This window comes from Tenacibaculum sp. Ill (assembly GCF_051938915.1).
GTDB lineage: Bacteria > Bacteroidota > Bacteroidia > Flavobacteriales > Flavobacteriaceae > Polaribacter > Polaribacter larymnensis.
The window spans coordinates 2,775,064-2,832,734 of the sequence record NZ_JBPSCW010000002.1 but is presented as its reverse complement, the minus strand read 5'-3'; the positions used below and the strand labels follow the sequence as shown (position 1 = coordinate 2,832,734).

General features: G+C 33.1%; 32 protein-coding genes and 3 tRNA genes (2 of these 35 only partly in view). 14 read left to right on the top strand and 21 right to left on the bottom strand.

What is annotated here, in order from left to right:
* The 10 genes from ACTPNM_RS13250 to ACTPNM_RS13205 form a co-directional block, all read right to left on the bottom strand.
* A protein-coding gene (locus ACTPNM_RS13250) for a DUF3667 domain-containing protein (RefSeq protein ID WP_121148434.1) crosses the window boundary here: on the bottom strand, window positions 1-368 show its 5' portion. 340 nt of this gene lie to the left of the window's left edge; only the first 368 of its 708 coding nucleotides appear in the window; the start codon lies at window positions 366-368; its stop codon lies beyond the left edge, outside the window.
* Window positions 369-504: 136 nt separating this feature from the next.
* On the bottom strand, window positions 505-996 hold the full coding sequence (locus tag ACTPNM_RS13245; RefSeq protein ID WP_440122286.1) for a hypothetical protein: 492 nt from the start codon (window positions 994-996) through the stop codon (window positions 505-507).
* Window positions 997-1,207: 211 nt separating this feature from the next.
* Window positions 1,208-1,912 carry an Abi-alpha family protein gene (locus ACTPNM_RS13240; protein WP_440122284.1) on the bottom strand — a complete coding sequence of 235 codons (705 nt, stop codon included), beginning with the start codon at window positions 1,910-1,912 and terminating at the stop codon, window positions 1,208-1,210.
* A gap of 764 nt (window positions 1,913-2,676) precedes the next feature.
* On the bottom strand, window positions 2,677-3,636 hold the full coding sequence (locus ACTPNM_RS13235) for a cation diffusion facilitator family transporter (protein WP_440122283.1): 960 nt from the start codon (window positions 3,634-3,636) through the stop codon (window positions 2,677-2,679).
* A 10-nt stretch (window positions 3,637-3,646) separates the two neighbouring features.
* On the bottom strand, window positions 3,647-3,868 hold the full coding sequence (locus ACTPNM_RS13230; protein WP_099214139.1) for a heavy-metal-associated domain-containing protein: 222 nt from the start codon (window positions 3,866-3,868) through the stop codon (window positions 3,647-3,649).
* A gap of 156 nt (window positions 3,869-4,024) precedes the next feature.
* On the bottom strand, window positions 4,025-6,439 hold the full coding sequence (locus ACTPNM_RS13225) for a heavy metal translocating P-type ATPase (RefSeq protein WP_440122281.1): 2,415 nt from the start codon (window positions 6,437-6,439) through the stop codon (window positions 4,025-4,027).
* Window positions 6,440-6,525: 86 nt separating this feature from the next.
* Window positions 6,526-7,086 (bottom strand): helix-turn-helix domain-containing protein, encoded by a 561-nt coding sequence (locus ACTPNM_RS13220; RefSeq protein ID WP_099214141.1) that lies wholly within the window; start codon window positions 7,084-7,086, stop codon window positions 6,526-6,528.
* A 51-nt stretch (window positions 7,087-7,137) separates the two neighbouring features.
* Entirely contained in the window at window positions 7,138-8,094 is a 957-nt protein-coding gene (locus tag ACTPNM_RS13215; RefSeq protein WP_440122279.1) for an MBL fold metallo-hydrolase, read from the bottom strand.
* Between the two features lie 189 nt (window positions 8,095-8,283).
* On the bottom strand, window positions 8,284-9,321 hold the full coding sequence (locus tag ACTPNM_RS13210; protein ID WP_440122278.1) for a methyltransferase: 1,038 nt from the start codon (window positions 9,319-9,321) through the stop codon (window positions 8,284-8,286).
* Window positions 9,322-9,465: 144 nt separating this feature from the next.
* Window positions 9,466-12,027, bottom strand: a complete 2,562-nt coding sequence (locus ACTPNM_RS13205) for an ATP-dependent Clp protease ATP-binding subunit (RefSeq protein WP_274640271.1) — start codon at window positions 12,025-12,027, stop codon at window positions 9,466-9,468.
* A gap of 308 nt (window positions 12,028-12,335) precedes the next feature.
* Between ACTPNM_RS13205 and gyrA the strand changes: the two genes are divergently transcribed.
* Both gyrA and ACTPNM_RS13195 read left to right on the top strand, forming a co-directional pair.
* The gene (gene gyrA, locus ACTPNM_RS13200) at window positions 12,336-14,837 is read left to right on the top strand and encodes a DNA gyrase subunit A (protein ID WP_440122276.1); all 2,502 of its coding nucleotides are present in this window, start codon (window positions 12,336-12,338) and stop codon (window positions 14,835-14,837) included.
* 17 nt (window positions 14,838-14,854) lie between these two features.
* Window positions 14,855-16,093, top strand: a complete 1,239-nt coding sequence (locus ACTPNM_RS13195; RefSeq protein WP_440122275.1) for a tetratricopeptide repeat protein — start codon at window positions 14,855-14,857, stop codon at window positions 16,091-16,093.
* 71 nt (window positions 16,094-16,164) lie between these two features.
* On the opposite strand, the gene ACTPNM_RS13190 is transcribed toward ACTPNM_RS13195, so the two are convergent.
* Together ACTPNM_RS13190 and ACTPNM_RS13185 are read right to left on the bottom strand one after the other, a co-directional pair.
* Complete coding sequence (locus ACTPNM_RS13190) at window positions 16,165-16,938, bottom strand: C40 family peptidase (RefSeq protein WP_440122273.1); 774 nt, start codon at window positions 16,936-16,938, stop codon at window positions 16,165-16,167.
* A 25-nt stretch (window positions 16,939-16,963) separates the two neighbouring features.
* A complete protein-coding gene (locus tag ACTPNM_RS13185; RefSeq protein ID WP_440122272.1) occupies window positions 16,964-18,139 on the bottom strand; it encodes an acetyl-CoA C-acyltransferase in 1,176 nt (391 codons plus the stop codon).
* A gap of 207 nt (window positions 18,140-18,346) precedes the next feature.
* Here ACTPNM_RS13185 and ACTPNM_RS13180 point away from each other — a divergent pair, with 207 nt between their 5' ends.
* From ACTPNM_RS13180 to ACTPNM_RS13150, 7 genes are all read left to right on the top strand, one after another.
* Window positions 18,347-20,389, top strand: coding sequence for an HD family phosphohydrolase (locus ACTPNM_RS13180; RefSeq protein ID WP_440122271.1), 2,043 nt, complete (start codon window positions 18,347-18,349; stop codon window positions 20,387-20,389).
* 91 nt (window positions 20,390-20,480) lie between these two features.
* Window positions 20,481-20,562, top strand: a tRNA-Ser gene (locus tag ACTPNM_RS13175).
* 26 nt (window positions 20,563-20,588) lie between these two features.
* A tRNA-Pro gene (locus ACTPNM_RS13170) sits at window positions 20,589-20,663 on the top strand.
* A 6-nt stretch (window positions 20,664-20,669) separates the two neighbouring features.
* Window positions 20,670-20,743 (top strand) — tRNA-Arg (locus ACTPNM_RS13165).
* 378 nt (window positions 20,744-21,121) lie between these two features.
* On the top strand, window positions 21,122-25,426 hold the full coding sequence (locus ACTPNM_RS13160; RefSeq protein WP_440122270.1) for a beta strand repeat-containing protein: 4,305 nt from the start codon (window positions 21,122-21,124) through the stop codon (window positions 25,424-25,426).
* Window positions 25,427-25,439: 13 nt separating this feature from the next.
* The gene (locus ACTPNM_RS13155; protein ID WP_440122269.1) at window positions 25,440-26,669 is read left to right on the top strand and encodes a gliding motility-associated C-terminal domain-containing protein; all 1,230 of its coding nucleotides are present in this window, start codon (window positions 25,440-25,442) and stop codon (window positions 26,667-26,669) included.
* A 4-nt stretch (window positions 26,670-26,673) separates the two neighbouring features.
* A complete protein-coding gene (locus tag ACTPNM_RS13150; protein WP_440122268.1) occupies window positions 26,674-27,588 on the top strand; it encodes a PorP/SprF family type IX secretion system membrane protein in 915 nt (304 codons plus the stop codon).
* A 50-nt stretch (window positions 27,589-27,638) separates the two neighbouring features.
* On the opposite strand, the gene ACTPNM_RS13145 is transcribed toward ACTPNM_RS13150, so the two are convergent.
* A complete protein-coding gene (locus ACTPNM_RS13145) occupies window positions 27,639-27,806 on the bottom strand; it encodes a hypothetical protein (protein ID WP_440122267.1) in 168 nt (55 codons plus the stop codon).
* Between the two features lie 324 nt (window positions 27,807-28,130).
* Between ACTPNM_RS13145 and ACTPNM_RS13140 the strand changes: the two genes are divergently transcribed.
* The 5 genes from ACTPNM_RS13140 (at window position 28,131) to ACTPNM_RS13120 (ending at window position 44,827) form a co-directional block, all read left to right on the top strand.
* The gene (locus ACTPNM_RS13140) at window positions 28,131-28,490 is read left to right on the top strand and encodes a hypothetical protein (protein WP_099213891.1); all 360 of its coding nucleotides are present in this window, start codon (window positions 28,131-28,133) and stop codon (window positions 28,488-28,490) included.
* Window positions 28,447-28,884: a hypothetical protein gene (locus ACTPNM_RS13135; RefSeq protein WP_440122265.1), complete on the top strand. Its 438-nt coding sequence runs from the start codon at window positions 28,447-28,449 to the stop codon at window positions 28,882-28,884. Before ACTPNM_RS13140 ends, ACTPNM_RS13135 begins: the two co-directional genes overlap by 44 nt.
* A 110-nt stretch (window positions 28,885-28,994) precedes the next feature.
* Window positions 28,995-32,678: a hypothetical protein gene (locus ACTPNM_RS13130; protein WP_440122264.1), complete on the top strand. Its 3,684-nt coding sequence runs from the start codon at window positions 28,995-28,997 to the stop codon at window positions 32,676-32,678.
* Between the two features lie 3 nt (window positions 32,679-32,681).
* Window positions 32,682-34,058 carry a hypothetical protein gene (locus ACTPNM_RS13125; protein ID WP_440122263.1) on the top strand — a complete coding sequence of 459 codons (1,377 nt, stop codon included), beginning with the start codon at window positions 32,682-32,684 and terminating at the stop codon, window positions 34,056-34,058.
* Window positions 34,059-34,078: 20 nt separating this feature from the next.
* Window positions 34,079-44,827, top strand: coding sequence for a LysM peptidoglycan-binding domain-containing protein (locus ACTPNM_RS13120; RefSeq protein ID WP_440122262.1), 10,749 nt, complete (start codon window positions 34,079-34,081; stop codon window positions 44,825-44,827).
* Window positions 44,828-44,883: 56 nt separating this feature from the next.
* Here ACTPNM_RS13120 and ACTPNM_RS13115 read toward each other — a convergent pair whose 3' ends face one another.
* The 8 genes from ACTPNM_RS13115 to ACTPNM_RS13080 all read right to left on the bottom strand — a co-directional run.
* The gene (locus ACTPNM_RS13115) at window positions 44,884-45,060 is read right to left on the bottom strand and encodes a hypothetical protein (protein ID WP_273694721.1); all 177 of its coding nucleotides are present in this window, start codon (window positions 45,058-45,060) and stop codon (window positions 44,884-44,886) included.
* 1,484 nt (window positions 45,061-46,544) lie between these two features.
* Entirely contained in the window at window positions 46,545-47,765 is a 1,221-nt protein-coding gene (locus tag ACTPNM_RS13110) for an McrC family protein (protein WP_440122261.1), read from the bottom strand.
* A gap of 1 nt (window position 47,766) precedes the next feature.
* Window positions 47,767-50,568, bottom strand: a complete 2,802-nt coding sequence (locus ACTPNM_RS13105; RefSeq protein ID WP_440122260.1) for an AAA family ATPase — start codon at window positions 50,566-50,568, stop codon at window positions 47,767-47,769.
* A gap of 293 nt (window positions 50,569-50,861) precedes the next feature.
* On the bottom strand, window positions 50,862-52,001 hold the full coding sequence (locus ACTPNM_RS13100; protein ID WP_273695333.1) for a reverse transcriptase family protein: 1,140 nt from the start codon (window positions 51,999-52,001) through the stop codon (window positions 50,862-50,864).
* A 299-nt stretch (window positions 52,002-52,300) separates the two neighbouring features.
* A complete protein-coding gene (locus ACTPNM_RS13095) occupies window positions 52,301-53,578 on the bottom strand; it encodes a phosphoribosyltransferase-like protein (RefSeq protein ID WP_440122258.1) in 1,278 nt (425 codons plus the stop codon).
* A 34-nt stretch (window positions 53,579-53,612) separates the two neighbouring features.
* Complete coding sequence (gene hsdR / locus ACTPNM_RS13090) at window positions 53,613-55,994, bottom strand: EcoAI/FtnUII family type I restriction enzme subunit R (protein ID WP_440122256.1); 2,382 nt, start codon at window positions 55,992-55,994, stop codon at window positions 53,613-53,615.
* Window positions 55,991-57,235 (bottom strand): restriction endonuclease subunit S, encoded by a 1,245-nt coding sequence (locus ACTPNM_RS13085; protein WP_440122254.1) that lies wholly within the window; start codon window positions 57,233-57,235, stop codon window positions 55,991-55,993. Before ACTPNM_RS13085 ends, hsdR begins: the two co-directional genes overlap by 4 nt.
* A protein-coding gene (locus ACTPNM_RS13080) for an N-6 DNA methylase (RefSeq protein ID WP_440122253.1) crosses the window boundary here: on the bottom strand, window positions 57,232-57,671 show its final stretch. The gene runs 1,018 nt beyond the window's last position; 440 of the gene's 1,458 nt are visible here — the last part of the coding sequence; its start codon lies off the right edge, out of view; the stop codon is at window positions 57,232-57,234. The genes ACTPNM_RS13085 and ACTPNM_RS13080 overlap by 4 nt, the downstream gene beginning before the upstream one ends.

Genomic DNA, 57,671 nt, shown 5'->3' with positions numbered 1-57,671 from the left:
CTAATGAAAAGTCCAACGTAATTACCTGTCTCTTTAAGTTTAGATTTTGTAATACTATTTTCTTCGACTAATTCTTTTGGTACCTTAAAAAAGGTTATTACAATTATATATATGGTAATAGCAAGAATTAGAAACGAAATAGGGTTAAGAATCCCTTTTCTTTTTCCTAAAACATAGTCAATTGTAATTTTTCTTGGATGTAGCAATAGTGCTTTTATATTAAATAAAAGGCCTTTATCCATATTTGTAATAGATGAAAATGAATCTTCAACTATTGAACTTAAAGTTATTTTTTTAGTTCCATTTTTTTCACCACAATTTGGACAATATTTTTCATTGTGTTCAAAATTACAGGAAATGCAATTCATTTAATTCTTTAATTAAGTGTTCTGATTTTATTTTTTCCAACGGTCTTGTATATGAAAAGTAGCGAATTTTATGCACTAAATTTTCGATTTATAACTGACCTTTAATTTATTCATTCAATTTTTATTATTCATTTTTTTATAGCCTATACTTTCTATTCTTAATATATTTAATTAAACTGTAGATTAAGAATGTTATAATAAAATAAAAAGCAAATTTAAGAACGATTAGAGCGTACATACCTCTATATTTTCCATTATAATATTCTTTAGGTGCGTCTTTTAAAAAATAATATCCTGTTAATTTACTTTTATATAAAGGTTGATATTTGAGGTTAAAGTCGATATATTCTTTAAAACCAACTGATAATTTTAAATTAGAACCATCACTTAATAATGTACCTTCAATATCAAATCTAATTCCTTCACTTGTATTTTCATTTCTATCCCACGTTTCTTTTATTAAAAGATAGTCTATATCCATATATTTTCCTTTATTATTTAAGCTTTTAATATTCTCAAACTCTTTGAAATAACGGTTGTTAACTAAATCAAGAATTGTGAGCCCAATTGAGCCAATACATAGAAAAATAAATATAAAAAAGAGAATTCCTTTTATTTCGTTAAACATTGTTTTTTTATGAATTAAAGTATGATAGAGGTTTGTTTTATTAGGAGATTTAATTTAATTAAGCTGATTTTTGAAAATTGTAGCTGAAGGTTTCATATTAACTATAAGTAATAGGAGTAAATCTAATACTTTTTGACATTAGTAGTTTCAGGTTAACTCAGATACAGTCAAAACTGCCGTAGTTGCAGTTATACATTGTCGTAAAACGTTTTTATTTCGATTTACATTGTTCAATAAAATAATTTCCAAACTCAGTAATATGAAAATCATCAGAGTTCGTATAATTCGCAGATAAATCTAAATTTAAGTCAACTGTTGGATTATCTTCATCGTCATCATCAAAGTCAGCAGAAGTTGAGCCATCATCTATATCTATTTGTGGTTCTTCATATCGTAAAAGTCCAAGTGATTCTAAGTTGTCAATATAAATTTTAGTGAATTTTTCATCCAATTTAAATCCATCTTTTACAGACTCGAAGGAAATAATTATGTCATCAATACTTATATCTTCTAGAGTGTATTTTTTGTATTTGTTATCTAATAATCTTGCTAATTTTAATTGTCTCTGAACATCCAAATCTTCATAAATAAAATCAAATATTTTTGCTTCTAAAGAAGATAACGATGAAAGAGTATTTATCAATCTTGGTTCTAAACCATTTTCTGGTGTGGTTGAAATGTTTGCAATCAAACTTGCCCATTTATCTTGTAAAAATTCATCATCTTCAACAGATGACTTTTCTACTAATGGTACTAATGTTTTAAGGTTTAATTCTCGTGGTTCAAGTCCATTTTTATCAAGTAACTCTCTTGTTTTATTGAAAATTCTGACTTGATTTTTCAATCTTCTAAATTTAACATTATCGGCAAATAATTCGCCAAATTCAGTAATTGAAGGTCCTAACAATTTGGACATAAACTTTTCAATTTTATTCAGTATTTGCTTGGTTAAATTAAGGCTTTCAATAACTTCTTTCATTCAACGTTATGTTTGTCTTAAATGTTTTACAACTTATTTATCCTCATAATAAAATTACCAATACACATCTTGCAAAGTAAAATAAGTGGAAGATATAGCAATTTTATTAACACTCTCAAATATAAAAAAAGTAAGATAAAAAAGTGTAACTTTTTTATCGGGTCGCCACCCCAAGCCTAATCGGGTCGCCACCCCAAGCCTAATCGGGTCGCCACCCCAAGCCTAATCGGGTCGCCACCCCAAGCCTAATCGGGTCGCCACCCCAAGCCTAATCGGGTCACCACCCCAAGCCTAATCGGGTCGCCACCCCAAGCCTAATCGGGTCGCCACCCCAAGCCTAATCGGGTCGCCACCCCAAGCCTAATCGGGTCGCCACCCCAAGCCTAATCGGGTCGCCACCCCAAGCCTAATCGGGTCGCCACCCCAAGCCTAATCGGGTCGCCACCCCAAGCCTAATCGGGTCGCCACTCCTTGCCTAAGGGGAGTGACACTCCCTCGGTAAGGGGAACGATGCTCTCCGCCTAAGGGGAGTGTCATTCACTGCCTAAGGGGAGTAACTTCAAACAAGCAAAAAGGTAAAATATTCGTATTGTGTAGAAAAATGTTTGTTAGGTGCCGTGGTGTATAAAGAAGTCTTTTTAAAAAACAAATACACCCCAAAGAGGAGTGTATTTAAGTGTAAAGTTTTATAAACAGTTAACTTAACAGCTTACAAAAGCACAGGTGTTCTTGTTTGTTTCAATTTGTACCGTTGGGTGCTGTATGTTAAAACCTTGCATAAGTTTAACAATGTCGTTCATAACCTCTTGTTTTGCTGTTGCAGAGTTGTTGTTTATAACAGCATGTAGTGAACCTACATTATAGCTACCATCAAGTGTCCAAACATGTATATCGTGTACATTGCTAACCCCTTTAAGGTTTTGCAATTCGCTTTTAAGTTGCGCAATGTTTACGTTTTCTGGCACCGATTGTAACAGTACTTTTAAGGTGTTAAGTAGGTTTTTAGCAGCGTTGTATCCAATAAATAAAGCAATACCAATAGCTAAAACACCATCTATCCAATTCCAACCTGTGAAGTAAATAATTACCGAACCAATTAAAACCGCAGCCCAACCCAATACATCTTCTAATAAATGTAGCATGATTGATTCACTGTTGTGGTTGTGTCCATGACTATGCCCGTGATGGTGGAGATGCCCGTGTCCGCTATTTTTAATTCTAAGAAAAGCGGCACCATTTACAGCGAGTCCTAAAATAGCTAACCATAACATACCCAAACTATGTACTTCTTTTGGGTTTACAAACGAGTTATAAGCAGCCACAATCATTCCAATAGATCCAGACAACAAAAAAGTGGATAGTATTAATGCAGACAAGAGTGAAAAGCGTTTGTATCCGTACGAAAATGTTGCGGTACGTTTTTTACCTGATATTTTCTCCATAAGTATTGCTAGTCCTATAGCTCCAGCATCCATAAAATCATGAAAAGCATCGGCAATAATAGCGGTGGAGTTGGTAAAAATTCCACCAATTAACTCAACTATTGAAAAGAAGAGGTTGAGCCAAAAGGCAAAAGACAATCCGTTTTTATCAGAATGATTGTGTGCTGCATGGTCATGCTCATGACCATTACAGCTGCTGTGTTCTTTAGAGTGCGCCATGTACTTGCTTTTATACTAAAGGCTCTGCTTTAAAGCCTTTACTTTTTACAATAGCAATTACTTCATCCGCAGTAATTCCTTTAGAACTTACGGTAAGAATTTTGTCATCAAAATTAGTGTCTACATTCCAATGGCAAATACCTTCAGCATTGTCTAAATCAGCTTGTACTTTTGATACACACCCTCCGCAGTTAAGGTTTGTTTTGAATTTTAACTCTTTATTACTTTCCATTATATTAAAAATTTATTTGTTATTGAATACTGCAAATTTCAGCACAACAGGGGTGTTTGTTGTTGTACAATTTTAAGATTGATTTGTGAGATTTACAGATTTACTTACTAAGTAAGGTTTAAAATGTTTTGACACTTGCTAGTGCCGAAATACTTGTTATTTTTTCCATTTTAATCGTAAGCTATTGCTAACCACACTAACACTACTCATAGCCATGGCTGCACCAGCAATCATAGGGTTTAGTAAAAAACCATTAAATGGGTATAAAATACCAGCTGCAATAGGAATACCAATAAGGTTATAAATAAATGCCCAAAATAGGTTTTGTTTAATGGTAGCTACCGTTTGTTTTGATAGTTTTATAGCCTGCGGAATTTTACTTAGGTCAGATGATATAATGGTCATTTTAGCAACATCCATTGCAATATCACTACCTTTTCCCATGGCAATACTTACATCAGCAGTAGCCAGTGCAGTACTATCGTTAATACCATCACCTACCATAGCAACAGTTTTTCCTTGTTGCTGTAGCTCTCTTACAAAATCGGCTTTATGTTGTGGTAATACTTCAGCTTTGTAATGTTGAATACCTGTTTCTTCAGCAATAGATTTTGCAGTAGCTTCGTTATCACCCGTAAGCATATATAACTCAATATCCATAGCCTGTAGCTCCTTAATAGCTTGTACTGAGGTCTCTTTTATTTTATCCGAAATAGCAAGTACAGAAAGTGCTTCCTTATTATTAGCAAACCAAATAACTGTTTTAGCCTGTTTGCTCCATTCATTAGCCTGTTTTAAAAGCTCTTCCGCTATGGTAACCTTATTTTCAGCCAATAACTTTTTATTACCAACAAAAAAGGTTTCTCCGTTATAATCAGCCTTAGCACCTTTACCAGTAATACTGTCGAAATTTGTTAGTGGGGTAGTGGCAGTATCTCCTAAAAACTTTACAACAGCTTCTGCTAATGGATGTTCAGATTTTTTCTCGATACTTAAAAGAATGTTCTTAGCAGTATCATTATTCTGTAACCAAGATATACCAGTAACTTCTGGCTTTCCTTCGGTAATGGTTCCTGTTTTATCTAAAATAATAGCGTTTACTTTTTTAGCAGATTCAAGGCTTTCAGCGTCTTTAATTAAAATACCGTTTTCGGCACCTTTACCCACACCCACCATAATAGCAGTAGGGGTAGCGAGACCTAAAGCACAAGGACATGCAATAACCAATACGGTGATGGCTGCTAATAATCCTTGAACAACTCCGTTATCTCCACCTAAAATAAACCATATAATAAATGTAATAACAGCAATACTCATAACTACAGGTACGAAAATACCTGCAATTTTATCAACTAATTTCTGTACAGGAGCTTTACTACCTTGTGCATCTTGCACCATTTTAATAATCTGTGCAAGCATGGTTTCTTTTCCAACTTTAACAGCTTTAAACTGAAAACTTCCTTTCTGGTTAATGGTTCCTGCAAATACTTTTTCATTTTCTTCTTTTAATACCGGAACAGGTTCACCACTTAACATGCTTTCATCTACATACGAGCTTCCTGTAGTAACCATACCATCTACTGCAATTTTTTCTCCTGGTTTTACAAGAATAGTATCACCTACGTTCACTTCTTCAATAGCAGTTTGCTTTTCCGTTCCGTCAGGTTGTATCACAACCACAGTTTTAGGCTGTAAACCCATCAATTTCTTAATGGCAGATGAGGTGTTTCCTTTGGCTTTTTCTTCTAATAATTTTCCTAAAAGAATAAATGCAATAATAACTGAAGCAGCTTCAAAATATACATGTGCTTCTAATCCTCTAGATTCCCAAAATTTAGGAAACAACATGTTAAATACACTAAATATATAAGCTATACCCGTACTTAAGGCTACTAGGGTATCCATATTTGCAGAACGATGTTTGGCTTGTTTCCATGCATTGATAAAAAAGTCTTTACCAAACCATAGCAACACTGGGGTAGAGAAGGCCCACATAATAGGGTTTGCATAAGGCATGTTCATGAAAAACATACCAATAACAACCACAGGTAACGAGAGTATTACCGACCAAATGGTTTTGGTTTTTAATTGGTTGAATTTCTTTTCGTGAATTGCTTCTAAGGTTTCTTGCTGTTTGGTTTCGTCTTCAATTAACAAATCATAACCCGCACCTTGTACTGCTTTTTGCAGTTTTGTAGCATTGGTCATATTAGGAAGGTATTCTACCGTTAAGTTTCCGCTAGCAAAATTTACTGAGGCATTTACGACACCTAGTTCAAAGCTAACAATACTTTCAGCACTTCCTGCACAAGAGGCGCAAGTCATACCCAATACAGGAAAAACTTTTTTAACAGTAGTTACACCGTAACCAAGGTCTTTTATAGCAGTAACGGCATTCGCAAGAACTTCTTCGTTGGTAACTGTAATAGCAGCTCTTTGGTTGTTTAGTTCTACTTTATGGGTTTCAATTCCTTCAACATGTGCTAAGCCTTTTTCAACGATTAAAGCACAGTGTTCACTTTCTACACCTTCTAAGGGTAGGTAAATGATATCTTTATTATTTGTTGCCATTTTTTCTTGTATGAATTTGTATACTACAAAGTTGGCTATAAGTTAAAGAAAATTTATTGTGGAATTTTGTAATTGATTTATAAGATTTACACCTCGTCTAATGGTGTACGTTTGTCTTTACGGATTTTTTTGAAGTGACTCGGGGTTAATCCTGTTACTTTTTTAAACTGATTACTTAAGTACGCTACGCTTGAATAGTGTAAACGAAAGGCAATTTCACTCAACGATAATTCATCGTAAACAAGTAACTCTTTTACCTTTTCTATTTTTTGAGCAATAAAATACTTCTCAATAGTAGTGCCTTCTACTTCAGAAAAAAGGTTGGATAAGTAATTATAATCGTGATGTAGTTCGTTGCTTAATAATTCAGATAAATTGATTTTTGTTTCACTGTCTTGATGATGCACTAAATTGATGATTAGGTTTTTAATCTTTTCAATAATGCGACTTTTTTTATCGTCAATAATCTCAAACCCTAAGCTAAGTAAGGTTTTGTTTAAGTGTTCTCTTTCTTCGGAAGTAAGCTCTTTTTCAAGTGTAACTTCACCTAATTTAATATTCTTTACACCCACACCTAGTTTGTCTAATTCATTTTGAATTACCATAATACAGCGATTGCAAACCATGTTTTTGATTGTGAGTGTCATAGTGTTTTTAATTATAGTTGTTAGGTTTACAAAGATAGAAAGAAGTGATTGCTATAAATCAAAAACAGTTTCAATTTCTGCAATTCTATATCCTTGTGATGTTACAAATTTACTTTCTTCACTAGTAGAGTTTATTACAGGGTTTGTATGGTTGAAGTGAATAAAGATAATTTTGTTCTTTTCTTGTTTACTTAAGTCTTTAAACTTATCTAAACTTTCAACAATAAAAGGGTGTGGTATCTGGCTAATATCTCTACTATTTATTTCTTTTCCACTATAAAAAGTAGCATCTAAAAAAGCATAGTCTACTTTTTTAATTTCATCAATAATGTTTTTGCCCCATTTTTCCCACTTGTCAATATCAGGAATAAACAAAGCACTTTTATTAGGGCCAGTTATACGATAGCCCACGGTTTCAGAATACTCATCTCTATGAGGAACAATAAGTGGAGTAACCTTAATGTTTTTGGTTAATTCAATTGGTTTTTCATTTTCTATTTGATGAAGCTCTATGTTTTTTCGAGTAATCAATTGATCCCAAGGACCATTTTTTGATAGAAACTCTTTCATTCTTGGCATAGTATATACAGGTGCGTTGTCAGCATCCATAGCTTCTTTACCTAAATACATTAAACCAGTATAGTGCCCTATATGAGCATGTGTTAAAAAGATTCCATCTGCAATTTCTTTATCACCACTGTCTTCTAGTTTGGTAAGTGTTTTCATTTGTGACGCAATATCTGGAGTTGCTTCAAATAAGTAGGTTTTTTGATGTTGTTTGTCAATTATTCCTAATGAAGTTACCTGTCTTTTTTTATCAGGATTCTTAAAAAGGTTAGTGCAACATTCTTTTTTACATGCAATTTGTGGAGAGCCTGCATCTTGAATAGTTCCCAAAATAACAATAGAGGTATTGCTTGTATTTGTTTTGAATGTTTTTTCTGAAGATTTATTACCAGCACATGAAAGGATAAAGAGAGTAATGAAAAGAATACAGTATTTATTCATAATTATAGCTTGTTGGTAATAATGTGTTTTAATTATCAGTTAAAAGTACAAATTTTAATGCTAGAAAGAAGAGGGGAAATTTATTACTCTTTATATAATGATAGGTATAGTATGAAAAAATCCCAAGTGTTATTTACTTGGAACTTTTATTTCATGGCCTTTGTTTATTTCATACGAGAGTTTTTAGAATTATTTAACAGCAATAATGGCACTTGCAGGACCAGTTAAATGCATCATTCTAGTATTACTAAAACCTGCTTCTTTTGCCCAGTTATTAAAATCTGAAAGGGTAAAATCGTAACCTTCATCAGTTTCAATAATCATGTTTAGTGACATCATTAAACCAAAAGCATTTTTATTTCTTTCATTATCAATTATATTTTCAATAATAATTAAAGATCCTTCTTTAGGTAGGGCGTTATAGGCTTTTTTTATAAGTGTTAACTTATCTTTCGTACCCCAATCATGAAGAATGTTTCCCATAGTAATAACGTCTGCTTCTGGTAATTCATTAGTAAAGAAATCACCTGAGTGAATTTCTATTCTGTCGTTTAAACCAAAACGAGTTACATTTTCTTTAGCTATTGGTTCAACAGCAGGAAGGTCAAAAGAAATACATTTTATATGTGGATTATTTTTAGCTATTTGTATTGATAAGTCTGCTCCAGAGCCACCAACATCACATAATGTATTGTATTTAGAAAAATCAATATCACGAGCTAATTTTATGAAGTTTCCAGCCTGAACACCTGACATTCCGTGTATAAATTCTCGGAGCTTATTTTCATCTGCATAAATAGCTTCAAATATTGGCTTGCCACCATTTTTTGTTTCGTTTTGTGGTTTTCCAGTTATTAAAGCTTCTTCTAAATTGTTCCAAAAAGGATACAATCTGTTGTTAGACATTTCCAGTATGCCTCCCATATAACTTGGTTTGTTTTTATCTAAAAATAAGTTGGTGTCTTCAGAATTACTATATATAGCACTTTCTTTTAATCCAGAACGTTGTAAGAAGCCTAAAGCAACTAATGTGTCAAGAAAGTCGTAAAGAGATCTATCATGAAGTTTGAGTTTGTCTTGAATTTCTTTTCCTGTTAATCCCTCTTTGGCTAAATGCGTGAATAACCCCATTTTAACTGCAGTAAGTAAGGTTTTTGAAGCCCAAAAACCCATGCCTACTTCCATGATTCTTGAAGGGGTAATTTGGTTTTCATTTGTTGAGTTCATAGTTTAGTTGTTATAGTTAATAATTAATCTTTTTAGTGTTATTAAGTTCAATTATTAGGGATAAATGAAACTAGTTTATGAGCAGGGGTAAAATTATGAGGGTAAAAAAAATCCCAAGTAAGTAACACTTGGGATTTTTATTTTTTAATTGTCTTCGTCTATTTCTGTTCTAGACTCTTTGGGTTTTTCACCTTTTTCTATTTTTATGATGAGTTTTTTGTCTTTCTCATCTAAATCCATAAAGATAGCATCACCTTCATCAAGTTTTGAGTTTACAATTTCTTCAGCTAATGCATCTTCAATGTATTTCTGAATAGCTCTTTTTAATGGGCGAGCTCCATATTGTTTATCAAAACCTTTATCGGCAATATAGTCTTTGGCTTTATCACTTAACGTAAGTTTGTAACCTAAATCATCAATACGTCTTAGTAATTTGTCTAATTCAATATCAATAATCTTATGAATGTCTTCACGCTCTAATGAGTTAAAGATTACAACATCGTCAATACGGTTTAAGAATTCGGGAGCAAACGATTTCTTTAAAGCACCTTCAATAATACTTTTAGCATGTGCATCTTCCTGCTCTTTTTTAGAAGCAGTTCCAAAACCAACACCACCACCAAAATCTTTAAGTTTACGAACTCCAATGTTTGAAGTCATGATAATAATGGTGTTTCTAAAATCTATTTTACGACCTAAACTATCAGTTATGTGTCCGTCATCTAAGACTTGTAACAGCATGTTAAATACATCAGGATGTGCTTTTTCAATCTCATCTAACAAGATTACAGAATAAGGTTTACGACGTACTTTTTCAGTTAATTGTCCACCTTCTTCATAACCAACATATCCTGGAGGTGCACCAATTAAACGAGAAATGGCAAACTTTTCCATGTATTCACTCATGTCAATTCTAATTAAAGAATCGTCAGAGTCAAACAATTCACGTGCTAATACTTTGGCTAACTGTGTTTTACCAACACCAGTTGAACCTAAGAAAATAAAAGAACCAATTGGTTTGTTAGGATCTTTTAATCCAACACGGTTACGTTGTATAGCTTTAACAACTTTAGTAACAGCTTCATCTTGACCAATTACTTTACCTTTTATTAATTGAGGTAATTCTGCTAAACGGCTACTTTCTGCTTCGGCAACACGATTTACAGGAATTCCTGTCATCATTGAAACTACTTCAGCAACATTATCTTCAGTAACAGTTTCTCTGTGTAGTTTAGAATCTTCTTCCCATTGGTGTTGTGCAGACTCTAAGGCTGTTTCTATATTCTTTTCGTCATCACGAAGCTTTGCAGCCTCTTCATACTTTTGTCCGCTTACCGCTTTGGTTTTGCGTCCTCTAATTTCTTCTAGTTTCGCCTCTAATTCTAAAATTTGTTGCGGAACTACAATATTTGTAATATGAATTCTTGATCCAGCTTCATCTAAAGCATCAATAGCTTTGTCTGGTAAAAAGCGATCAGTCATATAACGATTGGTTAATTTTACACAAGCTTCAATAGCTTCATCTGTAAAAGTAACATGATGATGAGATTCATATTTACCTTTAATATTGTGTAAAATTTGTATAGTTTCTTCAACTGTGGTAGGATCTACAATTACTTTTTGAAAACGACGCTCTAATGCACCGTCTTTTTCAATGTTGGTTCTGTATTCATCTAAAGTAGTTGCACCAATACATTGAATTTCTCCTCTTGCTAAAGCAGGTTTTAACATGTTAGAAGCATCTAAAGAACCAGTAGCTCCTCCAGCACCAACAATTGTATGAATTTCATCAATGAATAAAATGATATCATCATTCTTTTCTAGTTCATTCATCAACGCTTTCATACGTTCTTCAAACTGACCTCTATATTTTGTACCAGCAACTAAGCTAGCTAAGTCAAGAGAAACAATGCGCTTATCGAATAGAATTCGAGATACTTTTCTGTCTACAATACGTAAAGCTAATCCTTCTGCGATAGCAGATTTACCAACACCTGGCTCACCAATAAGCATTGGATTGTTCTTTTTTCGTCTACTCAAAATCTGAGAAACACGTTCAATTTCTTTTAAACGACCTACAACAGGGTCTAATTTTCCTGCAACTGCTAAGGCTGTTAAATCACGTCCAAAGTTATCTAAAACAGGGGTTTTAGACTTTTTAACTTGCTTTCCTTTTTGCGATTGTTGTCCATAAGGATTTGACTTTTCGTCAGCAAACTCATCATCTGAAGGAGTTTCTCCAATTGGTGAAATAAACGTGTCGTCATCTACGTGTAGTTCTTTATACAAGTTTTTAGCCTGCTCATAATCTACATCATACTTTTGAAGTAGTTTAGTAGTAGGGTCGTTCTCGTTACGTAAGATACACAGTAATAAATGTGCAGTGTCTATAGCGTTACTTTGATATAATTTAGCTTCTAAAAACGTTGTTTTTATAGCTTTCTCTGCTTGTCTGGTAAGATGTAAACTCTTCCTTTGAGGGCTTGAAAAAGATGGGGTTGTAGGATTTAGTTTTTCTAGTTTATTACGTACTAAATCTAAATCAACATCAAAAGTTGTTAATATTTCAATGGCTTTTCCGTCACCTTTCCTAATCAAACCTAACAAAAGATGCTCTGTTCCAATAAAGTCATGTCCTAGTCGTAAGGCTTCCTCTTTACTGAAAGTAATCACATCTCTAACCTGTGGTGAAAAATTATCGTCCATATATTTATTTTCTATCTCTGTAAAGTTAGTAAGTTTTTTTCTTAAAAATTACAAAAAAGGTGCCAATAGTTTTCAACTGACATTCTGACGAGTAAAATAAGGTGTTTTAATGTTTAATAACCTTATAAAATTGTTAATAAATAACCGTAAAACAGTCTATATATTTTTTGTGTAAAACTGAGGGTTATAGTATCTTGCAATGTTTTAGAAAATGCAGAGAACTAGAAAGCATTTCAAAAGTGAGTTTTATCGAGTGTAAAATTCACTTTTTTGACGAAAATAAATACTAATATTTTAAAAGAAAATATATGGCAGATGGCGAAAAGTTGATACCTATCAACATTGAAGAGCAAATGAAGTCAGCATACATCGACTATTCTATGTCGGTGATAGTATCGAGAGCATTACCAGATGTAAGAGATGGTTTGAAACCAGTGCATAGAAGAGTGTTATTTGGTATGCATGAATTAGGAATTAAATCTACAGGAGCATATAAAAAATCTGCAAGAGTTGTAGGGGAAGTATTAGGTAAGTATCACCCACACGGAGATACTTCCGTATACGACTCAATGGTACGTATGGCACAAGACTGGAGTGTGCGTTATATGATGGTTGATGGGCAAGGGAACTTTGGTTCGGTTGATGGTGATAGCCCTGCAGCAATGCGTTATACCGAGGTACGTATGCAGAAAATATCAGAAGAAATGTTGTCTGATATTGAAAAAGATACTGTTGATCACAAGTTAAACTTCGATGATACGTTACAAGAACCTACGGTATTACCAACACGTATTCCTAACTTATTAGTTAATGGAGCATCAGGTATTGCAGTAGGTATGGCAACAAACATGGCGCCGCATAACTTAACTGAAGTTATTAATGGTACTATTGCCTATATTGATAATAGAGATATTGAGATTGATGAGTTAATGCAACACATCAAAGCGCCTGATTTTCCTACAGGTGGAATTATTTATGGATATGATGGCGTAAGAGATGCTTTTCATACTGGTCGCGGACGTATTGTAATGCGTGCTAAAGCTACTATTGAAGAGGTAAAAGGACGTGAGTGTATCGTCGTAACTGAGATTCCTTACCAAGTGAATAAAGCAGAAATGATTAAGAAAACTGCAGACTTGGTTAATGATAAGAAGTTAGAAGGTATTGCAAGTATTCGTGATGAATCTGACCGTAAAGGAATGCGTATTGTTTATGTTTTAAAACGTGACGCAATTCCTAACATTGTTTTAAATAAGCTATTTAAGTATACACAGTTACAAACTTCTTTTAGCGTAAACAATATTGCTTTAGTTAATGGTCGTCCAGAGCAATTAAATTTAAAAGAATTAATTCACTACTTCGTAGAGCATAGACATGAAGTAATTGTTCGTAGAACAGAATTTGAATTAAAGAAAGCTGAAGCTCGTGCTCATATTTTAGAAGGGTTAATCATTGCTTCGGATAACATTGATGAAGTAATTGCTATTATTAGAGGTTCTTCTAATGCTGATGAAGCTCGTGAAAAGTTAATGGAACGTTTTGAATTAACAGAAATTCAAGCGCGTGCTATTGTTGAAATGCGTTTACGCCAGTTAACAGGACTAGAACAAGATAAATTACGTGCAGAATATGATGAAATCATCAAAACAATTGCAGATTTAAAAGATATTCTTGCTAATGAACCAAGACGTTACCAAATTATTAAAGATGAATTATTACACATCAAAGAAAAGTATGGTGACGATCGTCGTTCAGTAATTGAATATGCAGGAGGAGATATGAGAATCGAAGACATGATTCCTAACTCTAAAGTAGTAGTAACTATTTCGCATGCTGGTTATGTGAAGCGTACAAACTTAGATGAATATAAAGTTCAGAATAGAGGAGGGCGTGGACAAAAAGGAGCAACTACTCGTAATGAAGATTTCTTAGAACATTTATTTGTAGGTACCAACCACCAATATATGTTGTTCTTTACTCAGAAAGGAAAAGTATTCTGGATGCGTGTGTACGAAGTTCCAGAAGGAGGAAAAAATACGAAAGGTAGAGCTATTCAAAACTTAATAAATATTGAGCAAGACGATAAGGTAAAAGCATTCTTGGTAACAGGTGATTTAAAAGATGAAGATTACATCAACAATCATTACGTTATTATGGCTACCAAACGTGGTCAGGTTAAGAAAACACCTCTAGAACAATATTCTCGTCCAAGAGCTAATGGTATCAATGCAATTACTATCAAAGAAGGAGATGAGTTATTAGAAGCGAAGTTAACTACTGGAGATAGCCAAGTAATGTTAGCACTTAAATCAGGAAAGGCAATTCGTTTCGAAGAAGCTAAAACACGTCCTATGGGAAGAACAGCTTCAGGAGTTCGTGGTATTACATTGTCACATGATAATGATGAGGTAATTGGTATGGTTGCTGTAAATGATATGGAAAGTAATATCTTAGTAGTTTCAGAAAAAGGATATGGAAAACGTTCTAATTTAGAAGATTACCGTATAACGAACCGTGGAGGTAAAGGAGTTAAAACATTGAATATATCAGAAAAAACTGGTAATTTAGTCGCTATCAAGAATGTTGATGACTCTAATGACTTAATGATTATCAATAAATCTGGGTTAACTATCAGAATGGCTGTAGAAGATTTACGTGTTATGGGTAGAGCAACTCAAGGAGTTAAGTTGATCAATATTAAAGATAATGACGATATTGCTGCAGTAGCAAAAGTTATGCATGAAAAAGACGAAGAAGAAGATGGCACGGAAATTGAAAATGAAACAAACGAAAGTCAAGAACAACAATAAATAAATCATAACTAAAAATGAAAAATCAAATTTTAGCCCTTTCTTTAGGATTAATGTCGTTAGGGGCGATTGCTCAAAAATCAGAACTTAAAGCTGCTGAGAAGGCTATAAAAAAACAAGATTTTACTACAGCATTAACTACCCTTAACGCTATTGAGGGTTCTTTAATGATGAACGGTGAAGATAAATATAAGTCTAAATTCTATTTCTTAAAAGGAAAAGCATTAGCTGCAAAAAAAGATTACAAAAAGGCAGGAGAAGCTTTGAATGCTTTAATAGCAATGAAAGAAAATAAGTATACAGACGAAGCTAAGCCTATCTTAAATCAAATGATTCAAGAAGTTTCAAAAAAAGCAGTAGACTTATATAACAATAAAAAAGATTATAAGGCTGCAGCTGAAGACTTCTATTTGACATATGTATTAAGTCCTACAGATACCTCTTTTGCTTATAATGCAGCAGTTTCTGCTACTCAAGCTAAAGACTATGATAAAGCAATTGAGTATTATAGAGAGTTGCAAAAAATAGGTTATACAGGTGTTGAAAAACAATATGTAGCTACTGATAAGGCTACAGGAAAAGTTGAAAGCTTCGGTAATGATAAAGCTAGAAGAGATTTAATGGTGAAGTCAGGAGGTTATGTAAAGCCAGATACTAAATCTTCAGAGTCAAAATCAGCAACAATTGTTAAAAATGTAGCTTTAATATTAAAAGAGCAAGGAAAAACTGATGAGGCTATTGCTGCTTTTAAAGATGCTCGTGCTTCTAATCCAAAGGATTTAAATTTAATTTTAAATGAAGCTCAACTTTATGTTGATATGGGTAAAATGGATAAGTTTGGAGAGTTGATGAATGAAGCTGTGGCTTTAGATCCAGAAAATCCAACTTTATATTATAACTTAGGTGTTGTAAACTTCAATGAAGGAAGAGTAGATGATGCTAAGAAGTATTACACTAAAGCAGTTGAGTTAAAACCAGATTATGCTGATGCTTACATGAATTTAGCAGTAGTGGTTTTAAATAAAGAAAAAGCTATTGTTGAAGAAATGAATAAAAACTTATCAAACTTTAAAAAGTATGATGAGTTAGCAGCAAAACAAAAAGAAGTTTATAAAGAAGCTATACCGTTCTTAGAAAAAGCTGACAGTTTAAATAGAAATGTAGAAACTGTAAAAACTTTAATGAATTTATACGAAGTTTTAGAAATGAGTGATAAAGCTTCTGAATACAGAGAGTTGTATAAATCAATGCAATAAAAAACATTCAAATAAAGAAAAAACCGAAACTTTTTAAAAGTTTCGGTTTTTTTATGTTATAGAACTAGCCTTTAATCAACTAAACGTTTTATAACTCTAAGTTTGTGGGTGTGTTGTTGTGTGTCAACATTATAAATACCGCTATGGTCTAACTTGTCAATACGAACTTTTCCATGAGCATGTATAATATTGTAATCATTCATAATAATCCCCACATGAGTAATTATACCTTCTTCATTATCAAAAAAAGCTAAATCACCAGGTTCGCTCTCTTCAATAAAGCTCAATACTTCTCCTTGAGCTGCTTGTTGTTTAGCGTCACGAAGTAAGTTATACCCACATAATTTATACACAGTTTGGGTAAAACCTGAACAATCAATTCCAAAAGGTGATTTTCCTCCCCACAAATAAGGAACATTTAAGAATAAAAAAGCAGTTTCTACAATTGCAGATTTAGCCAGTTTGCTATTACATACTTTACCCTCATATAAAAAGGAAGTGTTGTTAATGTTTATTTTATTATTCTTAAATAATGGAAGACGGGCTCCCATAGGAATAGTTGTCAAGTTACTATTATTATCAGTAATAAAATCAATTAATTCACCAGCATAGTGCTTTTTCTCTTTAGATAAAAGAGTATGTGTTTCTTCTGAAATTTCTTCGTATTGTTTATTATCGATATATCCCTCATAATTATCAAAAGCTAAACGGATTCTACTCCACTTTTTAGATTTTTCTAAGACTTCAAAATGTTCACCAAAAACAACTTGATTCACCATTTCTGAAGCATCAGAAGGTTCTAATCGAAGAGGAACAATACTCAAATTACAAATTCCGAAAGACATCTACTAATAGGGGCTTTTAAAACAATTAAACTCTTTCAATAACCATTGCACTAGCACCACCACCACCGTTACAAATTCCAGCAGCACCAATTTTAGCATTGTTTTGTTTTAAAATAGAAGTTAAGGCAATAATAATTCTAGCTCCAGAAACTCCTAACGGGTGTCCTAACGAAACCGCACCACCATTTACATTTACTTTGTCAGCTGATAAACCTAAAATTTTCATGTTAGCTAATCCAACTACAGAAAAAGCTTCGTTTAATTCGAAATAATCAACATCATCAATAGAAACTCCAGCTTTAGCTAAGGCTTTTGGTAATGCCTTTGCAGGAGCAGTTGTAAACCATTTTGGTTCGTGAGCAGCATCAGCATAACCTTTAATTTTTGCTAATGGAGTTAACCCTAATTCAGCAGCTTTTTCAGTAGACATTAATACTAATGCAGCACCACCATCATTAATAGTAGAAGCATTTGCAGCAGTTACTGTACCTTCTTTTGTAAAAGCAGGACGTAAAGCAGGAATTTTATCCATTTTTACGGTTTTATATTCTTCATCTTCAGAAAAAATAATAGGTTCACCGCGACGTTGAGGTATTTCTACTGGAACAACTTCATCAGCAAATTTACCTTCACTCCAAGCTTTAGCAGAACGGTTATATGATTCAACAGCAAATGCATCTTGATCTTCTCTTGAGAATTCATATTCAACAGCACATTCATCAGCACAAACTCCCATAGCTACTTGCTCGTAAGCATCAACTAATCCGTCTTTTTGCATTCCATCTTCCATTTTAATAGGCCCAAATTTAGAACCTGTTCTAGCGTGTTGATAATGTGGAATCATACTCATGTTTTCCATACCTCCAGCTATAACAATTTCAGCATTACCTAAAGCAATAGTTTGCGCAGCTAACATGATAGATTTCATTCCTGAAGAACAAACTTTGTTAACAGTAGTACAAGGTACAGTATCCGGAATTCCTGCAAAGATTGCAGCTTGACGAGCTGGTGCTTGTCCTAAACCTGCTGAAACTACATTACCCATAAAAACTTCCTCAACCATTTCTGGTTTTAAGTTAATTTTATCTAAAGCTCCTTTAATGGCTACAGCACCTAATTTTGGTGCAGGTGTAGTTGATAATGTTCCTAAAAAACTACCAATTGGAGTTCTTGCAACCGATACTATTACTACTTCTTTCATGTGCTACTATTTGTTAATTTTTATTTATCCCAATAACCAAAAACGACTAAAACAATAAAGCTGTTAAGTGCTTAATAATTATTTTTCTACTATTGATTTCATGTATTGGGTGAATTGTATTAAGATTTGTTTTGCGAAAATAACCATTTTATAACAAGTACTCAAATAATAGAGAAAGGTTATATTTACATTTTATAAACATCAAAAATGAACGATTTAATCAACAGACTGTACAAGAATAATACGATAATTTACAAAGTATTGTTGTTCTTAATAACAGTAATTGCTATTGTATACTTGTTTCCTAAGGGAGGACAGTTTAAGTATGATTTTCCACAAGGAAAACCTTGGCAATATGATAATTTATATGCTCCTTTTGATTTTGCCATTCAAAAAACCCCAGAAGAAATAGCTGAGGAGAAAAAGGAACTTGAAAGCGGATCAAAAAAATATTTTGTAGTAGATACATCAATAAAAACTGAGGTGCTACGTTCATTTACTAATCAAGTTACCAACCTAGATTCTTTATCAACTAGCGCAGCCAGAGACTTAATAAAAGAAGGAGAGAAACTTATTAATAGAATATATCTGTACGGTTTTTTAGATGATGCAAGTATTGATAAAGCTAGTGTAGGAGATGCGGTAGTGTTGCGAAAAGGAAATTCTATAGATGATGTTCCATTTTCAAGATTGGTACAATCAAAAGATATTTTAAGTTTTTTAAGAACCAATACAGAAGGACTTCAGTATTATAAACAACGCTTGCTAGTTAATTACTTGTCAAGCAACCTGCGTCCTAATGTAACGTACGATTATAAGTATAGTGAAAAGGAGTTAAATGAACGTTTACAAAGTATTTCTTACGCAAAAGGAAAAGTTTCAAAAGGAGAATTAATTATTTTAAAAGGAGACATTGTTGAAGGAAGAAAGTATAATGTTTTAAAATCATACGAAGTAGCCTCAAGTTCCAGAATCTGGACAAAATCAAATTATTATTGGATTGTATTTGGGTATACGATTTTAGTAGCCTTGGCATTGTTAATGTTATTATTGTTTCTTGAAAGATATAGGTTTGATACTTTTAATGATAATAATAAAGTAACCTTTATTTTCTTCAACATCTTTTTAATGATTTTTGTGCAAACTATGGTGGTAAAATACAATTCAGATTACTTGTATGTTGTTCCGTTAAGTATTTTGCCAATTGTACTTAAAGCTTTTTTTGATGCTCGATTAGGTTTGTTTACTCATGTACTTACAGTGTTGCTATTAGGATTTATTGTACCTAATAGTTTTGAGTTTATTTACTTACACATTATTGCAGGAATAGTAACCATATTAACGGTCTCTGAACTATATAAACGAGCAAGTCTATTTATGTCTATAGGACAAATTACTTTAATTTATATGGTTACCTATTTTGCCTTCTCCATTTTAAAAGAAGGAAATGCAGATAAAATAAATTGGATGTACTTTGGACTATTTGCAGCCAATGGGTTGTTATCGTTCTTAGCAGTGTTTTTTATCTATTTTTATGAAAAACTATTTGGGTTGGTTTCTGATGTAACATTATTAGAACTTTCTAATACAAATTCAAAGTTGTTAAGAGATTTGAATGAAAAAGCACCAGGAACGTTTCAACACTCTATGCAGGTAGCTAATTTAGCTGAAGCAGCGGCTAATGAAATAGGAGCAAACTCGATGTTGGTGAGGACAGGAGCATTGTATCATGATATAGGTAAAATGGCAAATCCAATGTACTTTACCGAAAATCAATCTACGGGCGTAAACCCACACAATGATTTATTACCAGTAGATAGTGCACGTATTATTTTAGATCACGTAATTAACGGTATTGAAATAGCAAAAAAGCACAAGCTGCCAGATAGAATAATAGATTTTATTCGTACACATCACGGAACAAGTGTTACTTATTATTTCTATAAGCAAGAAGAAGAAAATAATCCAGATGTTGATATTAAGAAGTTTCAATACCCAGGGCCAATTCCATTTTCAAAAGAAACAGCAATTTTAATGATGTGCGATGCAGCAGAAGCAGCTTCTAAAAGTTTAAAAAACCCAACAGCACAATCGATAGATATATTAATTGATAGAATTGTAGACAAGCAAAAAAACGATAATCAGTTCATAAATTCAGATATTACTTTTAGAGAAATAGAAAAAATTAAAAAAATTATTAAGAATAAGTTGATGAATATCTATCACTTACGAGTTGAGTATCCAGAATAGGTAATTTTTTTATCAAAAAAGTTTGTAGAAACGTATATATAGTTATACATTTGCACTCGCAATTTTTAGTTCACGCTTCGGCAAGAATTAAGGAGAGGTGGCAGAGTGGTAATGCAGCAGCCTGCTAAGCTGTCATCCTTCGGGATGCCCGGGTTCGAATCCCGGTCTCTCCGCAAAAAAAGTTGTAGATGACACTAATCGGGGTGTAGCGTAGCCCGGTCATCGCGCCTGCTTTGGGAGCAGGAGGTCGCAGGTTCGAATCCTGCCACCCCGACACAATGGTCGCGTAGCTCAGCTGGATAGAGCATCTGCCTTCTAAGCAGACGGTCACAGGTTCGAATCCTGTCGCGATCACAATAAGCCTTACTAGTTTTAGTAAGGCTTTTTTGTTGCCTAAAACTTCCTTGTGTTATAAGTATCAAACTATTTAAAAGCCCTAATTATTTTCATGTGTAAAAGAATTGTTTTTTAGGGGGACTTTACCTGATAATTAAGAAGAATAAAAGAGGTATTTACCAAAATCAATTTTTTTTCATTAAATTGTAAAAGGTTAGTATGTTGTAAATCAGTTTGTTTAGGTGTTTCTTCAAATCTTTCGCCTTTTAGCTATGAAGACAATGCTGATATAATGCCTTTACTTACTTGATAGAACATCAAAATTTAATTTATTAATAAAATTTAATTAAATGTAATATATGATTACTAAGAAGTCCCACCAAAACAAAAAAACTAATGAAAAAAGTAACAACCCTCGTACTCTTAATTTTAAGTGTAACTATTACTGCACAAGTAGGAATAGGAACCTTAACACCTAATGTATCTGCTCAGTTAGATATTAAGTCAGAAACCAAAGGCTTATTAATTCCCAGATTGAATATTGATAATTTAAGTACAGCTTCACCAGTAAGCAGTAAGACAATTAACGAAAGCTTGTTAGTGTATAATACTAATAATGCTTCTGGAAAAGGATTTTATTATTGGAATGGAGTGCTTTGGGAAAAGTTAGTAGACATAACTACAGTGTCGAACCTTATTGCTACACAAGCAGATAATCAACAAATTAAAAATTTCTTCTTAAATAGTTCTAATATTCTTACTCTTGAGTTAGAAAATGCAATTTCAAAGTCTGTTGATTTATCATTTCTATTAGGAGAGAGTGAATTACTTACAGGTGGAGGGTCACCGATTAGTAACTCTATTGATCCAGCTACAGGTGTTTTATATATAGATACCAATTCTGGAGAAATTTATAGTTCAGATGGAAATTCTTGGAGTCCAATAGTGTCAACAGGAGCTGATGGAAAATCTGCGTATCAAACATGGTTAGATGCCGGAAATACCGGAACCGAAGCAGACTTTATTGCTTCTTTAAAAGGAGTCACTGGAGCAACAGGAGCGACAGGAGCTAACGGAACAGATGGAGTAGATGGGAAGTCTGCCTATCAAACATGGTTAGATGCTGGAAATACCGGAACCGAAGCAGACTTTATTACCTCTTTAAAAGGAGATACTGGAGCGACAGGAGCTAATGGAACAGATGGAGTAGACGGAAAATCAGCGTATCAAACATGGTTAGATGCCGGAAATACAGGAACCGAAGCCGATTTTATCACTTCCTTAAAAGGAGATACAGGAGCCACAGGAGCTAACGGAACAGATGGAGTAGACGGGAAGTCTGCATATCAAACATGGTTGGATGCAGGAAACACAGGAACTGAGGCTGATTTTATTACCTCTTTAAAAGGAGATACTGGAGCGACAGGAGCTAATGGAACAGATGGAGTAGACGGAAAATCAGCGTATCAAACATGGTTAGATGCCGGAAATACAGGAACCGAAGCCGATTTTATCACTTCCTTAAAAGGAGATACAGGAGCCACAGGAGCTAACGGAACAGATGGAGTAGACGGGAAGTCTGCATATCAAACATGGTTGGATGCAGGAAACACAGGAACTGAGGCTGATTTTATTACCTCTTTAAAAGGAGATACTGGAGCGACAGGAGCTAATGGAACAGATGGAGTAGACGGAAAATCAGCGTATCAAACATGGTTAGATGTCGGAAATACAGGAACCGAAGCCGATTTTATTACCTCTTTAAAAGGAGATACTGGAGCGACAGGAGCTAACGGAACAGATGGAGTAGACGGGAAGTCTGCATATCAAACATGGTTGGATGCAGGAAACACAGGAACCGAAGCCGATTTTATCACTTCCTTAAAAGGAGATACAGGAGCCACAGGAGCAAACGGTACCGATGGAGTAGACGGGAAGTCAGCTTATCAAACATGGTTAGATGCAGGAAATACTGGAACCGAAGCTGATTTTATCACTTCCTTAAAAGGAGATACAGGAGCTAATGGTACTGATGGAGTAGACGGAAAATCTGCGTATCAAACATGGTTGGATGCCGGAAACACAGGAACTGAGGCTGATTTTATAACTTCTTTAAAAGGAGATACCGGAGCCACAGGAGCAAACGGTACCGATGGAGTAGACGGGAAGTCTGCGTATCAAACATGGTTAGATGCTGGAAATACCGGAACCGAAGCTGATTTTATTACTTCCTTAAAAGGAGATACAGGAGCTAACGGTACTGATGGAACTGATGGAAAATCAGCATATCAAACATGGTTGGATGCCGGAAATACCGGAACTGAGGCTGACTTTATCACTTCTTTAAAAGGAGATACAGGAGCTAACGGAACAGATGGAGTAGACGGGAAATCTGCGTATCAAACATGGTTAGATTCCGGAAATACTGGAACCGAAGCTGATTTTATCACTTCCTTAAAAGGAGATACAGGAGCTAATGGTACTGATGGAGTAGACGGAAAATCTGCGTATCAAACATGGTTGGATGCCGGAAACACAGGAACTGAGGCTGATTTTATAACTTCTTTAAAAGGAGATACCGGAGCCACAGGAGCAAACGGTACCGATGGAGTAGACGGGAAGTCTGCGTATCAAACATGGTTAGATGCTGGAAATACCGGAACCGAAGCTGATTTTATTACTTCCTTAAAAGGAGATACAGGAGCTAACGGTACTGATGGAACTGATGGAAAATCAGCATATCAAACATGGTTGGATGCCGGAAATACCGGAACTGAGGCTGACTTTATCACTTCTTTAAAAGGAGATACAGGAGCTAACGGAACAGATGGAGTAGACGGGAAATCTGCGTATCAAACATGGTTAGATTCCGGAAATACCGGAACTGAAGCCGATTTTATTACTTCTTTAAAAGGAGATACTGGAGCCACAGGAGCAAACGGTACTGATGGAGTAGACGGAAAATCTGCGTATCAAACATGGTTAGATTCCGGAAATACCGGAACCGAAGCCGACTTTATTACTTCTTTAAAAGGAGACACCGGAGCGACAGGAGCTAACGGAACAGATGGAGTAGACGGAAAATCTGCGTATCAAACATGGTTAGATGCTGGTAATACCGGAACCGAAGCTGATTTTATCACCTCTTTAAAAGGAGACACGGGAGCCACAGGAGCAAACGGAATAGATGGTACTGATGGAGTAGACGGAAAATCAGCGTATCAAACATGGTTAGATGCCGGAAACACCGGAACCGAAGCCGATTTTATCACTTCTTTAAAAGGAGATACAGGAGCCACAGGAGCTAATGGAACAGATGGAGTAGACGGGAAATCTGCGTATCAAATATGGTTAGATGCCGGAAATACCGGAACCGAAGCAGACTTTATCACTTCCTTAAAAGGAGATACTGGAGCCACAGGAACTAACGGAGCCGATGGAGTAGACGGGAAGTCTGCCTATCAAATATGGTTAGATGCCGGAAATACCGGAACCGAAGCCGATTTTATTACTTCTTTAAAAGGAGACACTGGAGCCACAGGAGCAAACGGAATAGATGGTACTGATGGAGTAGACGGAAAATCAGCGTATCAAACATGGTTAGATGCCGGAAACACCGGAACCGAAGCCGATTTTATCACTTCTTTAAAAGGAGATACAGGAGCCACAGGAGCTAATGGAACAGATGGAGTAGACGGGAAATCTGCGTATCAAATATGGTTAGATGCCGGAAATACCGGAACCGAAGCAGACTTTATCACTTCCTTAAAAGGAGATACTGGAGCCACAGGAACTAACGGAGCCGATGGAGTAGACGGGAAGTCTGCCTATCAAATATGGTTAGATGCCGGAAATACCGGAACCGAAGCCGATTTTATTACTTCTTTAAAAGGAGACACTGGAGCCACAGGAGCAAACGGAATAGATGGTACTGATGGAGTAGATGGGAAGTCAGCATATCAAACATGGTTGGATGCAGGAAACACAGGAACCGAAGCCGATTTTATCACTTCTTTAAAAGGAGACACTGGAGCAGCGGGACAAGATGCTACTTTGTCTGGAACAGGAGATCCTAATGGAGCTGTTACAGGCGTTGCAGGTCAAGTTTATACCGATACAGCTTCAGGAATATTATATAAAACTAGTGATGGAACAACATGGAGTGCAGTAGATTCAGATACACAAGATTTAAGTTTAAGCGGCAATACAATTAGTTTAGTAGATGGAGGGTCTGTTGATATAGGAGCTTCTACCTTAGCGGGTAATGTTGCTGGGAATAATGTTTTAGCGACCACTAACGAAACAGATATTACAACAATTAATACTACTTTAACTAGGTTGAATAATATAAGAATTGTTAAAAATCCAACTTCAGGCACAACCATAGACAATACAGATGGTACAGTAATAATTGAACAAACTGGATTGATAAGTTTAGGCTTAGGTGCTGATATAACAATACCGACCCCTAATAGTAGTAATTTAGGAAATAAGTTAATAATTGTAAATAAAGCAGGTAACGGAACTTTACTTGGTCTTTCGGTAGCATTAAACTTAAATATTACAGGTGGAGGTACTATAAAAGGATCAGGGCTAATTACAGGGTTGTCTACTTTAGGAATGAATTCTTCTATAACAATACAATGTGGTTTTGATGGAGCAGACTATTATTGGTATAAAATTGATGGTACCTCTCTATAATAAGCTGATAATTATGAAAGAAAAGATATTCTCATCAATAATAATGTGTTTGGTCATAGCTGTTAAAGCTCAAACGACAAACATTGGATCTTTTTATATTTCTGAAAACACACTAGTAAGCGTTCATGAAGATTTATTAATAAAAGAATTTGGAGCAATAACAAACGATGGAGACTTGTATGTATTTAAAAACTTTACAAATAATGGAAAATTCAAGTTTTCTAATAATAAAGTAACAGGTTACACAAGTTTTGTAGGTAGTAATGAACAGATTATAACGGGTGAAGGAACATCTAGTTTTATGTTTGTGGAGTTTGATAATGAGTCAACTAGTTTAGCTTTTAGTTTAGATAAGGAAATAGAGATTGTAGGAACTACATTTTTTGAAAATGGAATTTTAAAAGCTGAAGAAAAAGGTATCGTAACTTATTTAAATGGAGCTACAAGTACTGGTATTAGTAATAAAAGTTATGTTAATAATAAAGCTCAAAAAAAAGGAAATGAAGGTTTTACTTTTCCTGTAGGAGATTATAAATCGCAAACTTTTGTTCCTAGGACTGTAACTATATCACCTCCTTCAGATCCTAATACAAATTTTTATGTATGTTTTAATTGGGAAAAGGCAAATATTGATTTCGATAAAAAAGAAGAAGATATTGGTTTAATAAATATGAATGAGTTCTGGGAAGTTCAAAATAAATCTAATGAAGAGTTGGTGGAGTTAACTTTAACATGGAGTAGTGTAACGACACCAGAAATTTTTTATTCAGACCCAAGTAAACTAATGATAGTACGATGGAATGGTGAAGAGTGGGTTAAAGAAAGAGAAAATGTATACATAGATACTCATAGTAAAAGTATAACAGCAAAAGTTTCAGGATATGGTATTTTTACATTAGCATGTGAAAGAAAAAGAGGAACTATTGACCCTGTTATAGACTTTTCTGCCTCAAATTCTTTTTCTCCAGATGGTGATGGTGTTAATGATGAATTTGTAATACCAGGTTTGTCAGAAGCATATCCTAAATTTAAAATAAAAATATACAATAGGTATGGTAATGTAGTTTATGACTACAGTAATAATAATGAGTTGAATCCAATCTGGTGGGATGGAAAGTCGGATGGTAGGTTAACATTAACAGGAGACCAAAAAGCAATGCCAGCGGCTACTTATTGGTATGTAGTGGATTTTAACGACGGTATAACAAAACCATACCAAGGCTGGTTATATTTAAATAAATAGCTATATGAAAAAGAAAATATATATACTACTACTAGTAAGTATAAGTAGTAAAATATTCGCACAACAAGACCCTCAATATACTCAATATATTTATAATATGGAGGTTATTAATCCAGCTTATGCAGGTAGTAAAGAAGGTATAAGTTTAGGTTTATTAGCACGATCACAATGGGTAGGTGTTAGCGGAGCGCCAAAAACATTTAGTGGGTTTATACATAGTCCAGTAAGTAGAAAAGTAGGGTTAGGTTTATCTTTAATTCACGATAAAATAGGTCCAGTAAGTGAAACACATGCCTATGCCGATTTTTCTTTTACAATTAATACTTCAGAAAAAGCTAAACTAGCTTTTGGGTTAAAGGCAGGAGCAACTTTTCAACAAATAGGTTTGTTAACATTAAATCAAGTAGAATCTAATGATCCAAAATTTAATCAGAATAGTAACAAAACATACCCAAATTTTGGTGTAGGAGCATTCTATTACAAAGAAAACTTTTATGTAGGAGCTTCAGTACCAAACTTATTAGAAACATTACATTTTGAAAGATCAAACGGAAAAATAACCAAAGCATCAGAAAAAATGCATGGATTTTTGACAGCAGGGTATGTAATAGATTTAAAAAATAATTTTCAATTAAAACCTTCAACATTAGTTAAGTATGCCGATTCAGCACCTTTGTCATTAGATTTATCGTTAAATTTATTATGGAATAATAAAGTGGAATTTGGAGTATCTCATCGTCTGGATGACTCGTGGAGTGGAATAGTTAATTTTAGAATTGGAAAAGACTTGCGATTAGGTTATGCGTATGATTATACAGTATCTAATCTAGGAGAATTTAGTTCAGGGTCGCATGAATTCTTATTATTATTCGATTTTAAAACAGAAGAAAATACTTATAAACAACCAAGGTTTTTCTAAATTTTAAAAACATAAAAGCTGTTTTTAAACAGCTTTTATGTTTTTTAGTTTTAATCCCATAAACCACAACATTCACCACTAATAGGCATAAGACAAGTAGCGACTTCTCTAGGGATAGGAACACATAAGTCTGTTACAGGGTCATCACCACTTCCATTAATAAGTTGTTGTTCATTTTTGTTTAAGATAGAACCTAAGTTCAAAATGTTTTTAATCATAACTTTAGTTTTAGAATTTAAAAATAAAAAGTTCATAATAGGAAACTGTTTAAATAACCGTAAAAAGAGTAAGGTATTCTCTTATTTTATATAATAAAATGAGCTTGAAGAAGATAAGATTAAAATTATTTTATGAGTTAATGTTTGTAATGTGTTTTATTTCAGGGTTTTATGTTTTTTTATTGCTTATGAATTGATAAGAAAACACTCGTGTCAGAATTAAAGCCATTAATACTTTCTATTATTACGTTTGTAGTTTTTTTCAAAAAAAAAGGGAAATAAGAGTTTAACTTCGTTACCACTAACTAATTAAACTTTTAAATTATGTCAACAACGGCAACACAAAACCCAGTAATTAACCAACAAGGTTCAGCAGCTATAGATTCAGGTCAATTTGCAACTTGGAATACAGCTAATGGTTCACAGTCTACTCTTACTATTACAAATTCTAGTAGAGCTAACACACTAACTTTTACAATTGCAGGTGCGCCTGCAGGTGTTAATTGTTATGATAATGGAGCTACCAAACCTGCTAATGGATTGTTTAATATTCCACCAAATTCACCTTCTTATAGTGTGGTGTGTAATGGGAATTTTGCAGGTGCGCAAGTAACCGTTTCTAATATTACTAACGCTCAGAATGATGCAACTGCAGAAATTCAGGCGCAAACTACACAAGGTTAATAAAAAAAAGGGATTGTATATAAAATATACAATCCTTGTTTTTTTTGTATTTTCGAGTAACACAGCATTTTCTCAAAGCATTACAAAATCCAAGCTGGATACAATTGTGCTTTTAAAAAATGAATATGCTGTATTAGATACCAATAATGGGTCTCAATGTATTTGTTATATTAATAATATAAGTAAGGCTCAGCAAGCAACTGTTGTTAACACAGGAGATACTAATAATGTAAAATTTAATGATAGTACTTCGTTTAATGGTATCCATATTTTAAAGATTAGAGAACAGCTTATAGCTGTCGCTGATTTTAAAGGGAGTCAACTGATTGTATCCAATTTATCACCTTACGATGTAATAGTAATTGTATCTATTTTATGTCCTAAGGATGATTAGTTTATAGTGTATCACGATGCTTTTTAGAGGGGTGTTTTCCATTCCTTAGTTTTGATACTCATACTTTATTTCACTACCAAGTTATTTTACACACATATTATTCTAATGCTATGGGTTCAATTCTACAAGATACTGAGGGTACTATATTTAGTAATGTGGATTCAGGAGATCCGTTATTGTATATTAACATAACTCCCGAGTTAAATGAGTGGTCGGCTGTAGTGCTACCAGAAGATTCAACTTATAAAGAATCTACACTTACTTTATCAAAAGCGAAAACACTTTCGGTTTATTTTCTTTTTGCTGAAAATGCTCCTGATAACAATGATATTATCAATTACATAGATGAAGTTAAGGAGTACTTACAAAAGTATAGAGAAAACTTTTCAAATAATATTACCACTGCTTGGTTGTTAGATGTAAATTCAAAACCAACTAATGAAAATGTTGTTGCAATTAACTATTATGTGAATTCTCAGAATGTAATTAAGGTTAGTCAAACTTTTAATTACACCATGGGAAATGGTTTTGCGACATTATCAATTAGAAATAATACAGAAGTGTCTTTCATTCCAGAAGGTGCAGCTACACAAATACAATTAAGTTACGATTTAAATAGTCCTAATATATCTTTTAACAGTAAAGAATTTGGAAGTGATACATTGCTTAATAAAGATATATCCATATCATTTACCAAATACAATTGCGGAGCATTTAGTTTTCCGCTAGGTTTTAATTTAGAAAGCGATTTTAAAGCCTTTTACTTAGAAACATGTTACTATCATACAGAACCAGCTGATAATAGCCTTGTAAAATATAGTTATCCTATTTTTAAACCTCAATCAGATGTAGAGTATGCAATGACTCAAGCATCGATAGGCCCTTTAGATATAGGAAATAAAAAAGGATTAAATACTTATTTTGCGTTTACAGGAAGTATTTTTAATAGTAGTTCAGGAAAATCAACACCTTGCTATTTACCTAGTTTTTTTTCAATAAATACAGGTCATCCTATTACTTTATGGCCAAAAGTCAATTTAACTGAAAATACAAATCCTTCTAATAATTTAACTCCATTACCTAATAGTCCTTTATTACTTATTTCTCCCAGAGATATTGATGAAAATGAACGATTCTATTTACAACCTGAAGGAGACTTTTTTATGGATCCACAATCAGATCAAGTAGATGAAAATGGCCAATTTGATTTTTTACCTGGATTATCAGGAACGGAAGTTATTTCCTTTACACCATACTCAGTTAAAGATAAAATTCCTACAGGAGATGTATTACGATTTAAAAGTAAACAACCGGCTTATGCGCCAAATTTTCCTGCCCAAGAATTATCACTGGTAAACCCAGGAACAAACAATCCAACTTTAGAAAATAAATACTTTACAGGATGGTATAATATTATATCAGAGGTAGCAGAAAATGTTCAATATGTTTCTCAACCTGAAGGGGCTTCCTTATTTGCCAAAGATCATGGAGTAAGTGAGGGGAATGTAGGTAAATCTAATTTGTTAGGGTTTTATGAACCTAGTATAGATATGCCTCAACAAGATTTTTATATACCTATTGTTCCTTACCTAGCAGTAGAAGCAGATTCTCAAAAACCAGGAAACGATAACTTAACAACTTTCGAGTCCGAAGTACTTAGTAAAGAACGAAAAACACTTATTACAAAACAATTAACAGCACAAAGAGTCTCAAAAAGTGCAACAAAAAGAGTAAAATTATTAAGTGATGGAGATAGTAATTATGTAAGTTCTACAACTCCACAAGGATTAATAGCTCATGTAAAGAACAATGGAGCTTGGAGCATGCTTAACTTAGGGCAAAATGATATTCATCAAAACGCTACACCTGAGTATTTATATCCAGAAAATCAAGAACCGTCTAATCCTGCTCAATATCAAATGAGTTTTATTAATTTACCTACTAAATTACAAAGTGCTTTTCTAACTAATCAACAATTTTTAGTAGTCACTCAAAATAACCATTTAGGAACATTATTTTCTAAAAGTGGAGAACAAGGAGGGCAAACTACAGCAGAGGCTATATTTAATAACAAAATGTCAATTGAAGATTGGCCATTTGATATTAATGCAGGAACAACAAACACTTATGCCGATTATAATAATGTAGTCATTTTTAAATTTTGTAAAGGCACATTAATAGATAGAGTTAAAGATCCAAAAACTTGGACCCAACCTAACACTTTTAATACTGAAGGAGTAGAGGATCCAGCGAATGCATATCAGCAGTTAATTGCAATATCTTCATGGGTACAGGATTATATAGCAGAGGCAGAAAAAGCTTATCAATATGGGTTAGAACACCCAGAAAGTAATCAGGCAATTCTCTATGAAAAGTTTCATAATATCGTAAATAATAAAGATTGGAATGGAATTTTGGTGCTCAAAGCTGATATTGATTTACAAGAATTTCCTCAACAATTAAAAGGGTTAATATCTGGTATTAATCTAACTAGGTTTAATGCACATCATTTTGGAATAGAAGTTAATAAGGTAAATGCTGAAGGTCAGGTTCAAATGGAAAAAAATAGTTCTCTTTTTGGACTCATCAACTATTTAGATACAGCTTATCAACAACAACTATTACAAGGACTAAATATTAATAAACCTGTACCACCTTTAGCGGGAGCTACTTATGATTTTAAAGTACTTCAATTACAAGTTCTTTTTGAAAATACTGCTATTAAATTCTTTCAGAGTAAAGTACAATTAACAATGAACAATTTATTTTCTGATACTGTAATAGGTACAAATAATAAATACGGTTCTAAAACTCTAAATACTGTAGTACTAGACGGTACATATCAAGACCATGACGGTACACCAGTATATGTATTTGAAAATACTGATGATAATTTATTCTACTTTGATAGTAATCTTCTTAAAAATGTAGAAATCACCAAAATTCAGTTTAATACATTAACGACTAATCCTAAAGCTACCCATATAGAATCTAGTTTTGCAATGTGGGGATATTTAAACTATGCAGTAATGCAAACAACCACTCCTGTAATAAATGAAACTGAAGAAAAAACAATTGTTATGGACGCTTTTTCTTTTGGAAATGGAGATGGTACAGATACAGATATTATAGATGGTTTGAGTTACAGTAATTTATTTATTGATATGGCATTTGATATTAGTACACCTACTGTGGTAGATTATGCTTTTGATGCTTCAAAAATAGTATTTAACTCAGATCTTAGTACAACTAGACAACTAAGTTTATATCCTAATTTTGCACTACAAATTAATAACCTTGTCAGTGGAGATAAGGATACTAAGCCTTCTAATTTAGGATACCTTAATTTAAGTTTACCTGGAATTAATACTACCGGGCTTTCAGAAAATTGGTATGGACTTGAAATGACCTTGAATATGGGAACACCAGGAGAATTAGCATCATCACTTGATTTTAATGCTAGTTTACTAATAGCATGGAGTCCAGGAAATAAAGCTACCGATACTGCCTATAAGGCATTTGTGGGAATAAAACTCCCAGGAACCAGCAGTAATGCTAAACTTCTTAGTCTACAAGGAGTATTAAAATTATCTATCGATACTTTAAAATTAGAATATGTAGAAGCTCAGCAATCATATTTAATGACATTGAGTAAAATAGCATTGAAGTTTTTAGGGATTCTCAAACTACCTCCTGGAGGAAGTACTAATTTTTTACTTTTTGGAAACCCAAATCCAGGAGCTACTGCCAAAAGTTTAGGATGGTATGCAGCATATAACAAAACAAAATTATAGGTCATGGCAAGAGTACTCTATTGGAACATACAGCAGTTTGGGATTAATAAAATTAATAATCCTTTTTTTAATAGAAGACAGATAGGTAGCACAATTAATATGCAGCAAGCTTCTACTCAAAGAGCACAATTAATATTGGATACAATGACATCAAATATTCCAGATATTTTTGTGGTAATAGAAACATCAACAGGAGGTGGAGTAGAAGGTTCTTTGATAACAGCAGGAGGGCAGCAAGGAGCTTTAGATTTATTAGCAAAAATAAGAGCAAATGCAGTATTAGGAGCAAATTGGATGCTAGTACCTCCGCTTATATTAGGTCAAGGAGGAGTAAGTGAAGGTATTTCTGTGTTTTATAACAGTGCTAATTTAAGCTTTACTGGTCCATGGGGTTGGCAAGGAGCTGCAAATCCTTCTGATTCGGTAGCCAATATCGGAATAGGAAACTTAGTTGGATATGCAGCTCCTTGGAATAATTGTTTACCAGCAGTAGCTGTCCCAGGAGGGTCAAATGTTAATCCAGGAATTAATTCTAACCAACTTGCTGGTCAATGGCTTTTTACAGACAATGCCATGCCTCCTAATAGATTACAGTTTCCAGGAATTGGAAATCGACCACCATATTTAACTACATTTTGGGATGTAGCTAATGCCAGAACTATTAAGCTATTAGCATATCATGCCCCTCCAAATTTTGGTCCTGCTGCTAATGGAACCAATCAACTCTCTAATGTCAGAGAAATGACAAACAACCTTGCGGCCAATGAAGCAGGAGTAATTGTAGGAGATTTTAATGTGAATATTTTTAATGCTTACTTTGAGCCTATAGCCTATAATAACCTCATTAATCTTTTACCTGCAGGTGCAGGATATACTAGAGCCATAAATCCAACAGCTAATAACGTATGGCCAGATAAAGGGTATGTTTTTACTCATATGAAACATAAATACAGAAATGGAGCGACTCCTTGGGAGACCAATGGATATCCAGCGTATGGTTATTTGGGAAGTAATAATCATTTTGCTGGCTATGATAGCATCGATAACGTATTAACACGGTATGGAGCTGCTGCAGGAGGGCCTGCTGCCAATATCACCATTGTTAACAGAATAACTGGATCTCCATACAATGCAGTAATGCCTACTCCTGGTGGAGCTCCTCCGGGTCATTATGTTTATACTACAGGAATGGCTCAAATACCTGTTGGTATGGCTAATGCAGGATCTCCAGTAGCCTTACCATTGCCCCCTAATGGGCCTAATGGAGATGGAGGTTATACTCCAGGGAATATAGGAGCTTTAAGAAGGTTTCTAGGATGGGATAATTATGGTAAAATAAGAAGTACCAGCGATCATCTTCCTTTAATTATAGATATATAACAATATACACACCTTGTATTATGAGTCTTTCTAATTTAACAACCACTTTTAGAGATCAGGCAGCTGCTAATAATGGAAACATCACTATTAATGCTGCTACTTTTTCTGCTTCTCAATTAACACCTCCAGAAAATTTAGATGATTTATTATCTAAAGGATATCAGTTAGCTGAAGGAACTTTTTTATTGATAGATACGTCAGAAACATCTATTCCAGATCCAGCAGGGAATACATTGACCATAAGTAATGCTAAAGCAAACATTTTAAATGTAGAAAAAACTAATACAGATGTTATTTTAAAGGTTGTTGTTAACGAGAAAGGAGAAGCTCAGTTTACTATACAAATCGCATTAAGTGATTGGACTTTTAAGACTAGTTGGGAATATATGATAGGTGGTGTTTTTGATGGTTTACCCTATACTTCACCAGCTTTTGTGTTTAGTACAGAACAAAAGGATAATTTTAAATGGCAAAATTCAGACATCCCTTTAGTTGAGGGGCAGAATTTCTCTGCTATGATAACTCTTACAGATTGGTTAGCTGATGTTGTTGATTTTTTAACATCATGGTCGGTAAGTACAAAACTTCCTTTAACAGGGATGTTAGATCCATCAAAAGTAGACAATGAGCAGTATTTATATCCTGATATGGATCTTATTGTACCTATAGATGTTACTCCTATATCCTTATTATTTTTAGAAGTAAGTGATCCTGCCGTAGGTTTCAAGATAGAATCTGTTGAAGAAACCACAGAGGAAGATTCTGAACCAATAACAGAAGTACAACAAACACCTCTTTTATATTTTCAATTACAATTACATTTAGGAGAAAATATCCAAATGGATTTTACAACAAGCATAGCCCCCAAAACTAATACTTTTGATATTGCTGTGGCTTCAACTCCTCAAAAACCACTTACACCATTAAATATGTTTTCATTAATGGCTGGAAATAATTGGTTCAGTAATATCCCTCCAACATTGCAACAGTATTTAAATAGTATTGCATTCAAAGGGTTTACAACTTCCTTAAACTTTACTAATGGGGTACAAATAAATAGTGTTTCAGCACAAGTGGGGTCAGTTGGTACATGGAACCTCTTTGATAATTTTTCGGTTGAAGAGTTTGATGTAAATTGGTGGATATTAGGTCCAGGAACGACCAATGCTCAGAGTATTTTTTTTACATCAAGAGTAAATTTTTTTCCAACCATATTCAAAGGAGGTTTTGATGTAGAAATTACTTCTGATCTTACTTTATCAGCAGCTTTTGATGGAACCGTTTCAATCAATGATTTATTAGCAGCCATAACAGGCGGTTTTATAAAAATACCAGAAAGTTTGGTAAGTGTAGTATTTACAGGGTTTGGTATTGATATGGATATCAATAGTAAATACTATGCATTTTTTGCATCAGGAGATATTGAAATGAACCTTATTACCAATATATCATTAACTGATGCAGCATTACAACTTACCTCTACTTCTCCAGTAACAGGAACAGGTTCAAATGTATATACAGCTGCTATTAGTGGTCTTTTCTCTATAGGAGATTTAAGATTGCAATCAGCAGTAAATTATAATTCTTCAACAGAAGATGGTGGGTGGGATTTAAGTATAAACATGCCTGAAGGTGACAAGTTAAACTTAGGGCAATTGATGGATGGATTATTTAAAAAAGTAGGCTTTGAGTTACCTACTAGTTTTTTACCAGCAGATTTGTCAATTACTAGTTTTGATTTAACCGCAGACATTCCAAATGGAGAGGAAAAAGGTTCTTATGAAGTTAAAACGAGCATAGAGTGGAAGTTCACTTTTCCTATAATTAATCAGAGAATTGATATTGCTGCAGCGTTAGCCTTAAAGTTTGATGCAACCAAAGCAGCAGGAAAGCAATACTCTGGTGGTGTAATGGGAAGTGTTTTACTTGAATACTTTAATGCAGAAGTTAAGATTGGTTATAATTTTGATGGTGATGACCAATTATTAATGATTGAATGGGAAGGATTCATTGCTAAATATAATGTTGCGGGAGAAAGTAGAACTATCATTTTTGAGATTAAAAACTGGAGTGTAGGGTCGTTACTTACCTCATTTATGAAGATGTTGTTCGATCCTAACTTTGAATTAGATGCTCCATGGGATATACTCAATAAAATAAGTTTAGATGGATTTAAGGTTACTTATAATTTAGATACCAAAGAGGTAGTAGTAGATTATAAATTACCAAAAAGTCTTGATTTAGTATTCATTACAATCAACGGTATTAAGCTAACAAAAAATGCACAAGGTGTTCAAATAGCATTTGATGGTAGTTCAGTAGTACCAGCAATTAACGACAGTAATGTCTTTAACAAAGAAAAAGGTCAAGATGTAAAAGATATGCCAGAAGTTCCTGGTCAAGGAACACAGTATTTTGAGTTACGCTTATTAGCAATGGGACAACATGTTGATCTAAATAATGCAGCTCAATACCAATCTATTAAAGAAGTTACAGATGCTATGGAAAAAGCATTTGATACTCCAGAAAAAGGCAAAGTACCTATTGGTCCTGGTTCAGGAAACTCTTTACTTTCATTTAATGAAAATTCAAATTGGTTAATAGGAACCGATTTTGGAATCCTTAATGTTGGTACCAAAGAAAAACCGGTGTGGACATTAGAAATGCAAGCCGTATTCAATGATCCTAACCTGTACGGTTTACGAATTGCAATGGCAGGTGATAAAGCCAAAATTTTTGCAGGTTTGGATTTTGAGATTATGTATAAAAAAATCTCAGATGGAGTAGGAGTATATCAAATAGCGCTTACACTACCAGATGCATTAAGATACTTACAGTTCGGTGCAGTCAATATCACACTTCCTTCTATTGCCTTGGCCATTTATACCAATGGTGATTTTATGGTAGATATAGGATTTCCGTATAAACTTGATTTTTCAAGATCCTTCACTATACAAGCTATTGTACCACCAGGAATTCCAGCAATGGGGTCAGGAGGTTTTTACTTCGGAAAATTAAGTAGTGCTACAACCAAAAAAGTACCACAAACAAATTATGGTAATTTTAATCCAGTAATTGTTTTTGGAATAGGCTTACAGGTAGGTGTTGGATATAGTGTTAACTACGGGGTACTAAAAGCTGGATTTAGCGTTACAATTTTTGGTATTTTAGAAGGAGTTATTGCTACATACCATCCATATCAAGGAGCACTTCAAGAAAACAATAAAACAGAAGTAGAAACTTCTTATTACTATTGGTTGCAAGGTACACTTGGGTTAATTGGTAAATTGTATGGCTCTTTAGATTTTGGAATTATTTCGGCATCTGTAAATATTACAGTAAAAGTATATGCACAAGCAATTTTAGAAGCATACAACAAAATGCCTTTGGCTATTGTAGCCTCAGTAGATGTAAGAGTTTCAGCAAAAATAAATTTAGGAATATTCTCTATTAAAATTAACTTTAGTTTCAAAGCAGAAATACGAACAGACCTTACCATTGGTACAGATCAAACAAGTATGGCTCCATGGAACAGACAACTTTCAGAATCTGTTGATGGTAACTATTTAGTATACGCAGAAAAATCAAGTAGATTAATTGAGCTGCCTATAAAACCAATACATTACAACTCTAAATTAGTAGTAAGTGCAGAAGAGAAAGCACCTACACTTAATATTTATTTAATTCCACATCTAACAGTAGCTGGATCGGAAAATGGCGATTTAAAAAACCAGAAAGCTCAGTATGTTACTACACTATGGATTGATGCCCCTGATGCTGAAAACCCTGATAGCACAGTTACTTCTTCGTTTGAGTATTTAAGTCAAGATTTTTTTAGATGGTTAATACAAAACTATGCAGAAGAAACAGCAACAGAAAGTACAAGAACTACAACTGACGGATTAGCAGTATCAGAAACCGATTTACAGGTCTTATTAGCACTATTATCAAACGAAAATACGCCATTACCAATTCCTACAGATAAATTATTATCATTCCTTGAAGATACTTTTGAGGCTGTAAACATTCAAAATGTAACAGAAAGCTCAAAACCTGAAACAGCAGCTGTATTTCCGATGTTTTTCGATTTAGAACTGTCTGTTCCAGACGCCGGAGTTGATGTGAATTTCAGTACCTATAATATGGCAACGGATGAATATCTATCTGAAGTTAAAAAATGGTTTAATGAACTCGCAGTAAAAGTATCTGAAGAAAATGCTAATACAGCCTTGAGAAAAAGTGCAGCAGTAGAACATTCATTATCAACATTTGTTTTTGAAGACTACTTTGTACTTATAGGAAAGCAACTTATAGGATATGCAGAAGACGCATTAAAAAACTATACTTATCCATTATCTAAAGGTAATAGCCTAAATGCCATGGCAAACTGGGCAAATAATATTAGTACTTCTAATGGAGTAACAAATACTGTTAAGATAAGTGATATTTCTAAAGCGAACCAATCTCACCCTTTAAATGGAGGAGTTGATGTTCATATTACAGGAGTAATGTATACTATTCTTGATGGTGATAATTTTGTTTCTATTGGAGCTAAATACGCCTTAGAAATAGCATTGCTGATTACACAAAATGCAACCATTCCGGGAGTATTACAAGTTCAAGAAATTGCGTATGACTCTAAGACTTATACAGTAAAACCTACAGATACTATTAATGAGGTAGCTACAGGGTTACAAACTACAGTAGCAGATTTAGCCAATGATTCAAGCTTTCAAAAAAATACACTTCTAACTACTGAAGCAAACTTAACTATAGCAGCTACAAACTATACAGCAAAAAGTGAAGATACTTTTGCAGGAATAGCTAGTACCGTATTTAATAATATTTCAGTTTCAGATTTATTACTACAAAATCAATCTGTACCAGGACTGTTTATAGTAGGTAATTCATTTGTTTATAATAGTGTTACTTATACTATTGTGCCTGGAGATACCCTAACAGGTATAGCAAAAAAACTAAGTACTCCTACTAATAAGGTAACGGTAAATGATCTTGCTAATGATACACAAATTCAATCATTACAAGTACAGCCACTAGGAGTATTGTTAGTTCAACCTTTTGTACACGCAACAATAACTTTTACCAATCCTGATGATGCAGAAACACTAGGTAAAATAGCTCAAAAATATAGTACAACTCCAGAAGTTTTAGGAACAAACTATCATAACCAACAATTAAATGATTTATTCTATAATTCAGATAATTACAGTACAGTAAATATTCCAGAATTAAGATGTTTAGACGTACAAAGTATATTAGATTATTTTAAAGCAAACCATTCATATACACAATTATCAGGTATGGTATCTCGATACCAACTTCATGGAATGAGGTTACCAACTACCTTACCAGGATTAACACTCAATGCAAACTCTCCATGTACAGGTGATGATTGTGCTTTATACCAATTAACAGGACAACAGTTTGAAGTTCCAAGCGATGTTAAAGAAGGATTTACAATCAACTTAATTAATACTACATTAAATTGGTTACAGTTTAATGGAGAAGTTCCTTCTGGAGACCCTAAAAAAGCAACATTACCAATAAAATTAACTGCAGAAGATATATCGCAAATCTCAACAGTGGTTAATTACGCTCAGCAAACAGGTATTGAGCCAGATATTTTAAAACTGGCAGCTATGACACCGTATAATTTAACTCCAGTGCAATATACATTCCAAACCGTAACACAATGGAGTACTTCAGGAGAGGTAAATCTACCTTATGGTAATTTAGGAAGCCAAACAGAAGTTTCTCCTTTAATATGGAATTTCCCATCAGGTTTATTACAGCAAATAGCGTTGCCAAAACGAGCTGGTACAGCAATGGATATTCAAATAGGAACGTATAATGCTGCAACAGGAGTTATGGACTATAAAAACTCTGAGTATTATGGTTGGTCTACACTATTAGAAATAGATATTAAAAAACAAGCAGATGATACTGCTCCGGGTACAAGTGCATTTACTTATGAGTTAATAGGAGCAAATGAGTCAGGAACACAGATTTTAGAAAGATTATTAAGAGTTTTAAACCCTAATTCTTCTAATAATAATCAAGGGGTAATTGAAGATATACAGTGGTTATATGAAGGAAGTGATGGATTACTTTCTGTTGGAAACCTAAATATGAAAACGTTTATTGTTCAATCTAATTTATCAACAGAAACAAATCCTGCTACAGCCTTTTATTTAGGAAAAAAAGTAGAAGAATCTGAAAAACTTAACGGAGTTTTAAACACATTATACGATTTTGTAAAACTATTATGGGAGTGTAGTATTACAAGATCTGGAGGATATTATTTATTATACAATGAAATTGAAGGAAATACAGGTTTCCCTGATACTATTTTTGACAGTTCAGGAAACGGAACAATTTCATTACTGGTTACTTATAGTAATTCATACAATAATATTCTTAAAGATTTTATGAACTGTGCTATAACAGGAGATAAAATAGATACTTCATCTTCTATCGTTTATGCAGAGTCTAAAGCTCAAAGAGATTTAAGTTATACAACAACTTTAGCAAATGAAACGCTACAAAGCATTTCATCTCAATATAATATATTAATTAGCGAGTTAGCTAAACTTAATGAAACAGATGTAAAACTTAATACATCAGCAAAACCAATTATTTTAAACGGGTTGCAATATGAAGTTGGTCTTCCGTCAGATACACCATCTAATAATTTAACAGCCATAGCAGAGTATTTTAAGGTTGATTCAAATGATGTAAAAAATCTTAATCCAGATATTGATAATTGGGATGATTTAGCTGTATGGGAATTAATAGAAATCCCTACAGTTACTTACCAGATAACAACAGGCGAGGGTACTCCAGGTAATACATTACAAAGCATTGCCAGTTATTACTTTATAGATGTTGATACACTATCTTTTATGATTAAAGATGCTGCTGTTTTTGCGGTAAGCACAACCTTTACAATAGTTGATCAGGTAGTACATAAAGTATCATCAATTCAACAAGGTACAGCAGGGTTTGAGTTAAGTCGTACAAACCCAGGTACTCCACCAGATAATCCAAGTAGTGCTGGCTATGCAGAAACCTATTTAAATAATCTATATAATTTATTAAACTATCAAATAGTAGCTAACAGATATTTTAACAAAAGTATTGTAGGTTTACCTTCTGGTCCTGCAAATACCGATGAAGAAAATGCGAACTCTGTTTGGAACTATAATCAAGTAATTCCTATAGCGCAGTATGCAATAGATAACCCTAATAATTCTTACCCAGAAGGATTTCCTCAAAAAGAAGATAACCCTTATAGAGGTATAGGAAACACATTACAAATACATTTTGATTGGGTAGATTATTATGGTAATGAAACCGTAACACCATTTAACAATCCAGCGCTAAACACAAAATCACCTCTTAATAATCCACCAGTGCAAGTAGGATACCTTGATGAATTAAAAGGTTTCTCACAGTGGCCGAGTTTGTTTATTACCTATGATGTAAAATTAGAAAATGATACAGACAGAGAGTTGTTATTAAATTTCTCTTTTGATATTACAAGATATCAAAATACAGATGGTAAACCATGTGTGTCTGATCCTAATAATCCAGATGCACCAGATTATCAAAAAAATGCATTACATGACTTAGCTGTATATACCAATATATATTATCAAATAAATCAATTTAATCCTTATAAAAAAGATCAAAATACGGTTACACTTTCATTAAGTACTTCACTACTTCCAGGGGTTGAAACTGATGTAAGTTTAGAACCAATTAATAATTTTGTAAAAGAAATTTACGCTTATTTATATGCAGTAGCGTACTGTAAAACAGTTCCTACGGCTCCAACAATGAGTTCAATAAAACAACCAGTAGCTATTGAAAATTTAGAAACAGCTTCTATTTTTGAGTTAACAGTAGCATTACGTATGGAAAGAGATCTTTCTTTTGTTAACAACGATTTTAAAGATAGCCCATCGGTTACTTCAACTAGTACCTTGGTTCAACCTAATACGTATGTTCCAACTCTTGGAGAGGAAAATAGTGCTGGAGAAAAAACACAAAATCATTCACTAACAGAATTTGCTGTTAATTTTGAAAAGACTTTTTATCAAGAAAATGAATACGTACTTAAAGTAACTACAGGTATAGATAAAGAGTTGGTTGGAAGCCAGAAGAATGAATCTATTTACATTGTAAGAATGGGGCTAAAACCTGGTAATGGTATTTATTGGAATGTTGAGCCAGCAGGATCTTATGAGCTTACAAACAATTCAATTTCGAAACTACCAAAATCAGGAGTTCCTAACTCTGTAGTAGATAAACTTACTCCATTAGTAGGAACCATATATATGAGTAAGGCTAGTTTTGATGAAGCATTGCAGGGAGTTTTGACCAATGAGGAATTCAGCTCATATAAAATAAAAATCTATACGTATAGTTTATTAAATGCATCTTTCTATGCACCGTTACCAATTTCTACCAGTTTAGTATCTAAAAAAGATGTTCCAATATGCTCTTATGTTACAGGTAAAGGACTAGATTGCGAAAAAGGTACAGTAAAGAATTTTACAGATGTTGATATGGATATCTGGGGAAAACAATGTTTGGATGCAATTGACCTTTTCTTAAGCTCAGAATATGCAGTACCAGCATTTTTGGTTGACCAATTAAAACAGAAAGAAGAAGAAGAAGTTTTAAAAGGTTTAGATACAGATGCTACATCTTTCCTTGAAGCTATAACCAAAGCTAAATCATTATTAGCAGAAACGATTTCAACTAAGGTAGAGCCAATTCTTACAGCACCAGAAGTAAATGAAGCAAGAAAATTAAACGCTCAAGAAAAGTTCAAACAACAATTACTCATTCAGTTAGGAAACACCTATTCTGTTAATGCAGTAGTACAAATGCAGGTTACAGCAGAGTCTGGAATAGCAAGAGAAGAAGCAAATCAAATAGCTCCTCGCTTGTATGGTACTCCAAGTATTGTTAATAATGCAGAAGGAGATAGTAAACTATATTCAATTTCAAATGCTAAAATACAGTTAGATTACGAAGACGGAGAAAAAACATCAGATATATCTTTCATCTTTTCTACTAAAAATTCCAAAGAATTTACCTCAGTAGCTTTAGGAATGGATTATCAAATTACCCATGTTGAATTTGATATTACAGATGTGCCAGATGTAAAAGGCTATCAAGCTTCAAAATGGTTAACATTTATAGTACCTGTTAATTTAGCTGAAACAGTAGAACCTAATTTTGATAATTCTCCGTTACAACAATCTTTAGGTACAGTAGATATTCCTATAGTTCTTCGTAATTACCCAAAACCGCCAACGCTAACAACTCAAGAAGGTAAAGCAGTGTCAGTAGTAGGTAATACAACGAAAGAGACTCTTGAAAAAGCATCAGAATGGAATTTTACCTATACCTATTCTGAAGATCAGGCAGCTCAAGATCAAATTTATTCAGATATTAGGTTTAATACTTTTGATAGTAAAAACAATAAAAGCCTACGCAAAGCTAGTTCTCGAAACCTATTTAACGATATGGCACAAATGGTGAGTGTATGGTCGTCGGTGTTAAATGATATGACTAAGTATTTAACTCTTATATCTCCTACATCAGATGAAACTGATTCAAACCTTAACAAAGCATTTTCTGCAATGAAAGCCATGGTGCAGATAACTAATAATTTGGCAGTAGCTTGGAGTGAACATAATAATAACAATAATAATATAGCAGCTTCTAATAACTCTTCTCTAGTAAAAACTCAAGAGTCTCAAGAGCCTACAAGTGTATATAATTTTATTATACAGCAAAATGAAGATTCGTATTTTACTACTACCTGCGATTGCCAAGGAGGAAAAGAGTGTAAGCGTTTAGTAGTAAGTATAGTACTGCCTGAAAATATGTCTGAAATAGACAAACAGTTATTTTTGAATAAATTTAGTTTGGCTGAGATACCTAACGCACCATTAATCAACATAAAAAATTATACAAGAGTACAAGCAACGGATGAATCTGGAACGCCTATTAAAAACTCGTATTGGTATGTAAAAGACCCTAAAGCTAAAACAAAGGAATACTTAGGGTACCCTTGTTCTTTTGAGATACCAAATAGAACGATTGAGGTAAACGGATTAAATGTATTACAGTTCCAAAATACTTGGGCAGGAATAGCGGTAATTAGAAATGAAGGATTAGTAGAAGATAACCCTACAAACCCTAAGTTTATTTATAGAACTCCTTTAATTAGATTTTCTAATAAATTAATACCGCTGCTTAGTAATAATACAGAAATTAATATTGCTAAAATAATAGATGAAAAAGGAAGCACCATATCCTTATCAGAGCATTTGGCAACATTCTTTAAAACGTTCTTTACGTATGATGAGTTACAACAACAAACAATTAAAATAACAGGATATTGGAATTATTATTTACAAGAAAAAGAAGGAAGTGATCTACCTCCGGTTCAATTACCAATATTATTATATACACCTTTCTCTTTTGATATTCCTAAAGATTATACAATACCAAATGAAGGATGTTCTGGAGAAATTACTTCTACTACACCTTTTGTATGTCAGTTAGCAAAAGCATTAGAAAAATGGTACGAAAACAAAAAACCAGCAACAACAGATGCTTATTTTTCATTTGATTTGTCTGTGTTTTCTGAGGTAGAAGGCGCTAACTTACCACTAATACAATTATCAAACTTAGTACTACCATATAAGAACATAAATAACTTATAAGATAGTTTTTAAAAGAGAACAGATAAAAAAAAGCGGACAAAAGTCCGCTTTTGAGTTTAACAAAGTTCTTGTTTACAATCATAAAAACAAGCACTAAACTCTTCTTTAGTCTGAAAATTTTGCGATCTACAAAAGTCAAAGCATACAGTACAAGTAGGTAATGCACCACCTTTAACAAGTTTCTGTTCTTTTTTTGTTAATGTTAATCCTAAGTTTAAAATGTTTTGTAACATAATTAGTTGTTTTAAGTTGTTTAAAAATAGTTTATTAGCGTTTTTTAACCTTTTGAAAAGCTATAAAAAAGGTAAGGTGCTCTCATACTTTATTAAAAGAGTAGGAGAGAGCAACCAAGTTCTTTTACTACCGTCATTTCGAGCGCTAGCAAGAAACCGTAAGGTTCAGCGAAGCTAAATCTTAATGTTATGAGTAATTCTGAATAATGAGATTTCTCCTTCCAGTCGAAATGACGTCATTATTTGTTGGTTTTCCTCTTTGCGAGGAGATTGAGATGAGTATGGATAAACGTCGACCTATTTTTATTTTGGTAGAATCCGAGGTTATGGAGTAGAAGAGAATCCAAAGAGTTTACGGTCTTGATTCGAATACGGAATACAACGTAGAATTCAAAAAAAGGAAAAATACGTCTTGATTTTTTGTTTCGTTTTGTATCAAGACAAAATGAAAGTATACGTTTATGAGATTACGTCATTTTCCATTTCTATTTCGTTGAGTGTTAGTTTGTATGGTATTGCTCTTTTTCCATTGATGAAAAAGAACCAAAAAATCTAGTCTTTCGAAACCTTTACTCGAAAATTATCATCCTCGAAACTAAATGAAAAGAACTCGCTGTCGCTCAAACAGCTTTTCATTTATAACGTTTCTTGCGGTGTAATTTTCGGTTTGTTTTCTAAGGACGTTTTTATTACTGTCATTTCGAAGAAGCGATTTTATGAGCGATTGAGAAACCTCAAGGTTATGAGTAACTAATTTCCATTCATAATAACGTTGAAATGTCAGTTCGAGTGATTTTGTGTAACGTAGTAGAACAAAATAGTATCGAGAACCTTGTTACAATCCAATATTTCTCGATATAAAATTCCCTTCACTTCGTTTCGTGAATTTCACTCGAAGTGACAGTTTGTTGTTAATTTTTAGCTTGTTTTCTAAGGACGTTTTATTACCGTCATTTCGAAGAAGCGATTTTATGAGCGATTGAGAAACCTCAAGGTTATGAGTAATTAATTTCCATTCATAATAACGTTGAAATGTCAGTTCGAGTGATTTTGTGCAAAGTAGTGGAACAAAATAGTATCGAGAACTTTGTTACAATCCAATACTTCTCGATATAAAATTCCCTTCACTTCGTTTCGTGAATTTCACTCGAAGTGACAGTTAGTTGTTAATTTTCGGCTTGCTTTCTGAGGACGTTTTATTACAGTCATTGCGAGGAGGTATGACGAAGCAATCTTTTTCTCAATAACCGTCATTTCGACCAGCGGGAGAAACCGTAAGGTTCAGCGAAGCTAAATCTTAAGATTACGAGTACCTTCCATTCATGAGCTTTAGCTCCGTTTAACTTAATGTTAAAACCTGTACACAAAAAAAATAACCAAACAAAAAAGTGTACAGAGGCTGTACACTAAAAAGTTTTTCATTTTAAAAAGTGTACAAGTAATGTACACCAAAAAAGATGTAAGAAAAAAAGGTGTACAGAATTTTAGTGATTTATTTCTAACAGATTCATAATGTCTTCTCCAACAGTTTTAGATAGGTTGTTGTTACTTTCTAATACAGAGATAAAACCCATTTTACATTGATGTTTCATAGCGTTACCATTTACTAAATATTCTTCTGTATGAAAGTTAAGAAACTGATTATCCTTATTTTCTCCAGGATACAGTAATAGTGCTCTTTTAGCATTCCAAAAACGACAATAGGTATACATTTGCCTCAAATCTTGAACAGAAGCACGATCATTAGTAGGACATTTCCACTTGGTATCTATTATAAATGTTTCATTTCCTTTTCTTAGTATAATATCAGGGCGTAAATTATTATTGTTCCAAAAAAGTTTTGAATCTTGTCCTATTACTTCTATATTTTTATCTCTAGTTGTTTTGTATAACTCTGTTAATACATACTCTTCCCATAATACATTCATATCAAACAAAAGAGATAACATTTTTTCTTGACCCCCAGATATATTAGGGGAATAGTTTAAAATAATCAACCTTGCAAGTTCTATAGCATACTTGTAATCTCTTGATTTTCTGTTGAGTTTTATAGAGTTTAATAGTTGTTGGTTTATTTGTTTTTTACTAATATCAGGAAAGTTAAGTGCAACACGTTTGTATGAATCATATAAGTATGTGCCTCTTGTATATTGAGATACTACGCTTAGTGCTTCGTGCAAAACTTGATGTAATACATGATTGGTGTCATATACTTGATGAGTTGTGTAAAATTGTTCTTTGCGTACAATGTTTTTATGTATATGTCCAGCAAATTCAAGCTTACCTTTTAGGGCTTTCGTGTTTTGTGTTTGTTTTCTATATTGTTTTACGAGCCCCTTTCTTTGTAAATTTTGTACTTCTGATAAAAACAAATCAAAGTATACTTCTAACAAATTCAAATTGGTACGTTTAACATTTGCAGCGCCTGCGGTATCAGCTTTTAACCTTCCACAGGCTTGTAACATTTGTAATAATACTTTTTGCCATTTAGTATCAGAATCATACTTGTCAGCTTTTGGGTGAATTTCTATTGATAAGCCATTAACCTGAATAATACCTACATATTGATTAAATTGAATACCTTTGGCAATAGGTTTAAAATATTTCCACTCATGGTATTCGTTTAGTTTTAAAAGAGCGTCTAAATGTTTTTGCTGAAAGCCTTGTTGACCAACATATAAACGTTGATGTTCGTATACTTTCATCTTATAGGGTTTCCATAGCTTCAGTTAGCACTTCTTTTTGTTCGTTTTCTTTTTTCTCTTTAGGTACCCCAAGTGTTTCTGATATGGCTTTTATGATATTCTCTGGAGTAATTTTTTTAAGCAAAAAGTTAGGTGTTTTTAAATCTTCTTGATTTTGATAAGAAAACTTAGCAAACTTTATTTTTCCATTATTTTTTTGTTCGACAAAGCCATTTCCTAAAACGAGCCCTATTTTACCATAATCACCATAGAAATACTCTTGCAATAACGGAATAACTTTATTGTTAAAAGTATTAGCGAGAGCTTCTGTATCTCCACTTTCTATATTGATAAAATAAGAATGTCCTATGGTATGATCTCTATCTATCAATACCTCTATACGGTTATTAATAGTTTCTAAAACCTCTTTTAGATTGAAAATTAATTCGTCTTCAATAAAGATAATTTTCTCTAATAGTTCAGGTTTAGGTATCACTTCTGTAAACTCAAAGCGCCTACGCAAAGCAGTGTCTAAAGCTTCTACAGAACGATCAGCAGTGTTCATAGTACCTATAATATGTAAATTATGAGGCACGCCAAATTCAGTTTTAGAATAGGGGAGTTTTACAGTAATGGCTTCAGGTTGACCTAATCGTTTGTCTGGTTCTAAAAGCGTAATTAATTCCCCAAAAATAGCAGATACATTCCCTCTGTTAATTTCATCAATAATTAAAACATGATCTTTTTTAATTTCCTCTGTTGTTGTTTGCTTAGAAAAAGTTTGTTCCAAGTAATCAACTTTAATATCACTGTTATCAAATTGATAAATAGTTTGCTGTGATATGTTTTTATCTACAAATAAACTGGGGTCGGCATCTAAATTAGTAGCTAACCATTCTACTTTTCTAAAATGATGATAAGGAATTCCGTCAATATTTTTGTATTCATAATCTCCTTTTACTACACCAATAGCATCTATAATATGATTGCCTAAAGAAACTAATACAATATCTTCTTTTTGCATCCAATAATTAAATGCAGCTATAGCAGTAATACTGTATGAAGAATGTTCGCCTTTTACAAAATATTCTTTTTCATAAGCTTCTCTAAAACTTCTTTGGTCGGAGTTATGAATAATATCACTCAAATCATTCGTTGTTCCATATCCTAAAGCTATATAATTATTTTCAATACACCAATCGTGAATATCTTTACGTGTTTTTCCTCCAACACTCATCTTAAAGTAGTTCACTTTTTTAAAATCAATAGCAGAGGAGTTATTAGAAGTAATTTCTCCTTTAATTCCTTTGGCTTTATTAGCTATCTTCTTAAAAATTCCATCTTCTACCTCATATATAACCTGATTATCTTCAGTTTTAGGTTTTATACCTTCTACAAAATCTTCGTAGCTCATAGATTGATGAAAAGTAGTAAACGTAATTTGGTTTTTTTCATAGAGTTCATCATATCTTTGAATAATAAACTCTCTACTTTCTTCTGTATACTTTATTTTATCTATTGATTCTACTGCTAATTTTTTGGTAGCATAGGTTTTTCCTGTACCAGGAGGACCAAATAGTATTTTATTCATAGTCGTAATTTTTTTGTACTTATTTAATAAACTAGATATAAATGGATAGAATGAGGCGTATCCTGAAAATCCTTTGTCTAATAAATTTTCTACCTTTTTAATATTTTCATAGTTTAATTTAAAAGAATCAAAACTATTCGAATAGAGTTCGTTCCATCTTTTAGGAATTTGAAAAGAGGCTGTTTCAACATAACTTTCAATAGTTCTTTCTTTTAAATCTTCACTTCTATATTCTCTTAAATAGATTTCATATAAATTGAACAGGTCTTGATCTATTTTTTCAATTTTATCTATAAAACTAATGTCTATGTTCTTTTTATCAAAAAACTTTTCATTAAGAAATTGTAGATAATTGTTTTTTCCTAATAATGCTTTGGGGATTCCGTTACTATTTTTAAGGTCATACTCAACGAAATCAGCTTTTTTTTCTCGCTCTATTTTGCTTAGTATAAGTTCTATTGCATTTATATGTTCCTCTACATTTTCAGGGTTTACCAAGAAGAAATCAATTTCATCGAAAAAAGTATCAATTTCATTTAACCTTTCTTGAATACTATTTAAAGTATACCCAAGATAATTTCTATAAGAATCATGTGTTTGATTATTTAACCAACTAGCAAACTCTTTCTTCACATCTATAAGTCCCCTGTAATACTGATCCCATAAATGATGTGAAAAATCAAAAAAGTTTTCCGAACCTTTTCTTTTTAAAATTTCTCTATGATATACTGATACAGGAGTCTTCTTTTTAAAAGGAATTTGTAAATTTTTAGCTACAAAGCGTAAAGCTTCTAATTTAAAAATATTTAACACATTAAAGTCGCCATATAAAAAAGCAATCTTCCATTTATAAGCAGTACCCAAATCAATAGTATCAATAGCTTTTAAATTGTCTTCTTGGGCACTAGTTGCTATAGTAATAATGATTTGTTTGATTTTTTCAAATGCTTCTTGGACTGTTGTTCCATATTTGGTATACCATGCATATTCTCCATCAGAATCACGATAGCTTGTTTTTTCTGTTGGTGTATCAGAGCCTTTTTTGAATATCCCAAACTTATATGAACTACCTCCAACCACACTTCCTAAATCTCGGGTAGTATGCTCAACCCAATAACAAAAAGAGTTTTCTCTTTTAGTATCTGTATATTCCTCTAGAGTCATTTTTTCTAATTTTTCTAAAGGCCAATAGCTTAAAAAATCTTGTTTTAATTGATGTAATTTTTCATTCATAATTATTTTTTTTCTTTTACAAGTTCAAAAGGCCAGTCGTAATGACTATAAATAAAAAAGGCTTAGCTATAAACATTCTTTTAAGCTGTCCATTCGCTAAACTGCCCTTCGACTTGTTGCATAATTTCTTCTAAAATTTCATTAAGTTTCGATAAATTTACTTTCTTTCTCAATTCTTTCTTTACGGCTAACCGTATGGCTGCTTTTGCATTATCTTTTTTTATCGTGACTTATTAGCCATTTTTCGTAGCCTTCTAGTTCTTTGTTCATTTTATCGTTTGATTAGTAAATTTTTAGATATACCAATTAATTTTGTTAAAGTCTTTTATCATTTTCTTGTATGCCTCTTGATTTACCGATTTTATAAAGCATAAGTGTCCCAAAAGCCAATTGTGAAATTGAATATTATTATATCCTCCAAACTCTTCATTTCTATTTTTTAAATGCTTTTTAACTCCAAGTTTTCTAGAGTAATAAATATGTTCTTTTATACTTTTTCTGTAAGCTTTAGAAACATTCACTCCATTTGTTGTAGTTAAACCTGTAACATATTGTTTACAGCCTTTTTTCATATACTTAGTTTTCTTTTCGTTTACAAAAAAACCTTCATCACTAATTATTTTATAGATTAGTTTCAGAGACGGTAATTTTCCTTCATTTTTAATAGAAAAAGTTAAATCATCAGCATATCTAGAGTAATTACAATTTAATTTCTCTGCTAATTTTTCAAATCGCACATCCATTTTTGCGGCTAAAATGTTAGAAATCATAGGGCTTGTAGGAGCACCTTGGGGTAATATAGGAGGTCTATGGTTGTATAGAGTATTTAAAACTTTTTTAGAATTGGCATCAAAACTCCTCCAATAATAATCTCTGTGTTTTGCAGTTGTTAGTTCCGCAAAAGAGTAGGCTAAATTATTTGCATACCCTAGAGATTTGAACAAACCATATACTCGTTTTTCTGTAATGGTATCATAAAATTTTAACAAATCAACTTTTAGGATCGTTTCTGAATTTTGATGAACCTCGGCATTATGGTAAATTGATATTTCTTTTCTAAAGCCTTTACAACTATTTCTTAATTTATATTTATTTAAAATATTTACTAAAATCCATTTTTGAATAAACTTTAGGTCTTTTGCTGGAGACATTATTTCTCTAAAACCACCATCACGTTTTTTTAACTTAAAATAATTATATCTCTTGTATTTATGCTCGTAACTGTAAACAAAATCGTTTTTACCATCATCTATTAATGTTCTAAGATAATTGGACTCTACACCCATTAACATAGCAAGGTGTTCTAAAGAAAAAATAACAGGAAGTTTTTTACTTGAAAGTTTTTTTGCGTATTGTATACAAGCATTTATAAATTCTTGTGATCTATTTTCTTCTTTTGCTTTTTCTGTAAATTCTTTAAATGGAAATGACATAGCTAATGTTACTCTTTCTTGAATGTTAAATTTATTCTTAAGAAATAATTTTAAGGGAATAATTGTGTAAAAAGATCATTTACTTTTTCTTTCAATAGTCTTTATCTTCCCTTTCTATAAAAATAAAATAACAAAGGTTTTAAAATTTTGATATATGTATTTGTTTTGCCTTTAACTCAAACAAACAACTTCAAAATATAGGTAATGATAATAAACTAATGAATATATTATCAAGTAGCTTTAATAGTTCTCAATGAAATACACTGAGAAAACCTAATTAAGGTTATTTGCTAACAAAACTATGTCATTCCATTAAATTGTTTAGGTATATATAATTCATATTCTTGCCTCATACGTAGGCTATATTTTGTTTCTTTTCTAAAATTTTCTTTTTTTGTTTTTTCTTTTAATTTTTTAAGGAACAAAACTCCTTCTTGAGTTATACTTTTTCTTGTATTTACAAAACCTAGATCTTTTGCTTCCTTGTAAATTTGTTTTAATTCTTTATTCGTGAGCCCTAAAATATGACAAATAATTAAGTCATTATATCCCTGGTTTTTTAGGAATAATAAAGCTATTACAGAATGATCTTGTTTGGTATTATGTGTTCTGTTTCTTACAAGTTTGTCTTTTTTTTCTTCAAGTATTGATTTACCTGTGTATAAATCAATAGCCAACCTATTACAAATTCCTATATAAAAAGCAATTTCTTTTTTAAATTCTCTAGCTTCATTCATTCTAATGTTAGCTTTTCTAGGAAATAAAGGCTTCCAATAATCTTTTTGTTCTCCCCAAATGATGGGTAAAGTATTGTTAGGTGTACAATGAAAGTAAGATATTAAAGACTGGCTATTATCAAAACCAAAAGGGGCGTATGCAGGGAATCTTCCTACACGAATATTGTCTCCATGTTTTTTAGTCACGTTCTTAATATCTGAAAGGTTTCCAAAAATTTTTAAAGGCGATAAATTTGTGTCAAAAATTTTATTTCTTTCTTCTGCGATTATTATAACATCTTTAAAACGTTTGTTAATATACTTTTTGCCTTCAGCCATCACTATAGTTGCCAAAATAAAAACATTTTCTATCTCTTGGTTTTGTATCCAGTTTTGAATGTTGTTTTCTTCTGAGTATACTTTACAAAAGGTTTTTCCGCTACCAATAAAATCATCTAAAAAAATAAAATGCTTATACTCTTTAGGGTTTTTTATATTTTCATAATCATGAGTTAGTAATATATCTTTTTTACGTCCCTCAAAAACTGTTGTATTTTTTAAAGGGTAGGTTACTAACGTACCACTTTTACCTACCTTACCGTAAGGGAAAATAATTATCTTTTCTCCTCTAGGTATTTTTCTAAATAGTTCTCTCAGTAAATCATTTAGTCGAAACATAAATTCATTAAAGGGAATGTATTCATATACACTTAATAAATCTATTGCTAAGTCAACTTCACTTTCATCAAAATTTTCTAGCCAATTAATTAATTTTATGGGTTCCACAGCATGTTTTAAACGTGGTAATAAATTACCAACTTTTACAATAGTACTCTTATTTAATTTTAACGGATGTCCCATTTTTTTCTTTTTAGCTTTTTTTTAGATTCAATTTTTACCCTACATTTTTCTGATACAGATGTTCTTGAAAACCAATAAAAGTATTTCGTATGGTTGGTATGTCTCCTAGATTAGCTTTGGCGTCGGCAATACCACCATATTTTAAGATTAACAAATCTCCTAGTTTCGCATCATCTAGTTCATCAACCCCTTCTTTTACATATTGCTGCAATACGAAATTTAAAAACTGTTGCTGCTCTTTATTATAATTTGAAAACTGAATTTTTGCTTTTTCGGCTCTATTTAAACGAGGTACTAAATCGTTACTATAACCAATATAATTTAGCACATCAAACAAATCACTATCTTCTCCGTGCACAAGTTTACGGAGGTCTTCTAATTGTTCTGTTGAATAGCCTAAATCATTAAGTTCTTGTAGCAATTTTTTACGAGTAGAAGGTAGGCTCCATATTTTTCGTAAATCTTCTTCGTCTTTAAACAAAGAAGGCATATCACCAAATAATTTTTTAATAAAGGCTTCTAAAGAAATCGGTGTACCGTTAGGATCCCAAAAAGTAGTTTTTACCATAGAGTCTAACTCTCTTTTCTTTCCGTCAGATAACACAATGCTAATCATCTTACGTTCTTCTGGCTCACAAACACACGGATCGTTACCACAAACATAGCACGGTTCTTCGGGTTCTTTAAGGCAAATGCAGGGTTTAGAGTTACAAACAGTACAAAGTTTCCCTGGTCCTTTTGGTGTAGGTTCTACTGGGTCTAGTGGTTCACCATCCCATTCTGGGTCTTTAAAATGCTCATGTGCATTTACAAAGTCGTAAATGGTAAAATGTGATTTACCATCAAACAAACGAGTACCACGCCCTACAATTTGTTTAAACTCTATCATTGAGTTTACAGGACGCATGAGTACTATATTTCTCACCTCAGGAGCATCAACACCTGTACTTAATTTTTGAGAGGTAGTAAGAATGGTAGGTAGGGTTTTTTCGTTGTCTTGAAAATCACGTAAATGCTGTTCTCCAATTTTACCATCGTCAGCGGTAACACGTTCGCAGTAATTGGTGCTTTTACTCGTTTTATACTGATTAATTAAATCTCTAACGGCAGCAGCATGAATTTGTGTAGCACAGAATACTAGTGTTTTTTGATGCTGATTAATCATGTTCATGAAGAGTTGTACGCGGTACTCTTCACGAGCTTTAATTTCTATAATTCTATTAAAATCCTGTTCGGTATATTCCCTCGTGGTATCTACATCACCACCAATAACTTCATCATCATCGGTAAAAGCATAGCTATCTATTGTGGTTTGTATTTCTTTAACTTTAAAAGGTGTTAAAAATCCGTCATTAATACCTTCTTTTAACGAGTAAGTGTATACAGGTTTTTTAAAATAATCGTAGGTATCTACATTGATATCTCTTTTTGGAGTAGCGGTGAGTCCTAATTGTACTGCGGGACTAAAATACTCCAATATAGCACGCCAAGTACTTTCATCTTTCGCTCCCCCACGATGACATTCATCAATAATGATAAAATCGAAAAAATCTTTTGGGTACTGCCCAAAATAAGGGGTTTCATCTTCCCCAGACATAAAGGATTGAAAAATGGTAAAAAACACATTACCATTCGTAGGTACTTTTCCCTTCTTTTTAATATCAGAAGGACGTATACGTACCAAGGCGTCGTCTTCAAAATCTCCAAAAGAGTTAAAGGCTTGGTCTGCTAACAAATTTCTATCGGCTAAAAATAAGATTCTTGGTGCACGAGAAGCATCACGCTTCAAGTTCCATTTGGCATGGAATAACTTCCAACAAATATGAAACGCGGTAGCAGTTTTACCCGTACCTGTTGCCATGGTTAACAAAATACGGTCTTTACCTGTAGCTATGGCATCTAAAGTATTTAAAGCAGCGTTGTGTTGGTAATAACGTGGTAAATATTTTCCTTTAAAGCGATGAAAAGGGATGTCGTCAAAACGGGCTTTCCAATCGGCAATTTCAATTTTATAAGACTCTACAGGAGTAGGGAAGGTCATTTCCCATAACTCATCAGGTGTGGGGTAGTGGGTAACATCTCCCTCGGCACCTTCTTGCATATCTACTCCATAAATTTTTAAACCATTAGTTGCATAGGTAAAACGAATGTTTAAACGTTCTGCATAGTCTTTTGCTTGTCCCAAACCATCGGTGTAGTATTTATTTTTTGCTTTGGCTTCTATTACAGCTAAACGGCGGTTTTTGTATTCTAATACATAGTCTGCCGATAGCTTACTAGTACGTTTGTTTTTACCAATAATACGCCCCTCGGTAATAGGGAACTCTACACGTACTCTACTACCTGTAACCTCACCCCAACCTGCTTTTTTTAGGGCAGGGTCTATATAGTCGAGTCTGGTTTGTGCTTCATTCATATAGCAATTTCTTTTTCCGTTAATTCACCTGCAAAGGCTTTTTGTAAGATAGATTTTTTGAGCTCTTCAAGGTTAGTTAGTTTTTGTTGGTAATAGTTTTCTAAATTAATTTTGGATCCATTTAGATACTCTAGTAAAAAAACAATTTCTCGTTGTTTTTGAATATTTTTTGGGAAACTAATATTTAGAGTCAAAATCGTTCTACTGGAAAGATTTGCTTGTCTTGTTCCACTTGCAGTTGCATATAGTCTTTTAAGAAAATTAGGAGATAATAAATAATGTCGTAAATAATCTTTGTTTAGAATATTTTTATCAATTACATCAATTTTCATTATTCGTTGATTAAGTAATAAGTGAACATCAGTTTCTGGAATTTTAACCGTATACCCATAATCAGTCTTATCTACCGTACCTGTTAAAGACATAATCAAATCACCTTCTTTTAATAAATAGGTGTTATATTTATTTGAAAAACCATCGGGGTAGAAAACAGGTTTTCTATTAAGGTCTAAGATGTTTTGATATAAGTTACCCATTCTTAACAGTTGGGTATTTGAATTAGAAATTGTGTCTTTACTTTTAAAAGCAAATCCATTTAAAACTGAACAAACTTCACCTAAAGTCTTCTCCTCCCAACCATCACCTGTTTGGCTAAAGATTTGGTTGAGCTTCGATTGAAACAATTCTTTTGCATTTTCAATATTTCTTTCAATATTGGTTTTGGCTTGGTCTATAGCTGCAAAGGCTTTATCTAAAATGGCTACGATTTGTTGTTGTTCTTCTAGTGGTGGGATTGGGATTGGGATACTTCTAAGGGTTTTAAGATATATTCCTTTTTGAGCTACGCCTCTTGCTTTACTTTCAAATAAATCCTGATATTCTTTACTATTAAATAACTTTGATAAAAAATCTGAATCTAAAATTTCATTAGGTTTCAAAATAGCTACACTTCTTTGAAAAACCATTTTTTCAATACCTGAAGGGTAAACAACACTTCTCCCTATAGTTCCTACTATAGTTAAAAGAACATCACCTGGTTTAACATCAGTTCGTTTATCTTCTTTTTCAAATTCATCATTTGAAATGTATCTGACCTTTGTTAAGTCAAGACCAGATTCCGTTATGTTACGACCACTTAACATTATGCGTCCGCTTTCTTTTCCTTTAGGAGGATTATGAGAGCCGTCTGTTATCTTTTCACAGACTTCAGATAATGTTTTTAATTTCCAACCTTCTCTCATATCAACTCTTTTAGAGATTGAAGAATTGCATTTGTTTCCGTATCCAAGGTTTCCATTTCTGCTAAAATATCTTCAGGAGCTCGTAAAGGAGCTTCTTCAGGTGTGTTTGGGTTTTTAACGCTTAGGTCAAAAGTTTCGGTATCTATATCGGCAATTTTTAGATTCCAAGAGTTTTCAGTTTCTGGTTGGGTTTCTTGTAATTTGATGAACTCTGCTAAATCTTTGTCGTTTAATGGGTTGGTTTTACCCATATTACGCCCTGGGTCTAACTGGTAATACCAAATGTTTTTAGTAGGCTCTCCTTTGGTAAAAAATAAGGTTACGGTTTTTACACCTGCTCCTAAAAAAGTACCACTAGGCATGTCTAAAATAGTATGTAGGTTACAGCTTTCTAATAATAACTTACGCAAACTTACCGAGGCATTGTCGGTGTTAC

What these genes read in the sequence shown, in the direction of transcription:
- ACTPNM_RS13240 (WP_440122284.1), bottom strand. Translation starts at nt 1,912, where the DNA reads ATGTCCAAATTGTTAGGACCTTCAATTACTGAATTTGGCGAATTATTT.
- ACTPNM_RS13135 (WP_440122265.1), top strand. Translation starts at nt 28,447, where the DNA reads ATGATGCAACTGCAGAAATTCAGGCGCAAACTACACAAGGTTAATAAA.
- ACTPNM_RS13195 (WP_440122275.1), top strand. Translation starts at nt 14,855, where the DNA reads ATGAAAAATCAAATTTTAGCCCTTTCTTTAGGATTAATGTCGTTAGGG.
- ACTPNM_RS13155 (WP_440122269.1), top strand. Translation starts at nt 25,440, where the DNA reads ATGAAAGAAAAGATATTCTCATCAATAATAATGTGTTTGGTCATAGCT.
- ACTPNM_RS13160 (WP_440122270.1), top strand. Translation starts at nt 21,122, where the DNA reads ATGAAAAAAGTAACAACCCTCGTACTCTTAATTTTAAGTGTAACTATT.
- ACTPNM_RS13225 (WP_440122281.1), bottom strand. Translation starts at nt 6,439, where the DNA reads ATGGCAACAAATAATAAAGATATCATTTACCTACCCTTAGAAGGTGTA.
- ACTPNM_RS13110 (WP_440122261.1), bottom strand. Translation starts at nt 47,765, where the DNA reads ATGAAAGTATACGAACATCAACGTTTATATGTTGGTCAACAAGGCTTT.
- gyrA (WP_440122276.1), top strand. Translation starts at nt 12,336, where the DNA reads ATGGCAGATGGCGAAAAGTTGATACCTATCAACATTGAAGAGCAAATG.
- ACTPNM_RS13145 (WP_440122267.1), bottom strand. Translation starts at nt 27,806, where the DNA reads ATGATTAAAAACATTTTGAACTTAGGTTCTATCTTAAACAAAAATGAA.
- ACTPNM_RS13140 (WP_099213891.1), top strand. Translation starts at nt 28,131, where the DNA reads ATGTCAACAACGGCAACACAAAACCCAGTAATTAACCAACAAGGTTCA.
- ACTPNM_RS13105 (WP_440122260.1), bottom strand. Translation starts at nt 50,568, where the DNA reads ATGAATGAAAAATTACATCAATTAAAACAAGATTTTTTAAGCTATTGG.
- ACTPNM_RS13230 (WP_099214139.1), bottom strand. Translation starts at nt 3,868, where the DNA reads ATGGAAAGTAATAAAGAGTTAAAATTCAAAACAAACCTTAACTGCGGA.
- ACTPNM_RS13085 (WP_440122254.1), bottom strand. Translation starts at nt 57,235, where the DNA reads ATGAGAGAAGGTTGGAAATTAAAAACATTATCTGAAGTCTGTGAAAAG.
- ACTPNM_RS13130 (WP_440122264.1), top strand. Translation starts at nt 28,995, where the DNA reads ATGGGTTCAATTCTACAAGATACTGAGGGTACTATATTTAGTAATGTG.
- ACTPNM_RS13190 (WP_440122273.1), bottom strand. Translation starts at nt 16,938, where the DNA reads ATGTCTTTCGGAATTTGTAATTTGAGTATTGTTCCTCTTCGATTAGAA.
- ACTPNM_RS13150 (WP_440122268.1), top strand. Translation starts at nt 26,674, where the DNA reads ATGAAAAAGAAAATATATATACTACTACTAGTAAGTATAAGTAGTAAA.
- ACTPNM_RS13215 (WP_440122279.1), bottom strand. Translation starts at nt 8,094, where the DNA reads ATGAATAAATACTGTATTCTTTTCATTACTCTCTTTATCCTTTCATGT.
- ACTPNM_RS13220 (WP_099214141.1), bottom strand. Translation starts at nt 7,086, where the DNA reads ATGACACTCACAATCAAAAACATGGTTTGCAATCGCTGTATTATGGTA.
- ACTPNM_RS13125 (WP_440122263.1), top strand. Translation starts at nt 32,682, where the DNA reads ATGGCAAGAGTACTCTATTGGAACATACAGCAGTTTGGGATTAATAAA.
- hsdR (WP_440122256.1), bottom strand. Translation starts at nt 55,994, where the DNA reads ATGAATGAAGCACAAACCAGACTCGACTATATAGACCCTGCCCTAAAA.
- ACTPNM_RS13180 (WP_440122271.1), top strand. Translation starts at nt 18,347, where the DNA reads ATGAACGATTTAATCAACAGACTGTACAAGAATAATACGATAATTTAC.
- ACTPNM_RS13205 (WP_274640271.1), bottom strand. Translation starts at nt 12,027, where the DNA reads ATGGACGATAATTTTTCACCACAGGTTAGAGATGTGATTACTTTCAGT.
- ACTPNM_RS13235 (WP_440122283.1), bottom strand. Translation starts at nt 3,636, where the DNA reads ATGGCGCACTCTAAAGAACACAGCAGCTGTAATGGTCATGAGCATGAC.
- ACTPNM_RS13115 (WP_273694721.1), bottom strand. Translation starts at nt 45,060, where the DNA reads ATGTTACAAAACATTTTAAACTTAGGATTAACATTAACAAAAAAAGAA.
- ACTPNM_RS13120 (WP_440122262.1), top strand. Translation starts at nt 34,079, where the DNA reads ATGAGTCTTTCTAATTTAACAACCACTTTTAGAGATCAGGCAGCTGCT.
- ACTPNM_RS13210 (WP_440122278.1), bottom strand. Translation starts at nt 9,321, where the DNA reads ATGAACTCAACAAATGAAAACCAAATTACCCCTTCAAGAATCATGGAA.
- ACTPNM_RS13245 (WP_440122286.1), bottom strand. Translation starts at nt 996, where the DNA reads ATGTTTAACGAAATAAAAGGAATTCTCTTTTTTATATTTATTTTTCTA.
- ACTPNM_RS13095 (WP_440122258.1), bottom strand. Translation starts at nt 53,578, where the DNA reads ATGGGACATCCGTTAAAATTAAATAAGAGTACTATTGTAAAAGTTGGT.
- ACTPNM_RS13185 (WP_440122272.1), bottom strand. Translation starts at nt 18,139, where the DNA reads ATGAAAGAAGTAGTAATAGTATCGGTTGCAAGAACTCCAATTGGTAGT.
- ACTPNM_RS13100 (WP_273695333.1), bottom strand. Translation starts at nt 52,001, where the DNA reads ATGTCATTTCCATTTAAAGAATTTACAGAAAAAGCAAAAGAAGAAAAT.